Here is a 56,735-nt window from a genome sequence, read left to right as displayed (position 1 = left end):
GCTCCACCTCGTGATGATGTTCGGCTACCGGCCCGTTCTGCTGGTAACGGGTGGCGCCGTGGCCGGGCTCGGCGTGGCCGGGATGCACTACATGGGCATGGCCGCGATGCGGATGCACGGCACCATGCACTACAGCGCGCTCTCCGTCGCCCTGGCGGTGCTCATCGCGGTCGCGGCCGCGACGGCGGCACTGTGGCTGTGCGTCCACGCGAGAGGCGGGCTCTCGATGACCGTCTCGGCTCTCGTCATGGGGGTCGCCGTCGCCGGGATGCACTACACCGGGATGTGGGGTGTCTCGGTGACAGGCCAGCCGGGCACGCCCGACGACGGTGTCCCGATGCTGGACCTCCTCGGCGCCCTCCTGGTCGGTGGCGGCGGCTCCGTCGTGCTCCTCGTGTTCGTCGTGGTCGGTTCCCGGACCGAGTCCGAGCGCCTGCGGCACTCCGCCTTCCGGGACCGCCTGTCGCAGGAGACCGTCTCGCTCGGCAGGTAGCGCACGAGGGCGGGAGAAACTCGTCACGGACGACGTGCACGCACGCGGTCCTCCGCCTCGAGCACACGGCGGAGCCCGGTGAAGTCGCGTCGGAGGATCCCTGCCAGGACGGGCGTCGGGAGCAGCGCGAGGACGCGGAGCCAGTCGGCGACGTCGCCGTGGTAGTCGGCCAGGACGCGCGTGCCGGCGCCGTCGGGCGACGTGACGTACTCGACGCGGGAGTTCCAGGGTGCCGTGGAGTGCCAGACGACCCGCCGGTCCGGCTCGACGACCTCGAGCACGTCGGTGAACCGCACCCGGAACGGCCCGATGCGGTCCACCGCGGCCCACCGGTCGCCCACCCGGGGCGGGACGCCGTCCAACGGGCGACGGGAGTCGACCGCGGGTGCGAACTCGGGCCACCGACCGGGGTCGGCGAGGTACGGGAAGACGCGCGACGGCGGGTGGTCGAGGTGGACGTCGAGCGTCACGCGTCGCCACACGGCTCGGTCCTTTCCGTCCGGGCGTCAGACCATCGCCGGCACGGGGCGGTCCGGGTAGAGCTCGCGCATCGCCGCGTCGTACCGCCGCTTGAGCAGGAGCAGGTACAGCACCCGGACCGGAGCCGGCACGTTCGCGCGGAACCAGTCCTCGCGGTCGGCCTCGGGGACGCTCGCGACCAGCAGGCCGAGCTGGAGCGCCATGACGTCCTTGCCGAGCTCCTTGCGGTGCGCCAGCAGCGTGGCCCGTGTGTGCTCCTCCATGAAGTCCCACTCCTGCTGCGACATCACGTCCGCCGCCACGGGAAGGATGTCGCCCTCCTCCTGCCCGAGGTGCGCCGAGAGGACGTCCCGCAGCCCCTCGACGTCGGCGGCGAGGGCGTCGCGGAGCCGCGGGTCGGCGGTGGCCACCCAGGGCTCCAGCTGAGGCTCGATCCGGGCGAGGTGCACCGCGACCTCGGCGTGCTGCGCGCGCATCCGCCCGACATGGAGGGCGCAGGCGGGAGCGCGCACCTCCAACCGGTCCCACAGCACCAGGTCCTCGGTCTCGTGGTGCATGTGCAGCGCGAAGAAGTCCAGGTGGGCGTAGCGGCCCACGACCGCGGAGCGCGCCGTGTCCCCGGGTCGGACCTCACGCACGAGCTCGGGGAGCTCCCGGTACAGCCAGCGGAAGATCCGGTGGACGAGGAGCATGCCGGACGTGTCGCACCCGGGGTTCTGCCCTGGGGGCAGCGGCCCGGGGGGAGGGAGCCTGCTGGTCATCTCGTCCTCCGCCCGATCGGTCGACCTCGGTGTCGTCGTGGCGTACTGCGAACGCTACTCCCGCCCAGGAACGGGCCACGATGCTCGCCCGGCACGTTCACCCGGGCAGCGAGAAGCCCCGCCGTGTGGAGCGACGGGGCTTCTCGATCCGCTGTCTCATCGGATCCCGCCGGCGTTCTCACGCCGGAAGCATGCGCCCAGCCTATAGCGTCGTCGGGTGACGACGAGCGCCCGTGGCACCGACGACCGGGTCGAGCTGCTCTGGCTGCCGGTCGGTGCCGGCGGTCACGTGGTGCGGCGCACGAGCGCGTGGTGGGAGCGCGCGTGCGCCCTCGTCGAGCGCCGCCGCCCGGGTCCGCTGTTCCACGCCGCGCTCGAGGTGCACCTGGACGGCGTTCCCTGCACCGTCGAGATGACTCCCGCGTGGGGTCACGCCTCGGGCGTGCGCGGGGTGGTCGCCACCGGACCGGCCGTCGTCGTGACCCGCGACGCCGCCGCGGCCGCGCGGCTCCTGCACGCGGTCCCCGCATTCCCGACGTTCACCTGGGGTCGCAGGCTGCCGGGCGCCCACGACATGTGGAACTCTAACTCGCTCGTCGCCTGGCTGCTGGTACGGGCCGGACTCCCCGCCGACCAGGAGCCGCCCGCGGGAGGTCGCGCCCCGGGGTGGCGGGCCGGTGTCCTGGTGGCGGAGCGCGCAGCGGCCACGTCCTGGCCCGACGCGGCGTGACTCCCGGGGCCCGGACCGTGCCTGGCTCCGCCCCCGGCACGACCGCCTCCTCCTCGAGGAGGAGGATGCGCGCCCGCCGATCTCGGCCGTCGGCGGGAGCCGCGCGCCCTGACCCGTCCGTAGCGTCGACGACGGTGGCGCCCGAGGACCGGGCGCCTCGCGACGACGGGAGGACGCATGATCCAGGTGCAGGCGCTCACCAAGCGCTACGGGTCGGTGACGGCCGTGGACGGGCTGACGTTCACGGCGCGGCCGGGCACCGTGACGGGCTTTCTCGGCCCGAACGGCGCCGGGAAGTCGACGACGATGCGTGTCGTGGTCGGGCTCGAGCGCCCCACGTCCGGCACCGCGACGGTCGACGGACGGCGGTACGCCGACCTCCCTGCGCCTCTGCGCACCGTGGGGGTCATGCTCGACGCGCGCTCCGTGCACCCGGGACGCACGGCGTTCCGGCACCTGCGCGCCCTCGCGCGGACCCACGGGATCGGCCGGGGCCGCGTCGACGAGGTCATCGGGATGACCGGTCTCGAGAGCGTCGCCGGACGGCGTGCCGGCACCTTCTCGCTGGGGATGGGGCAGCGCCTCGGCATCGCCGGGGCGCTGCTCGGCGACCCCGCGACGCTCATCCTCGACGAGCCCGTGAACGGCCTCGACCCCGACGGCGTCCTGTGGGTGCGGGGGCTCGTCCGGGGGCTCGCGGCCGAGGGACGGACCGTGCTCCTCTCCTCGCACCTCATGCACGAGCTCGCGCTCTGCGCGGACCGGGTCGTCGTCATCGGCCGAGGCCGTCTCCTCGCCGACGCACCGGTCCAGGAGCTCGCCGCGGACGCGGGCTCGCTCGAGGACGCGTACCTGCGGCTCACCGCCGGAGCGGTCCAGTACCGAGGCCGCGCCTCCGTCGGGTCGGACCGCGCCGACGAAGAGACCGACCGCGCGACGGCAGGAGGTGCCCGATGACCGCCGCGACCCCCGCCCCGGTGCGCACTCCCCCGGCCCCTGCGCGGTCGACGCCCCGGGGCCCGACGCTCGCGCGCGTCGTCGGCTCCGAGTGGACCAAGCTCACGAGCCTCCGGTCCTCCTGGTGGGCCGCCGCGCTCACGGTCGCGGTCTCGGCCGCGCTGACCCACCTCTCGGCCCAGGCGTCCTCCGTGGACCCGGGGTTCGACCCGCTGGGCTCCCTCACGTCGGGCGTGCTGCTCGCCCAGGTGCCCCCGCTCGTCCTGGGCGTCCTCGTCGGCACGGGCGAGCACAGCACCGGCGCGTTCCGCACGACGTTCGTCGCCGTCCCGCGGCGCTGGCCGGTGCTCGCCGCGCAGACGGTCGTCACCGCCGCGTTCGCGCTGCTCACGGCCGTGCTCGCGGTCGGCGCCGCCGTCCTCGCCCTCGTCCCCTCGGCGCGGGCCCGCGGGATCGCCCTCGACCTCGCGAGCGACGGCACGCCTCAGGTGCTCGGTGGGATGGTGCTCCTGCTCGTCGCGATGGCCCTGCTCGGCCTCGCGCTCGGCGCGCTCCTCCGGCGGCCGGTGCCCGCCCTGACGGTCGCGGTCCTCGTCGTCCTCGTCCTGCCCGTCGCGCTCGTGCTCGCGGCCGACCTGGCGGGCGACCCGCTCGCCACGTCCGCGGTCGTGCCGCCGGCCCAGGCGGCCGTCAGCACCGCCGTGACGTTCCTCCCCGCCGGCGCGGGGTCCCTGCTGACGACCGAGGGCGCCGTCGAGGGGGCGCCCGACCTCGGCGCGCTGGGCGGTGGGCTCGTCCTGGCGACGTGGGTCGCCGTCCCCCTGGCTCTGGCCGGCGTCCGCCTCCGCACGCGGGACGTGGTGTGACGTGGCCGTGACGACGCAGACCCCCGCCGTCCGGCCCGCGGACCGCTCGCAGGTGACCCTCCGCCGGGTCCTCGCGGCCGAGCTCGACAAGCTCACGAGCCTGCGCGCGACGGGTTGGCTCGCCCTGGCGACGGTCGCGGCGTCGGCCGCGAGCGCCTGGGCGCTCGGCCTGTTCGCCCGGCCCGACGCCGGCACGTCCGGTGCGCCCGTGGCCGTCGCCGGGTACGTGCTCGCCCAGCTCGGGTTCCTCGTGCTGGGCGCGACGACCGGCTCGGGCGAGTTCCGCACCGGTACGGCGCGTGTCACCTTCGTCGCGGTCCCCCGGCGGATCCCGGTGCTCGTGGCCCAGGTGCTCGTCACGACGGCGGCCGCGGCCCTCACGGCCGCGCTCGCGCTGGGCGCGGCGCTCGCGGCGACCGCCGGCCAGCGCGCGGCGACCGGGCTCGTGCTGGACGTCGCGGACCCCGAGACGGCGCGCCTCCTCGGGGGGTTCGTGCTCTACCAGACCGGGGTGGCGCTCGTCGGGCTGGGGCTGGGGGCCCTGCTGCGCCGGCCCGACGCCGCTCTCGTCGCCGGGGTGGTCCTGGTCGTGGTGCTCGACCACCTCCTCGCCACGAACCCCGGCCGGGTCGCGGACACGGCGCGCGCCCTCCTCCCGGGCGCCGGGACGCGGCTCCTCCAGGGCGACGAGCGGCTCGCCGCGCTCGACGCGACGACGCTGGGCCCGCACGTCGGTCCGTGGGCGGGCGGTCTCGTGCTCGCCGCGTGGGCCGGGCTCCTGCTCGTCGCGGCGGGGATCCGCCTGCGCCACCATGACGTCACCTGACCCGGCCGAGGACGGATGGGAGAGTGGGGCCATGCCCCCGCCGTCCCCCGCCGCTGCCGTGCGCACGGCGACCGACGCCGTCGCCCTCGCCACGCCCGACCTCCGGCGGCGCGGGCCGCTCGGCCGCCTGGTCGAGGAGCACCCGCGGGCCGCGGACGCGGCGCTCGTCGCCGGCCTCGTCTCGCTCGGGCTCGTCACCGCGGTCCTCGGGCTCGCGACCGTCGAGGGGTCCACCGGGCTCGGCCTCTTCCGGCCCGACGAGCCCGTCGCCCAGGTGGTCGTCACGGCCTGGCTCGCCGGCGCGGTCCTCGGGGCGACGCTCCTCCTCGCCCGCCGCACGCGACCGCTCGCCGTCACGGTCGCGCTCACGGCGCTGGCCGTCGCGTCCCTCGCGACCGCGGGCGTGCTGGGGGTGCTCGGGGTGTGCCTCGCGTGCGCGGTGCACGCCGTCGCGGCCTCCCGCCCGCCGCGCACGGCGTGGCTGACGTGCGCGGCGGTGCTCGCCGTCGTCACGGTGGCGCTGTGGTGGTGGCAGGACATCGGCCTCGCCGAGATCCTGCTCTGGAGCGACCCGGTCGTGTCGCCGGACGGCGACCCCGTGCGGGACCTCGCCGAGCCGCCCTTCTCCCCCGGCCGCCGGTCCGCGTCCGTCTCGCTCCTGCTCGCGCTCCTGCTCCTCGGCATGGCCACGGGCTCCGGCGCGCGCGCCCGGCGGCTCCATGCCGAGGACCTGGCGGAGCGCTACCGGGCCATGGCCCGGGACCGGGACCAGAGCGCGGCGCTCGCTCGCGCGGGCGAGCGCGCCCGCATCGCCCGGGAGATGCACGACGTCGTCGCGCACAGCGTCTCGGTGATGGTCGCCCTGTCCGACGGCGCGGGCGCCGCGCTCGACCGCGCCCCCGACCGCTCGCGCGAGGCCTTGCGGGAGCTCTCCCGGACCGGGCGCGAGGCGCTGACCGACATGCAGCGCGTCCTCGGCGCGCTCGACCCCGACGACGAGGAGCCCGGGACGCCGGACGGGCGGCCCGAGCCGACCGGGACGGACCTCGCGGCCGTCGTCGCGCGCTTCCGCGCCGCGGGCGTGCCCGTGACGGCGACCGGCCTCGACGTCCCGCTCCCGGACGACACCTCGCTCCGGCTCGCGGTCGTGCGGGTCGTGCAGGAGTCGCTGACGAACGTCCTGCGGCACGCGCCCGGGACGTCGACGGCCGAGGTCGAGGTCCGGCGCGGCGCGGACGTCGTCGAGGTCGAGGTCCGCGACGCCGGCGGCACCCGCCCCGGCGCGGGTGGCGGGACCGGCCGCGGCATCCTCGGGATGCGCGAGCGCGCGGCCCTGCTCGGCGGCAGCGTCGCGGCCGGCCCCCGCCCCGAGGGCGGGTGGGTCGTGCGCGTCGTGCTCCCGTGGGACCGGCCGGAGGAGCTGCGACGGGACCTGCGGGAGGGTCTGCCGGAGGACGAGGACGACGGAGGGGCCCCGTGACGACCGTGCTGCTCGTGGACGACCAGGCGCTCCTGCGCATGGGGTTCCGGCTCGTGATCGAGTCGGAGCCCGACCTCGAGGTGGTCGGCGAGGCGTCCGACGGCCGGGTCGCGCTCGACCAGGTCGCGGCGCTCGCGCCCGACGTCGTCGTCATGGACGTCCGCATGCCCGGCATGGACGGCATCGAGGCGACCCGGCGCGTCGTCGCGGAGCACCCCCGGACGCGCGTGCTCGTGCTGACCACGTTCGACGTCGACGAGTACGCGTTCGCGGCGCTGCGCTCCGGCGCGAGCGGATTCCTGCTGAAGAACGCCCGCCCGCACGACCTCGTCGAGGCGATCCGCACCGTCGCGGCGGGGAGCTCCGTGGTCGCGCCCCGGGTGCTGCGCCGCATGCTCGACCTCTTCGCCCCGCACCTGCCCGCCGGGGAGCAGCCGACGGACGACGGCCTCGACCCACGCCTGCGGTCGCTCACGCCCCGCGAGCTCGACGTGCTGCGGTGCGTGGCCGAGGGCCTGTCCAACGCCGAGATCGCCGAGCGCCTCGTGCTGTCGTCGACGACCGTCAAGACGCACGTGGGCAACCTCCTCGCCAAGCTCGGTGTGCGGGACCGGGTCCAGGCCGTGATCGTCGCCTACGAGAGCGGGCTGGTCGGGTCGCTGTCCTGACCGAGGTTCCCGCCCGTGGCCGGTGCGCCGCGTTCACCCCCGACGGGTGAGGCTCTGCCCCGGGTCCGCTGCGACCGTGGTGACGAGCGCCGGAGAGGAGCCCACGATGACGGCTGCGCAGATCCCCCGACAGCAGGTCCCTCCCGCCACGGGCCCGTGGCACACCGCCTCGACGGAGGCCGTGTGCGCGGCGCTCGACGTCGACCCGGCGGTCGGGCTGACGTCGGCGCAGGTCGCCGAGCGGCGCGCCCGGTACGGGCCCAACGCGCTCGCGGAGGAGCGCAAGGAGAAGCCGTGGCAGGCGTTCCTGCGCCAGTACCGGGACCTCATGCAGCTCGTCCTCGTCGGGGCGGCGGTGGTCAGCATCATCGCGCTCGGCGACGTCACGACGGGCGTCGTCGTCCTCGGGCTCACCGTGCTCAACGCGCTCATGGGCCTGCACCAGGAGGGCAAGGCCGCCCAGAGCGTCGCGGCGCTGCAGCAGATGCTCGTCATGACGGCCACGGTGCGACGCGACGGCCGGCAGGAGCAGGTGCCCGCAGAGGAGCTCGTGCCGGGCGACGTCGTCGGCTTCGAGGCGGGGAGCAAGATCCCGGCCGACGGGCGGCTTCTCGTCGCGGCGTCGCTGGAGATCGAGGAGGCCGGCCTCACGGGCGAGAGCACCCCGGTCGCCAAGGGCGTCGAGACGGTCGTCGCGGACGACGCTCCGCTCGGGGACCGCACCGACATGGCGTACATGAACTCGCAGGTGACGCGCGGGCGCGGCGAGATGGTCGTCACGGCGACGGGCATGACGACCGAGGTGGGCCGCATCTCCGGGATGCTCAGCGGCGTCGAGCAGGACAAGACCCCGCTCACGCGCCAGCTCGACCGCATCACCGTGATCATCACGGTCATGGCGGCCGTCGCCCTCGTCGTCGTGGTGGTCCTGGGCCTGGTGCGCGGCGAGGACTTCGACAGCCTGTTCGTGGTCGGCATCAGCCTCGCGATCGCCGCGATCCCGACGGGCCTTCCCGCCGTGGTGACCATGCTGCTGTCGCTCGGCACGCGCCGGCTCGCCGAGGAGGGCGCGATCGTCAAGCGCCTCAAGTCGGTCGAGACGCTCGGCTCGACGTCCGCCATCTGCTCGGACAAGACCGGGACCCTCACGCTCAACCAGATGACGGCGCGCCGGCTGGTGCTCGCCGGACGCCGGTTCTCCGTCGACGGCGAGGGCTACTCGACGACCGGGCGCATCCTCGCGGCCGCCGGCTCGACGGACGTCCCGCTCGAGCCCGTCGCGCTGCCCCTGGCGCTCGCGAGCGACGCCGTCGTGCGCGACGGCGAGTGCATCGGCGACCCCACCGAGGGCGCCGTCGTCGTCCTGGCAGCGAAGGCAGGCCTCGACGTCGAGGAGACGCGCGCCGAGCACCCTCGTGTCGCGGAGGTGCCGTTCGACGCCGCGTACAAGTTCATGGCGACGTTCCACGACATCGACGGCGCGCTCACGTGCTTCGTCAAGGGCGCACCGGACGTGCTGCTCGCCCGGTCGAGCCGCTACCTCACCGCCGACGGCGGGACGGCGCCGCTCGACGACGACGCCCGGGCGCGCGTCGTGGCCGAGAACGACGCGCTCGCGGGCGAGGGCATGCGCGTGCTCGCGGTCGCGCGACGGACCGTCGGTCGGGACGAGCTGTCCGGAGAGCTCCTCGACGCGGTGCGCGACCTCGAGCTGGTCGCGCTCGTCGGCATCGTCGACCCGCCGCGGCGGGAGGCGCGCGACGCCATCGCGGAGTGCCGCGACGCCGGCATCCGCGTCCGGATGATCACGGGCGACCATGTGACCACCGCGGCCGCGATCGCCGCGCAGCTCGGCATCGAGGGCCGTGCGCTGACCGGTGCCGAGTTCGCCGCGATGTCCGACGCCCAGCTGGAGGCGGAGGTCGGGGAGATCGGCGTCGTCGCGCGCGTCGCGCCCGAGGACAAGGTGCGCCTCGTCGACGTGCTCAAGCGCAAGGGCGACGTCGTGGCCATGACCGGCGACGGCGTCAACGACGCCCCGGCGCTCACGCGCGCGGACATCGGCGTCGCGATGGGCATCACCGGCACCGAGGTGACCAAGGACGCCGCGGAGATGATCCTCACCGACGACAACTTCGCGACCATCGTGGCCGCCGTCGAGGGAGGTCGCGGGCTCTACGACAACCTCATGAAGTACATCCGCTTCCAGATGGTCGTGCTCGTGGGCTTCATCCTCACGTTCGTGGGCGCCGGGATCTTCACCGTCGCGGGCGGCACGCCGCTCACGCCGCTGCAGATCCTCTGGGTGAACTTCGCGATCGACGTGCTGCTCGCGATCGGTCTCGGCTTCGACGCCGCGACGCCCGGCCTCATGCGCCGTCGTCCCCGGCCGCCGACCGAGCCGGTCATCGGGCGCGGGCTCGGGGTCCGGCTCGCCGTGGGCGGCGTGCTCATCGCCGTCGGCTCGCTCGTCGCCGTGGCGTGGGGCGAGGCCGACGCCGACCTGGCCGTCGCGACGACGATGGGTCTGACCGCGATGTCGCTCCTGCACGTCGTCGCCGCGCTCGAGTGGCGCGACCCGCGGGCCAGCATCCTGTCGTTCGAGACCCTCGCCAACGGCCGGTTCGTCGTGCTGCTGCTCGCGTCGCTGGGTCTGACGTTCCTCGTCACGACCCTCGACGGCCTGCAGCGGATCTTCGGCACGGTCGACCTCGACGGCGGCCAGTGGGGCGTGTGCGCGCTCGTCGCGCTCGGGTTCCTCGTCCTCGCGGAGCTCGGCAAGCTCGTGCTGCGCCAGGTGGACAAGCACCGGACGCCCGCCGAGGCCCCTGCGACGTCCCGGGACTGACCCGTGTCGGCTCAGGGCACGACGCCGAGCTCGCGGCCCCGACGCACGGCGTCGCGGCGCGAGCTCACGCCGAGCTTGCGGTAGACGGACTTGAGGTGCGCCTTCACGGTGTTCACCGACACGAAGAAGTCCTCGGCGATCTCGACGTTGCTCGCCATCGACGGCAGCACCGCGAGGATCGCCAGCTCCCGCTCGGTGAGGGGCTCGACGAGCGGCGTCGGCTCGGGCGCCCGGTCCGCCGGGTCGAGGTGGGCGCGCAGCAGCACGGCGAGCGCGTCGTCGCGCCCGGCGACGGCGCGCGCGAGGGCCGGACGCAGCTCGCGCACCACGACCGTCAGGAAAGGACGGACGAGACGCTCCGTGGCGGCGAGGTCCAGTGCGCGGGCCAGCGGGACCTCCACGCGGCGGGTGCCCGCCCGGGCCAGCGCCGACGCCTCGACGAGGGCCGCCTCGACGCGCACGAGGGTGCTCACGTCCCCCTCCTCCACGTCCGCCAGCCCCGCGACGGCGCGCAGGGCAGCCCCGGTGCGCCCCGTGGTGAGCAGCTCGCGTGCGCCGCACACCGCGACGACGGCCGCTGCGCCCAGGCCTTCCCGACGCACGCGCACCGGGAGGGCGGGCTGCGTGCCGTCGTCGAGCAGGCGGACCGCGGCGGTCGCCCGGACCCACAGGTCGGCGAGCACAGGCGGCGCCGCGACGGGTCCGAGCGCACGGTCGGCCGCGACCAGCGCGTGGCGTGCCGCACCGGCGTGCCCACGGTCCGCCGCCACCAGTGCCTGGAGGAGGCGGACGGCCGCCACGGACGCCGGCTCGCGGCCTCCGGCGTCGGCCGCCAGGGCGTGGGCGAGCTCCCGGTCGAGGGCCTCTTCGGAGGCCCGCAGGTATTGCACCCAGGCGCGTGCCGCGTGGGCCGGTCGCACGTGGGCGTACCCGTCCCAGCCGCGCGGCTCCGCCTCGGTCACGACCGCCAGAGCGAGCCGCTCCCCTTCGTCGAGCCGGCCCTCCGCGACGGCGTGGAGGGCCGCCGCCGCGCGCGCACCGAGGACGAAGAGCTGGGGCGCGCGCCCCTCGCGCCCCGGGGGCGGCGCGAGCGGGAACGACGACGTCACCGGGTCCGGGCCCACCGAGCACCACGCGAGGCCCGCGGCACGGTGAGCCTGCGCGAGTCCGCGGTAGGTGTCGAGGGCGGGGAACGGGTACGGTGCCGCGTCTGCTGCGGCGAGGGCTGCACCGGCCGCCGTCGCGATCCCCCGGACGTCGCCGGTCGAGCGCGCGACGGAGGCGTCGAGCAGCCCCAGGAGCACGGCAGCCGCGGGCTCCTCGACGGGGTCGAGGAGGTCGCGGGCCGTCTCGACGTGGTGCCGGGCGGCGTCGAACCGCTCGTCGACGTACGCGAGCGCGCCCGCGCACAGGTGGAGGCGGGCGTCGACCCCGATCGTCGCGTACGGCACGCGCCGCAGCGTGTCCGCGACGGTCTCGCGGTGTGGTCCTGCGAGCTGCACCGCCGCGCCCTCGACGAAGACCTCGCCCACGAGCGGCCAGTCCTCCGCCGCCGCCGCATGCTCGAGGGCCCGTAGCGCCTCGCCGTCCCGTGCGAACCAGCGCGCCGCCGCGCGGTGCGCGTCGCGCAGCCGGGACGGGTCCTCGAGCCGGAACTGGCTCAGGAGCATCTCGCGCAGGAGCGGGTGGTACCGGTACCAGGTGCGGCCCTGGCCCGCCGTCATGACGAACCCGTCGGCCGCGGCGAGACCGGGGAGCAGCCGCTCCGCCGGTGCCCCGGGATCGAGCGCGGACGCGAGGTCCGGGCACACGGCCGAGGTCACGCTGGTGCGCAGGAGGAAGCTGCGGGTCGCCGGTTCCTGGCCGTCGAGGACCTCCGCCAGGAGGAACTCCGCCGCCGAGCGGTCGGCGCGTGCCCGGCTCGCGGCGTCGTCGGCCTCGACCCGGAGGCGGACGCCCACCGCCCAGCCGCCCGTCTCGTCGAGGACGCGCCCCGCTCCGGACGCCGAGAGCGGCTTCCCGTGGACCGCGGCGAGCGTCGTGACGGCCGGGGCGTCGAACGCGAGGTCCGCGGCACCGACCTCGGCGACCTCGCCCTGCGCTCGCAGCCGCTGGAGCCGGACCAGCGGGTCGACGCGCGTGAGGAGGACGAGGTGCAGGGGAAGCGGGTACCGCAGAAGGTCGTCGACCGTCGCCGCGACGTCGGGCCGCGCGGCGTGGTGGAAGTCGTCGAGCACGAGGACGACGGGCTCGGGCAGCTGCTCGACGGCCGCGAGGACCCGGCGCAGGAGCGCGGGCGAGAGCCGCGGCGGGACGACGAGCGTCTCGAGCGGGTGCCCCGGGGGCACCGCGCCCGCGGCGCGCAGCGCGGACAGGACGTCCGCCCAGAACGCCGCCGGCTTGTCGTCGAACGGCTCCAGCGTCAACCAGGCCACCCGCGGGCCGGTGGCAGAGCGCGCCCACCGGGCCACGGCAGTCGTCTTGCCCCAGCCCGGGCCGGCCGACACGAGCGTCAGACGCCGCGTCACCGCAGAGGCGACGAGGGTCTCGACCGAGGGGCGCGCGACCGTCGTCGCGGGGAGCTCCGGGACCGACGTCCGGGCGCACAGTATCTCGGAGGCGTCGGCGCCGCGCGCGACCGCCGTCCGCTCGGCACGTGGCTTGACCGAGGCCATGACTGCAGGCTAGGCCCGGGGTCCGAAGACCGCACGACGGAACGTCGAGACGCCGCGCGCGTCAGGCCGGCCCCGCGCCGGACGGCGGGGCCACGGCGGCCGTGGGGTCGGCGACGACGGCCGGTCGGGCGAGGATCTCGACGATGACGAGCACGATCCCCGCGCCGAGCGCGACGCCCACCACGAGGCCCGGTGTCAGGGAACCGGCCAGGAGGAGGACGAGAGCGGCGACGCCGATGACGACGACCCGCACGAAGGCCTTGTGCCGTCCGAGCCAGTCGCCGACCGGGCCCGCGGAGACCCCGCGCCCCTCGCCCCACCCGCGCACCGCGGCGCCCGCCCGCCCCAGCCCGGCGCGCAGGCTGCGCGCGGACGCGCTCGGCCCGCCGAGGTACGCGGCGAGCGCGACGACGAGACCGAGGACCCCCACGGTGCGCAGCGTGAGGCGCAGGTACCCCACGGCCTGGTCGAACACGACCTCGGCCGCGTCGAGCCGCAGGACCTGCCCGGAGAGCGCACCGAGGTAGAGGCCGCGCGCGACCGCGAGCCCGACGCCGAGCCCGACCATCGCCCCCGTCAGCGCGAGCCCGGCGACGACGAGCGCACGCGACCGACGGTTCGCGACGAGGACCCCGGCAGCGAGCAGGCCGAGCACGACCCACGGCAGCCACGTCGTGAGCGTCACGATCTGCGCGTACCGGTTCTGGAGCATGACGAGCTCCGCGGACTGCGCGATGGTGAACGTCGCGTCGACGGACGGGATGCGGGCGGCGACGTCCAGCCCGCGGTCGACGAGCCGCTCCTTGAGCAGGTCGATCAGACCGGAGAGCTGGATGCTGAGGCGGCCGTCGTCGACCTGGAGGATGTCGCCGTCCTCGCCGCGCATGACGGCGACGAGCTGCTGGTGCGCCACGCGGTTCGCCTGGAGCCAGGCGCCCTCGAAGGCGTCGCTCTCGACGAGCCGGGTCGCGGTCTCGTGCACCAGGGACTCGACGCCGCTCTGGAGGGGTGCCTCGAGCGCAGCGAGCGCCTGGGTGGCGCGCGGCGGGACGTCCCGCTCCTCCAGCCCTCCGACGAGGTCGTCGACGAGCGCCCCGACGTCGATGCGGGACATGACCTCCTCCGTGAGCCGTCCCGCGACGGCGGACTGCACGACCGGGTCCGCGGCGAGCGGACCGACCGTCGCGACGTAGCGGTCGGTGTCCGTCAGCTCCCGCTGCGCCCACGCCGAGACCGCGCCCAGCGGGGCCAGGAGCGCCCCCAGCGTGATGAGCACCGCGCACGCCACGGCCCGCAGGCGGCGCCGCGGACGGCGGACGGCGGACGGCGGCTCCCCGCTCGCCCCGGTTCCCGTCCCGGCCCCGCCGTCCACCGCCGTCGGCCGCTCCGCGAGCCGTCGCCGCAGCTCGGCGTTCTCCCGCTCGAGCGCGGCGAGCCGTGCCGCGACGTCGCCGGTCTCGCCGCCCGTCGTCTCGCCGGTGCCCGTTCCGATGCCCGGTCCCGTTCCCGCCGCCTCGCCGGCGCCGGTCCCGGTGCCGGTCGTGCGCTCGCCCTCGTCCGCCATCACGGGGTCCTCAGGCGAGCGCCCGGGCCTTGAGGCGCGCGAACTCGTCGGCGTCGATCGTCCCGGCGTCGTACAGCGCCTTCGCGTCCGCGATCTCGCTCGCCGGTGAGCGGCCGGTGCTCGCGGTCGCCCGGACGTAGTCGTCCATGACCTGGCGCCGCGCGCGGTCCTCCTCGGCGTGGCGCTCGGCCATGCCGCCCCCGCGGGCGATCACGTAGATCAGCGCCGAGAGGTAGGGCACGAAGATCAGCGCGATGATCCACAGCGCCTTCCACCAGCCGCTGAGCGCCTTGTCGCGGAACAGGTCGGCGACGATCTGGAACAGCACGACGAGGTACGCGATGAAGAAGAACCACCACACCATGAGCCAGAACCAGTCCCAGAAGCCGTCCATCGAGCACCCCTCCTGTCGGGTCACGGACGTCCCGTGACGGTCCCACTGTGGGTCGTCCGCCCGTCCGCGTGCTCACCCGCCGGGGGTAGTCGCCGGCGCGCCGGCCCCGGGGCACCCGCGCCGGGTGATCCGCGCCTCCCCGCGCGCCCGCATCCTGGTCCGACGTGGGCGAGCCAGGAGAGGCGCATGGACGGCACGACGATGGTCGAGGTGACAGTGCAGGGACCTCTGTCGCTCCCCGCGGCCGACCTGGCCGAGCTGGGCGTGCACCGGACGGCGGAGTGCACGCTGCTCGAGGCGACGGTGCGCGACCAGGCAGCGCTGTACGGGCTGCTCCAGCGCCTCGCCGCGCTCGGCCTCGACCTGCTCGAGCTGCGCACCGCGACGCCGGGGCAGCGGGCCGACGTCGAGGTCGTCGTCCGCGGGCCCGTGGGCGCGCTGGTGCAGGAGATGCTGCGCGACGTCGGCCGCGCCCTCCCGGGGTCGCTCACGTCCTACCGGCTCCGGGACACCGACCTGGCCGACCTGCTCGCCGTGGCCTCCGGCCTGCGCGAACCCGCCTCCGGCGACGACCCGCCGCCCGCCGCTCCCCCGGAGCCGCCCGCCACGCCGGGGCGGCGCGCGGCCGACGCGATGGACGTGCGGATCGCGCAGCTGCGCCAGCTCGCCGCGCTGCGCGACCAGGGCGTCCTCACGGACGCCGAGCTCACGGAGCAGAAGGCGCACATCCTGGGGACGTGACGGGCCAGGTGACCGCCCGCCGTTACATCGTCCCAACATTCGAGACATCCGGGGTCGCGCTAGGGCCAACTGATGCACTAGCGCATAGTGCCAAGCACATCACGACGCGCTCGCTCGTGTGTCAGACCCAGGAGGACTCATGGCCATCTCACGCCGCTCGTCGATCACCATCTCGCTCGTCGCGGCGGCAGGGATCCTGGCGGGCTGTGCGGGCGGGAGCGACCCGTCCGGCGGCGGGGACGACGCCGCGCCGAAGATCTCGTTCCTCTACTCCCCCTACGCGGACTACGCGCCGTTCTTCCTCGCGGAGGACAAGGGGTACTTCGAGGAGGCGGGCGTCGACGTCGAGCTCCTCGCCAAGGGCGGGACGTCCGGCGAGACCTACCAGCTCGTCAGCACGAACAACGTCACGGCCGGCGGCGCCACGTGGGGCGCGGGCCTGTTCAACGCCACCGAGGCCGGCGCGTCGCTCTCGGTGATCGCGAGCGTCTCGCGCGTGCCGGAGAGCGGGCCGAACCCGGCACCGTTCGTCGTCGCGGCCGACTCCGGCATCACGTCGATCGAGCAGGTCGCCGGCAGCCGCGTCGGCATCCCCGGCGACGGCGGCTTCGGCATCTACTCGGTGGCCAAGGCGCTGGAGGCCGGCGGGCTCACGCTCGACGACGTCGAGCTCGTCAACGTCGGCCCGCCCGAGACGGGTCCCGCGCTCGTGGGCGGCTCCGTCGACGCCGCCTGGTCGATCGAGCCCATCTCGTCGTCGCTGGAGAGCGAGGGCATCGCCTCCGAGATCCTCCCGATCGACTACCACGCGGGCACCGAGCTCGGCGCACTGGTGTTCAGCACCGAGTACGTCGACGAGCACCCCGACGCGGTCGTCGCGTTCACGGCCGCGTACCTGCGCGCCGCCGCGGAGCTCGAGGCGGGCGGCTGGGACGACCCGGCGAACCAGGAGATCATCGCGCGGTACACCGAGCTGCCCGTCGAGACGCTCACGTCGCTCGCGCTCACGGAGCAGGACCCGACGGGCGAGATCGACTGGGAGGACGTGCACGCCCAGGAGCAGTTCTTCCGCGACCGCGGCACGCTCGAGTACGAGGGCGAGGCGGACGTCGAGAGCATCTTCCGCGCCGACCTCCTCGAGCAGGCGCGTGAGCGGGCCGCGGAGCTCGGCTCGTGACGGCCGTCTCCGTCGAGGGCCTCTGGAAGGGGTTCCACGACCGTCGCCGCGACGACGTGCTCGTCGCGCTCCAGGACGTGTCGCTCACCATCGAGGACAACGAGTTCGTCTGCGTGCTCGGACCCTCCGGGTGCGGCAAGAGCACCCTCCTGCGCATCCTCGCGGGCCTGGAGGAGGCCGACCGCGGGACCGTGACCATGGCGGCGCGACCGTCGGTCGTCTTCCAGGACCACGGCGTGCTGCCGTGGCTCACGGTCGAGCAGAACGTCGAGTACCCGCTGCGCCTGCGCGGCGTGCGGCGCTCGGCCCGGCGCGAGCGCGTCGCTCCCCTCCTGGACATGGTGGGCCTCACGGAGTTCCGGGGCTTCTACCCGCACCAGCTCTCGGGCGGCATGCGGCAGCGCACGTCGGTCGCGCGGGCGCTGGCCGACGACGGCGCGACCCTTCTCATGGACGAGCCGTTCGGCGCGCTCGATGAGCAGACGCGCGTCGTGCTGCAGCAGGAGCTGCTGAAGATCTGGTCGCAGACCTCGCGGTCGGTGCTCTTCATCACGCACAGCGTCGACGAGGCGCTCGTGCTCGCGGACCGCGTCGTCGTCATGTCCGCCCGGCCCGGGCGCATCCTCGCCGACGTGCGGGTCCCCTTCGACCGCCCGCGCGACATCCTCGAGCTGCGCCGCGACCCGCGCCACGGCGAGATCACGTACGAGCTGTGGCGGCTGCTGCGGGACGCCGAGGCACAGGACGCCGCGGCGCACGACGCGGCGGGAGCGGACGAGCGATCCGCCGACGCCCAGGAGGCGGTCGCATGATGATCCCCACGGACGAGCGCGCCCCCGTCCGCCCGGGCGGCCACGCCGCGCCGGGCGGCGCCCCGGACACGCCCCACGACGCCGACGACCGCACGGCCGAGATCACGCGCGAGCTGACCGAGAAGCTGCGCCGCAAGCGGACGGGCCGCGTCGTGCGGATCGTCGGGCCGTTCACGCCGCTCCTGCTCCTCGCCGTGTGGGAGCTCGCGAGCCGGACGAACGTGCTCGACGCGCGGTTCTTCCCGCCGCCCTCGTCGATCGCCGAGACCTTCGCGCAGCTCGTCGGGAGCGGCGAGCTCTTCGAGCACGCGGGCATCACGCTCACGCGCATCGCGATCGGGTTCGTGCTCGGCGCCGTGCCCGGGCTGGTGCTGGGGATCGCGCTCGGGTCGGTCACGACCCTGCGCACGCTCCTCGGACCGATCTTCGCGAGCCTGCTGCCCGTGCCCAAGGTCGCGATCTTCCCGCTGCTGCTCCTCGTGTTCGGCCTCGGCGAGGCGAGCAAGTACGTGATCGTCGCGATCGGCGTGTTCTTCTACGTCTTCTACAACGCGATGGGCGGCGTGCTCCAGACGCCGCAGATCTACTTCGACGTGGCGACCGCCAACGGCGCGGGCCGGCTCCAGCGCTGGCGCACGGTCGCGCTGCCCGCCGCGCTGCCGAGCATCTTCACCGGGCTCAAGCTCGCCGTGGGCGGCGCGTTCGTCATCATCGCGGCCTCGGAGTTCGTCGGGTCGCGCAACGGCCTGGGCTACCTCATCTGGAGCTCGTGGACGACGTTCGCCGTCGCGAAGATGTACGTGGGCATCGTCACCATCTCCGTGCTGGGCTACCTCTCCACGACCCTGGTCGCGGTGCTCGAACGACGTCTCGTGCCCTGGTCCCGTCAGTAGGAGGCAGCATGAACCGATCCCACCACGACCCGTCCCGCGCGCCCGGGGCCGTCGCATGAGCGTCGTCCCGGCCGCGGACCGGATCTACCACGAGCTGCGGCGCCGGATCATCTTCACCGAGCTGCGCCCCGGCGAGGAGATCGACGTCACCGAGACGGCGTCCGAGTTCGGGACGTCGCGCACCCCGGTGCGCGACGCGCTGCACCGCCTCGACCACGACGGCCTCGTGGACGTGCGACCGCGCGCCCTGTGCCGCGTCGCCCCGGTGACCCTCAAGACGCTCGTCGACGTGCTCGACGTGCGCGAGGCGACGGGACCGATGGCGACGCGCCTCGCGGCCGCCCACGCGAGCCCGGTCGAGGTCGACGAGCTCGCGGCCATCGCCGAGGGCACGTACCCGCAGGCGCAGGACGTGCAGTCGATCCTGTCGGCGTCGCACCTGTTCCACTGCCGGGTCGCGAAGTACTCGCGCAACCCCCGGCTGCACGCGATCACCGAGCTCGCGCTCGAGGACCTGGAGCGGGCGTTCCGGCTCTGCGGACGCCAGCCCCTGGAGCCCGGGCCGCCGCTCGACGACCACCGGCTCCTCATCGAGGCGCTCCGCGCGGGCGACGGCGAGCGCGCCGCCCGGCTCGAGCTCGAGCACATCCGCCGCGGCCGCAGCGTCGTCATGGGCCTCGCGATCGACTCCGGGGCGTTCTTCGGCGACGACTGAGCGCCTGCCTGTACCACCCGCACGACCCGACCTGCCCGACCACCCGAGAGGACCGCCGTGCCCGCCACCCCCACCGTGCGCGTCGACGCCGCGGACGCCCGTGCCCGGGCCCGCGCGGCGCTCGCCGCCCACGACCCCGCCGACGCCGACCTCGCGGCCCGCGCCGTCGTCGCGGGGGACGCGTCGGGGTGGCCGGAGTTCGGCCTCGCGCTCCTCGTCCGCGAGCTGCGGGACGCGCGCGAGCGGACGACGACGGGGCGGGCCGGCTCCGCGGCGCCGTCCGCCGTCGTGACCGGGGCGACCGCGACGCTGGACGCGTACGACCTCCCCGGGCCGGTCGCGCTCGCCACGGCGGTCCGCCGGGCGGCGGAGCTCGCACGCGGGCTCGGCGTCGGCGTGGTCGCCGTCCGCCGCGCGGGCGGGACGGGGCGCGTCGGCGCGTACGTCCGCGCGCTCGCCGAGGACGGGCTGGTCGGGGTCGCGCTCGCCCAGTCCCCCGCGACCGTCGCCCCGTACGGCGGGACCGCCCCCGTGGTCGGCACGAACCCGCTCGCCGTGGCGGTGCCGCGGGCCGGGCAGGGACGTGCGCTCGTCGTGGACGCCGCGACGAGCTCCGTCACGCTCGCCGACGCGCGGCGCCGCGCCCGGGAGGGCGCTCCCCTGCCCGACGGCGTGGCGCTCGGTCGCGACGGCGAGCCCACCCGGGACGCGGGCGACGTCGGTGCGCTGCTCCCGGCCGGTCTGCTCGGGTCCCTGCTCGGCCTCACGGTGGAGGCGCTCGCCGGGCTGCTCACCGGCGCGCGCGGCGACGCCGCGGGGCGTGGTCTCTGGGTGCTCGCGCTCGACCCCCGCGCGTTCGGCGCCGAGGACCTTGCCGACCGGGCCGACCGCCTCGGCGACGACTGGACGCGTGCCGGGGGCCGGGTCCCGGGCGCCCGGCCGGACGCGGAGGTGTTCGACGTCGACCGCGACGTCTGGGACGCACTGGCCCCGGCGACGGGAGGCACGCCGTGACGCTCCGGCTCACCGTCAGCCCCGCCGACGACCTGCTCGACGTCCCCCGCCGCATCGAGGTGAGCGGCGCCGCACCGGGCGCGCTCGTCACGGTCAGCGCGACGACGGACCGCGCCGGGACCGCGTGGTCCGCCCGCGCGACCTACCGCGCGGACCGGGCCGGCACCGTCCGGCTCGACCGTGACCCGCCGATGTCCGGCGACTACGGGCGCGTCGACGGGATGGCGCTCCTCACGTCGCAGCGGCCCGACGCGACGCCCGGCACGACGCCAGACACGGTGCCCGGCCGGCCGCCCACGACCGACGTCGAGCGCCCGCTGCGCACGCGCCTCGACGCGTGGGACGAGTCCGACGCCACGCAGCGCGCGACGGCCGACCTCGTGCAGCGCTGGACCGGACCCGGGGTGCGACGCCGCGACGTCCGCGAGGACGGGCTCGTCGGCACGCTCTTCGTGCCGCAAGGCGACGGTCCGCACCCGACGATCGTCGTGCTCAACGGCTCCGGCGGGGGGATCAACGAGCAGCGCGGCGCGCTCTACGCGTCGCGCGGCGTGCAGGCGCTCGCGCTCGGCTACTTCGGCGTGCCCGGCCTGCCCGACCACATCACCCGCACGCCGCTGGAGTACTTCGAGACCGCGCTGCGCCACGTGCACCGCGAGCTCGCGCCGCGCGCCGGCGTCGTCGTGGTGAGCGGCCAGTCACGGGGCGGCGAGCTCGCGCTCCTGCTGGGCGCCACCTACCCCGGCCTGGTGGGCGCCGTCGTCGCCTACGTGCCCGGGGCCCACGTGCACGGCTCTCAGGGCGCCGCGGACCCTGCGCAGGGGTGGGACTCCCCCACGTGGACGCTCGGCGGCGAGCCGCTCCCGCACCTGTGGCAGGACAACCCCGGCGTGACGTGGCAGCCGTGGACCGGCGGGCCGCCCCCGGACCGGTACCGCGACGTCTACGTCGACGGCCTGCGCGACCGAGGATTCGCCGCCGCGTCGCGCATCCCCGTCGAGCGCATCGCGGGCCCCGTCGCGTGCGTCTCCGGGATGGCCGACGGCCTGTGGCCCTCGAGCATGTACGCGCGCCAGGTCGTCGAGACGCTGCGCGCCGCGGGCCACGCGCACGAGACGCTGCTGCTCGACTACCCCGACGCGGGCCACTCGATCGCCCTGCCGCACCTCCCCGTCGCGCAGGGCCCGACCCGCCACCCCGTCTCCGGCATCGAGCTGTCGGCCGGCGGGACCCCCGCAGGCAACGCGTTCGCCGACGCCGACTCGTTCGCGCAGGTGTGCGCGTTCGTGGAGCGCGCGACGCGCGTGCCTGACCTGCGGCCCTGACCTTGTCCCGACCTGTGACCCGACCCGTGACCCGACCCATCGACGAGAGGACCGACATGTCCGCAGTGAGCGCCGAGTACCGCCAGGAGTGGGAGCGGTGGCACCGCGCCCGGATCGACGAGCTGACGAGCCCGTACGGGTGGATGTCCATGGTCAGCCAGGACTGGCTGACGGGCGCCGAGCCGCTGCAGGTCGAGGGCGTGCCCGGCACCTGGTCGGTCCAGGACGACGAGGTCGTGTACACGCCCGACGGCAGCGGGGAGACCGTCACGCTCGACGGCGCACCCGTGACGGTGCCGACGCCCGTGTCGACCGGCCACAAGTACTCCCTCGTGCCCGCGTTCTACGGCGACCTGCGCGTCGAGACGATCCGCCGCACCGACGCGACCGGCCGCCAGATCTTCGGCGTGCGCGTCCGCGACCCGCGCGAGGCGGCTGGCAAGCGCCTCGACGACATCGACACGTTCCCGCTCGACGAGCGCTGGGTCCTGCCCGCGCGGTTCACGCGGACGGCCGAGCAGGCCTCGGACTACCCGACGGTGGAGCGCGGCGTCTTCGAGGAGCAGCGCGTGATCGGCGAGGTCTCCTTCACCCTCGACGGTGTCGAGCACAGGCTCGCCGTCGCGGGCCGCCCCGACGACGACACCGGCATCGAGCGCGGCAACGCCCACTTCACGGACACGACGAGCGGCACCGAGACCTACGGGAACGGGAGGCTCGTGCGGGTCCCGGACATCGAGACCGACGGCGACACGGTGGTCGACTTCAACCGAGCGTTCTCGTTCCCGTGCGCGTTCACCAACTTCGTCACGTGCCCGCTGGCGCCGCCGCAGAACCGCCTCCCGGTGCCCGTGACCGCCGGCGAGAAGAAGCCGCCGCTGCGGATCGACCGGATCCAGACGTTCGCGCAGGCCTCCTGACCGGCTGCACGGCGCGCAGCCACGGCGGGCGACCCGGCGGACCGGGTCGCCCGCCGTCGTCGTGCACCGGTGCCGCGACACGCGGTCGACACATCCCTTGACACTCGGAAAGCGCCTTCCCTACGCTGCGAGGGTCGCGCACACGGACGTGCAGCTCGAGCCGGACGGGAGAGCCAGGACGCGGCGGCCGAGGGCCGCCACCGACCGTGCGCGCGGCCCGTGCGGACCCCGGCGCAACGACGCGGCCGAGGGGAACCGGCGGAGTGCAGGAACCCGACCCGGCGACGGACGGCCGGCGGGTCGGAGACATGACAGCGCTCACCCATGTCGTGCGAGCACCATCCGACGAAACGGAGCAGACGATGACGTCTACGCATTCGAGCCGACGAGGGAGAGCGGCGATCGCCCTCTCCCTCGCGGCCGTCCTGGGAGGAACCCTCCTCGGACCACCGGCGGCCGCGGAGGAGGCCGCGGACGGGTTCAGCGAGGTCCTCAGCTTCGAGGCCTACCAGCGCACCGCCCTGAACGGCCAGGACGGCTGGTCCGCCTCGTCGGCCGCCCGGGTCGTCGCCGACCCGCTCAACGGCAACAACCAGGTGCTCGAGATGGTCGGAGGCACCCAGCGTGCCCACCGCGCGGTCCCCGGGATCGCGGACGGCACGACCGGGACCGTGTTCTTCCGCTTCATGCGGACGGGGAGCGTCGACACGTCGTTCGGGATCACCGACCTCGACGCGCCGTCCGACTACGCGCACAGTCGCGCGTACGTGAACAACCAGAACAACGACGTCATGCTCGTGCGCGACGGCGGCGCCTTCAAGCCGGCCGGCGTCTGGTCGCGCGACACGTGGCAGTGCGTCTGGATCGTCGCCGACAACGCGACGGACAAGGTCAGCGTGTACAGCCAGGGCGGCCCGTACGAGGAGATCACCCGGCTCCCCGAGGGCACGGAGCAGCAGTTCGGCTTCCGCCAGGGCGTGACCTCGGCGCTCGACCGGTTCTTCTGGATCAACGGCGCCAGCAGCGCGGGCCGCCTCATGCTCGACGACGTCGCGGTCGACACGGCCGGGCAGAACCTCGCGATCCCGACGGGCAACCCGGCCGACTGCGCCGCAGGCGGCACGACGCCCAACGAGCCGCTGCTCAACCCGCTGCCCGACCCGGCGCCGTCGACCCTCGGCATCGAGGTGACGGAGCTCGCCCAGCTCCCGGCGTCGCAGACGACCCCGGCGACGCAGGACCCGCGCCTCGTGCGCCACAACCGCATCACGCACCTCGACGAGATCCCCGACGGCTCGGGCCGCCTCATGGTGCCGGACAACAACGCGGTCCTCTACACCGTCGACAAGGACACGGGCGCGTACGTGCCGTACCTGGACGTGCGCCAGCAGTTCCTCGACAACTTCCACAACAGCGCGGGCCTCGGCACCGGCGTCGGCTCTGCCGAGTTCCACCCCGACTTCGCCGAGAACGGCCTGTTCTACACCGTGCACACCGAGGGCGGCACGGCGCTGACGGAGGACACCCCGGACTACCCGGCATACGGCAACACGCAGTTCCACAGCGTCGTCACGGAGTGGAAGGCGACGGACCCGTCGGCGCCGGTCTTCGAGGGCACGAGCCGCGAGGTCCTGCGCGTGCCGTTCGCCGGCCGCGTGCACACGGTGCAGCAGATCGCGTTCAACCCCACGGTGGCCGAGGGTGACGCCGACTACGGGAACCTCTACGTCCTCGTGGGCGACGGGGGCAACGGCGTCGGCAACGGCAACCCGCAGAACCTCGGGACACCGCAGGGCAAGGTCTTCCGCATCGACCCGCTGGGCACGAACGCCGCCAACGGGCAGTACGGGATCCCCGCGGACAACCCGTTCGTCGGCACGCCGGGCGCGCTGCCGGAGATCTACGCCGTCGGCCTGCGCGACCCGCACCGCATCAGCTGGGACCCCGAGGGCGACCACACGATGTACCTGGGGCACATCGGCGAGTGGCAGGTCGAGTCCGTCTACGCCGTCGAGCCGGGCGACAACTTCGGCTGGTCGGTGCGCGAGGGATCGTTCCTCGCCGACAACCGCCAGATCTACCCGCTGCCCGCGAACGACGCCGAGAACGGGTTCACCTACCCTGTGGCTGCGTACGACCACAACCGCGACCCCGGCCAGACCGGGGACGCGGGCGTCGCGCTCAACGGCGGGTTCGTCTACCGCGGCGACATCCCCGAGCTGCGCGGGCGCTACCTCTTCACCGACCTCGTGCGCGGCTGGGTGCTCGCCACCGAGCAGGACGAGATGGTGCGCAACGACGGCGACCTCGCGGACCTGGCCGAGATCGAGCACCTGCGGGTGTTCGCCGACGGGGAGGAGACCACGTTCCAGGAGCTCGTCGGCGACCAGCGCGTCGACCTGCGCTTCGGGTCCGACGCCGACGGCGAGCTGTACCTCATCTCGAAGGCCAACGGGAAGATCTGGCAGGTCACCGGCGCGCGGCGCGCCGGGGCGTCCTCGCCCGTCGTGCTCCCCGAGCTCGCCGGGAACGTGGCGGCGCACTACGACTTCGACCACCCGGTCGCGGGCTCCACGACGTGGGAGGCCGACCAGGGCTGGTCCGGCACGAACATCCAGCTCGTCAACGGCGGCGTGGAGATGCGCGTGGCCGACCGTGCCTACCCCGGTGCGGGCGAGGCGCTCCAGACGCAGCAGATGAGCCCGCTCACGGCGTCGAACGACGACTGGAAGGCCGGCGTCTACGACCCCGCGGGCGTGGACTCGCTCGGCGCCTTCGCGGGCGCGGACGAGATCTCGGTCATGGGCTGGTTCAAGCCGACCGGAGAGCACCCTGCCCTCAACTCGGGCACGGCGAACCCCGACGACCGCTACAACGCGATCGGTCTCGCGGGCGTGCTCACGGGGACCTCGGACGGCCACGCGGTGCGCGCGCTGCTCGAGGTCATCACGGTCGGGAACGAGCTCAAGCTCGTCGCGCTCGGCCGCCGGGTCGACGGCGCCGGGTCCTGGACGTTCGCGGCCGACCTGCCGTGGGACCAGATCCTCGAGCGCAACCGCTGGGTCCACCTCGCCGCGACCTTCGACTTCGCGGGCGGCGAGATGAAGCTCTACATGAACGGCGAGGAGCTCGAGGGCCAGTACACGGCCCCGAACCCCTGGGGCGCCGGGGCCACGTCCCCGACCGACCCCGCGGGGCTCAAGATCGGCGGCAGCTATCCGCAGGACACGCGGGAGGCCAACCCGTTCCACGGCCGCATGGACGACCTCATGTTCCTCGACGTCGTCCCGACGCCGGAGCAGGTCGCGGCGCAGTACGCCCGGTTCGGCGCCCAGCCGGTCGAGCCCCCTGCCCCGCCGTCGTGCGCGCCGGCGGGCGAGCCGATCACGGACGTCCTGGCGGCCGAGCACTGGGCGCCGCGGACGCCGGCCAAGTGGCAGTTCCCCGGCGACGCGGTCGTCCTCGCCCAGGCGGGCGACAACCCGAACGACGGCATCCGCCGCCCGTTCGAGTACGCCGTCCTCACCGAGGGTCCCGAGCTCGGCTCGTTCGCGCTCGACGCCGAGGTCAGGCTCGACGCCCCGGCGTCGGTGAACAACCGGGACGTGATCGTGGTGTTCGGCTGGCAGTCGGACACGGAGTACTACTACGCCCACCTGTCGCAGGACAACACGATCTACGCCCACAACGGCATCTTCAAGGTGGACGGCAAGGACCGGGAGCGGATCGACGACCAGTGGGACGGCGCGGTCGGCGCCCCGCCGGCGGTCACGGACGAGGAGTGGCACGACGTGCGCGTCGTGCGCTGCGCGGACAGCGGCGACATCGCCGTGTACCTCGACGGGCTCGACACCCCGCTCCTCACGGCGAACGACACGACGTTCACCGAGGGGCGCGTCGGCTTCGGCTCGTTCGACAACACCGGGAGCCTGCGCGGCCTCGTCGTCACGCCGGCCGCCGAGCCGGCCGGGGTCGAGCTCGACGTGACGGTCTCCCCGCGGTGCCTCGCGGGCAAGGCGTACCTCGCCGTCGCGGCGACGAACGCGTCCGACGGCCCGGCGGACGTGACGCTCACGACGGCGTTCGGGTCGCGGACGGTCGCGGACGTCCAGCCCGGCAAGGCCGCCTACCAGTCGTTCGCGACGCGCGCCACGACGGTCGACGCCGGCGAGGTCACGGTCTCCGCGACCGCGACGGTCGACGGCGAGGAGGTGACGAGCGAGGTCGTGGTCGAGCACGACGCGCACACGTGCGGGTGACCCCCCCGCGCATGAGCGCCACTTCCTGACCGCGTGAGCCGCCCCGGCACCGCGACGGCTGCGTCCGACCAGCCGGCGGGTCCGGGGCGGCTCGTGCGTCCGGCCCCGCGGTGCTGCGGGAGCGACGACGCGAGACCGCGGTCAGGTGGCGGCGAGGACCGCCGCACCGCGCCGGAGGGCGAGCACGACCGCGCCGGCGACGAAGTAGTCCTCGTCGACCTCCTGCCGCGCCTCCCGGACCGCGCTGCGCAGGTCCTCCGCACGGGCGGCCAGGGCGCGCAGCGCCTCCTCCTCGGCGGGCTCGGTGCTGACAGAGCGCAGGGCGGCCGCGTAGGCGTCGAGCGCACGGGCCGCGAGCGGGCGCAGTCGGGCTCCCAGCGCCAGGTCGTCGCGCCCCTCGCGCTCCCACTCGACGAGGAGCCGGACGAGCGACCCCACGACGTCCGCGGACACCTCCAGCTCCTGCGCGCGCCGCACCTGGGAGACCGCCCAGTCCCGGTGCCGGCGCAGCCGGATGTTCGCCCGCGCGGCCTCGCGCGTGCGCGAGACGGCGTCGCGCGCACGCGCGAGCGTCGGCTCCACCTCGCGGCGGCGTTCCTCCCACTCCTCCGCGGACGGCGGTCGCTCCCCGTCGAGCCCGTCCGCGAGCGCCTCGACCTGGTCGACGAGCGTGTCGCGCAGCCCGTCGAGCGCCTCCTCGGTCGGCGTGAGCGGCAGCGGCGGGACCAGGAGGTTGATCCCGACGCCGATGGCCGCGCCCACGACGACGAGCCCGGCGTACGCGCCGACGAACTCGACCTTGGCCGCGTTGCCGATGATGAGGACGAACAGCGCCGACGTCACCGCCCACGTGCCCATCTCGCCGAAGCGGCGCCAGCCCGAGCACAGGAGCGCGAGCCCGACGACGAGCGCGACCGACAGCGCGCTCGGGGAGAGGACGAGGTCGACGCCGCGCGCGATGACCGCACCGACGAGGATCGCGAGGATCGCCTGGGTGGACTCGCGGACCGAGCGGGCGAGCGTGCTCGTCGTCGCGACGACGGCGCCCAGCGGCGCGTAGTAGGGGTAGTCGGAGAACGGCTCGGGCGCGAGCACGCCGACGAACCAGGCGAGGGCGGCGGCGACCGCGCCCTTGACCGCGAGCGACCACCGGGGGTGGCGCACCCACTGCCGCTGCGCGGCCGCCACGGCGCGACGTGCCCGCGCACCGGCCTCGACCGCCCGCCCGCCGCGGCGGCTCCCGCCCGCGGCGCTGTCCTCGCTCACCACGGGAACGAGGGTGCCGCGCACCCCCGGTGCCCGCACGCCCACCGGGGCCGCACGCGCCGGAGAACCGGCTCGGCGTGTGAGCGGGCGAAGCCGGTGCTTCACTGGCGGCGTCGGTGCAGCCAGCCGCCGACGCCGTCGAGCACCACGGTGGCGTCGCGCACCCCTGCCGGCCCCCGTGGCCCCCACGAGGAGGCAGATGATGGTCCGCCGACGCGGCGCGGCAGCCGCAGGAACGAGCTTGGTGGTGGCCGCCCTGGCCCTGACGGGCTGCGCCCAGGGCACGGGTGACGACGGCGCGGACGCCGACTTCTCGGCCGACGAGGCGCCGTCCGGCGAGCTCTCGATCATGGGGTTCGGCACCGGCGACGAGATCGGCGAGGTCCGGTACGACCGCGCCGTGCAGGACCTCGAGGGCGTCGACGTGCGCCTGTCCGAGGGGGAGCTCGACATCCAGGCCTTCCTCTCGGCCGTGGCGTCGGGCAACCCGCCCGACCTCGTCTACGCCAACCGCGACCAGATCGGGACGTTCGCGTCGCGCGACGCGATCCTCCCGCTCGACGAGTGCGTCGACGCCGAGAGCGTCGACATGGACGCGTTCGTCGACACGGCCGTCGAGCAGGTGACGTTCGACGGCAGCGTCTACGGCATCCCCGAGTTCAACCAGGTCCAGGTGACGATGGCGAACGCGGACCTGCTGTCGGCGGCCGGCCTCACGATCGAGGACGTGAACGGCTCCGACCGTGACGCGGTCACCGCGGCGAACGAGGCGCTGATGCGTACCGACGGAGGGACCCTGAGCGTCATCGGGTTCGACTCCAAGCTGCCGGAGTTCCTCCCGCTGTGGGCCAAGTCGGTCGGCGCGGACCTGCTGTCCGAGGACGGCCGGACGGCGCAGCTCGACGCGCCCGAGGTCGTCGAGTCGCTCGAGTGGGCGGTCGGCATCTACGACGCGCAGGGCGGGTTCCCGGCGGTCAAGACGTACCGCGACTCGGCCGACTTCTTCGGCGCCGGCAACCAGTTCGCGACGGGCGTGCTCGGCGCGATGCCGATGGAGCAGTGGTACATCAACGTGCTCAACGAGTCGTCGCCCGACGCACCCATGGCCTTCGACGCCGTGCGCACGCCCGACGGCGACGCGATCGCCTTCGCGTCGGGCTCGGCCTGGGCCGTGCCGCGCGGGAGCGAGAACCCTGCCGCGGCGTGCCGCTTCGCGCGCCTGATGACCGAGACGGACGCGTGGGTGCAGGCGGCGCAGGCGCGCGCGGACGCGCGTGCGCAGGACGGCCTCGTGTTCACGGGCGTCCTCACCGGCAACGAGGACGCGGACGAGCAGATCCGCGACGACCTCGTCCCCGACGACGCGCCGCAGCCGTGGAAGGACGCGATCGACGCCATGTACGAGGCGAACGACGCGACGTTCGCGCTGCCCGCCAACCCCGCGGACAACGAGTTCGAGACCGCGTGGCAGGACGCCGTGAACCGCGTGCTCAACGGTCAGCAGGAGCCGGCGGACGCCCTCGCGCAGGCCCAGGACGAGGCCCAGAAGGCGCTCGACGACGCCTGGGCGCAGTGGGACGAGGAGGGCTGAGGTGGCGGCAGCGGACGTCGTACCGAGCCTGCCGACCCCACCACCGGCCGCGGGCGGGCCGCGCACGGCGCCGTCCGGGCGCCGGCGCGGGCGGCCGAGCCCGTCCGAGCGCCGTGAGCGCAACGCGGCGCTGCGCTTCATCAGCCCGTGGATCGTGGGGTTCCTCGTCTTCACGGCGTGGCCCATCGTGTACAGCGCCTACCTGTCGTTCACGGACTACGACGTCATCAACGACCCGACGTTCGTCGGGCTGGACAACTACCGCGAGATGGCGCAGGACCCGAAGGTCGCGCTCTCCCTGTGGAACACGCTCGTGTACACGGTCGTCCAGGTGCCGCTGTACACGGTCGTCGGGCTCGCGCTCGCCCTGCTGCTCAACCAGGCGGGCCGGTCGGCGGGGTTCTTCCGCACGGCGTTCTTCATCCCGAAGATGACGCCGCCGGTCGCCGTCGGTGTGCTGCTCCTGCTGCTGTTCAACGGCCAGTACGGCGTCGTCAACCAGGTCTTGTCGTGGTTCGGCATCCAGGGTCCGTCGTGGACGACCGACCAGGCCTGGATCAAGCCCGGACTCGTGCTCATCAGCCTGTGGACCGTCGGGTCGGCCGTCATCATCCTGCTCGCGGCGCTGCGCAACGTGCCCAACGACCTGTACGACGCCGCGCGCGTCGACGGCGCCGGGTTCTGGCGCCGCACGCGCGCCGTGACCGTGCCGATGATCAGCGGCGCGCTGTTCTTCGTCGTCGTCATCAACACGATCGCCGGGTTCCAGATGTTCACCGAGGCGTACTCGGCCTACTTCGGCGCCGGGAACTCGACCTACCGCAACGACGCCGCGCTGTTCTACGTGATCTATCTCTTCCAGGAGGGCTTCCAGGAGCTCCACATGGGGTACGCGTCGGCGCTCGCGTGGCTGCTGTTCGTCGTCATCATGCTCGTCACGCTCGTCCAGCTCCTCGTGTCCCGACGACTCGTCTACTACGAGGGGGAGCAGCGATGACCACCGCACCCTCCTTCCCCCGTCCCGCCGTGAGCGGCCCGGGCGCCGCGCCGGACCCGACGACGGGTGCGCCCGAGGCCCTGGGTCCGCCGCCCCCCGCGCGGACCCGTGGCGCCGGGCGCGGACCGCGCCGCCGGTGGCTGCGCGCGGTCGTGCTCGCGGCGCTCGTGCTCGCCACGGTCGCGTTCGTCTACCCGCTGCTCTGGCTGCTCTCCGCGTCGTTCAAGCCGCGCGCCGAGGTGTTCGACAACCGGCTCGTGCCGCGCACGTTCACGCTCGACAACTACGTGACCGTGTGGCAGGAGGCGCCGCTCGCGCTGTGGCTCGGGAACACCGTCGTCGTCACCGTGCTCGCGGCGGGCCTGGTCACGGTGTCGAGCGCGCTCGTCGCCTGGGGCTTCGCGTTCTTCCGCTTCCGCGGCCGGGGCGCCCTGTTCGGCCTCGTCCTCGCGACGATGATGCTTCCCGGCGCCGTGACGATGATCCCGACCTTCCTCATCTGGAACCAGCTCGGGCTCGTCGGCACGAACGTGCCGCTGTGGGCGGGCAACCTCTTCGCGAGCGCGTTCTACGTGTTCCTGCTGCGGCAGTTCTTCCTCGGGCTGCCGCGCGAGCCGTTCGAGGCGGCCCGCCTCGACGGGGCGAACAACTGGCAGATGTTCTGGCGCATCGCCGTGCCGCTGTGCCGCCCGGCCCTCGTCCTGACGCTCCTCTTCGAGGCCCAGGCGGCGTGGACCGACCTCATGCGGCCGCTCATCTACCTGCAGGACTCGTCGACGTTCACGATCCCGCGTGGGCTCAAGGCGCTCATCGACCAGTTCGGCCCCGGGGGCGAGTCGCAGTGGGAGGTCGTCGTCACGGCCTCCGTCATCACGACCCTCCCGATGATCCTCCTCTTCTTCCTCGGCCAGCGGCACTTCGTCGAGGGGGTGGCGACGACGGGGAGCAAGGGCTGAGCACGCGGTACCCACCGCGCACCCGCACCACGCACCACGCAGCACGCACCACGCACACGCACCACCCACGGAAGGACGGCAGCACCATGCGAGCACTGACCTGGCAGGGACGCGAGAAGGTGAGCGTCGAGGACGTGCCCGACCCCCGGATCGAGCAGCCCACGGACGCGGTCGTGCGCGTCACGTCGACCGCGATCTGCGGCTCCGACCTGCACCTGTACGGGGTGCTCGGGATGTTCCTCGACGCGGGCGACGTCCTCGGCCACGAGGCGATGGGCGTCGTCGAGGAGGTGGGGCCGGAGGCCGGGAACCTCCGGGTCGGCGACCGCGTCGTGATCCCGTTCAACATCGCGTGCGGGCACTGCTGGATGTGCGAGCGCGGCCTCCAGACGCAGTGCGAGACGACGCAGGTCCGCTCGCAGGACAAGGGCGCCGCGCTCTTCGGGTACACCAAGCTCTACGGCCAGGTGCCCGGCGGCCAGGCCCAGTACCTGCGCGTGCCGCAGGCCCAGTACGGGCCCGTCGTCGTGCCCGACGACGGGTCGCCGGACGAGCGTTACCTCTACCTGTCGGACGTCCTGCCGACCGCGTGGCAGGCGGTCGAGTACGCCGACGTCCCGCCGGGCGGCACGGTCGTGGTCCTCGGACTCGGTCCCGTCGGGCAGATGTCCGGCCGGATCGCGCTCCACCGCGGGGCGTCCCGCGTCGTGGGCGTCGACCTCGTCCCGGAGCGGCGCGCGATGGCGGAGCGGCACGGCGTCGAGACCCTCGACCCGTCCGCCGTCGACGACCTCGCCGCGGCGGTGCGCGACCTCACGTTCGGCCGCGGCGCCGACTCCGTCATCGACGCGGTCGGCATGGAGGCGCACGGCTCTCCGCTCGCCGAGGCCACGCAGAAGGTCGTCGGCGTCCTGCCCGACGCGATCGCGGCGCCGCTCACCGAGCGCGCCGCGACCGACCGCCTCGCGGCCCTCTACACCGCGTTCGACCTCGTGCGCCGCGGCGGCACGGTGTCCATCTCGGGCGTCTACGGCGGCGCCAAGGACCCCCTGCCCATGATGCAGCTGTTCGACAAGCAGGTGACGCTCCGCATGGGCCAGGCGAACGTACGGCGGTGGACCGACGACGTCCTCCCCCTCGCCGCCGACGTCTCCGACCCGCTCGGCGTCCTGGACCTGCGCACGCACCGGCTCCCGCTCGAGTCCGCGCCGGACGCGTACCGCACGTTCCAGCGCAAGGAGGACGGCTGCATCAAGGTCGTGCTCGACCCGTGGGCCTGACCACCGTCGACGCGGTCGTCGTCGGCGCGGGGCCCAACGGCCTCGTCGCCGCGAACGCGCTCGCGGACGCCGGCTGGGACGTCCTCGTCCTGGAGGCGCAGGACACGTACGGCGGCGCGGTCCGCTCCGCCGAGGTCGCGGCGCCGGGGTACGAGACGGACCTCTTCAGCGCGTTCTACCCGCTCGCCGCCGGGTCGCCCGTCATCCGGGGGCTGCACCTGGAGGACCACGGGCTGTCGTGGTCGCGCGCGCCGGACGCCCTGGCCCACGTGCTCGACGACGGGCGCGCGGCGGTCCTGCGCGAGCGCGCCGTGGACACCGCTGCCGGGCTGGAGGAGTTCGCCCCCGGGGACGGCGACGCGTGGCTCGAGCTCGTCGCGGGCTGGGACCGGGTGCGCGACCCGCTCCTCGACGCGCTCTTCAGCCCGCTCCCGGCCGCCGGGCCGGTGCTGCGCCTGCTGCGCCGCCTGGGGGCGGCAGGGACGCTCGACCTCGCGCGCCTCGCCGTGCTGCCCGTGCGCCGCCTCGCCGACGAGTCGTTCCGCGGCGAGGGCGGCGGCTTGCTCCTCACCGGCAACGCGATGCACGCCGACGTCCCGCCCGACGCCGCCGGCAGCGGCGTGTTCGGGTGGCTGCTCGCCATGCTCGGACAGGACGTGGGCTTCCCCGTCCCGACCGGCGGCGCCGGGCGGCTCCCGGACGCGCTCGTCTCCCGGCTGCGCGCCCGCGGCGGCGACGTCGTCACCGGGGCGCGCGTCGACCGGATCCACGTGGCGCGAGGACGGGCGGTCGGCGTGAGCACCGCCGACGGCCGGCACGTGCGGGCCCGCCACGCCGTGGTCGCCGACGTGAGCGCTCCCGCGCTCTACCTCGACCTCGTGGGCCCGGACGCGCTCCCCCCGCGCCTCGTGCGCGACCTCGACCGGTTCCAGTGGGACCACCCCACGGTCAAGGTGAGCTGGGCGCTCGACCGGTCGATCCCCTGGACCGCGCCCGGCGCCCGGTCGGCCGGGACGGTGCACCTCGGCGTCGACCGGGCGGGGTTCGTCGACGTCGCGGCCGCGCTCTCGCGCGGCGTCGTCCCCGCGCGGCCCTTCCTCGTGCTCGGCCAGATGACGACCTCGGACCCCTCGCGCTCCCCCGCCGGGACCGAGTCGGCCTGGGCGTACACGCACGTGCCGCACGGTGTGCGCTGGACGCGCGAGGCGGTCACGGAGGAGGTGCGGCGCGTGGAGGACACGGTCGAGCGTGCGGCCCCCGGGTTCGCCGACGCCGTGGTCGGCCGCTTCGTGCAGACACCGGCCGACCTCGAGGCCGCCGACGCCAACCTCGCGGGCGGGGCCATCAACGGCGGGACGTCCGCCGTGCACCAGGAGCTGTTCCTGCGGCCGACCCCCGGCCTCGGCCGGCCGGAGACGCCGGTCGCGTCGCTCTACCTCGCGAGCGCGTCCGCCCACCCGGGCGGCGGCGTGCACGGCGCGTGCGGGTGGAACGCGGCGCGCGCTGCTCTCGCCGCCGCCGGACCGCGCGGGGCCCTGCGCCGCGCGCTCGTGCGTACCGCGTGGGCACGGCTGCTGCGCGACCCCTGACCCGACCCGCTACGGGTTCCGGCGCTCCGCGAGGAACGCGAGCCGCCGCAGGGCCTCGACGTTCCGGGGGCCGATCACCGCGCTCCGCACCGGTCGGGGCACGAGCGTGCCGGGCCCCTTCTCGGCGTCCTCCGTGATCCGCACGGTGCAGCCCTGCTCGGTCGGGCGCACGTCGATCCGCACCCGTGCCTCGCCCGCGGGCCAGCCCCGGGCCTGGAGGTCGATCCCCCGGTCCGGGTCCCAGGCGCGGACGACGGTCTCGTCGTCGAGCAGCGCGGGCCAGAGCCCGACCGAGTGGAGGATCCTCGACCCGGGCGCGGGCCAGGTGTCGTCGACGGCACGGATGCGTGCCGTCCCGACGACCCACGTCGAGTACGACCACCCGTCCGCGAGCACGCCGAGCACCGCGTCCGAGGGGCATCCGACGGCTCGTGTGACGGTCACCATGAGGCGACGCTAGTCCGGTGCCCGGCACTGGCAACCGCTCGCGGTCGGGGCGCGGGTGCGCGCGAGCTCACGCCGTCCGACGTAGCGTGAAGAGTCCTCGCGACGACGCGAGGACGACCCTCAGGAAGGGGCTCGCCCCATGGGCATCGCCAGCTTTCCGCAGGAGTTCGCGGAGCGCGCCGCGACGATCCTCGACCACGGCCTCGAGGTCAGCGTCACGATGCGCCAGGCTGGCGTCAGCGTGCGGGCCGGCAGCAGCAGCGACGCCGCCGCGCGGTGCGACCAGGCCGAGGCGCTGGACGACGCCGGTCCGTGCGTCGACGCGATGGACGCCGGCTCGCGGCTCGTCGTCTCGGTGGAGGAGGCCACGCACTGGGAGCAGTGGTCGCGCCAGGCCCGCGCGGAGGGCTACGTCTCCGCCGCGGCGGTTCCCGCCGCCGTCGCGGACGACGTCGCCGTCGCGCTCAACCTCTACTCCCGCACCCCCGACCCCTGGACCCCCGAGCTCCTCACCGCGGCCGACTCGTTCGCCCAGCTGGTCGCCTCGGCGGTGCGCCTGCGCCTGGAGCTCGCGGAGCTCGAGGACTCGACCGCGGGGTTCTACCGCGACATGTCGGACGCCGTCGCCACGGAGCGCGCCGTCGGCGCGATCATGCAGACGAACCAGTGCTCCGCCGACGAGGCGCGCCGCATCATCGACTCCGCCTCGCGGCACCGCAACGTGAGCCAGCGCGAGGTGGCGGAGCAGCTGCTGCGTGCGCTCGTCGTGTCGGACCCCTCCGAGGACGAGCGGGGCGCCTGAGGGGCTCGCGTCACGTCCCGTCGTCGCCCGCGCGGAACACCGCGCCGTAGAGGCGTCCGGCCTCCTCGACCACCAGCGGGTCCACCGACGCCGCGGGCACGACGTCCACGAGGAGCGGCTCGCAGTCGGGCCCACGCCCCGCGACCTCACCCGTGAGCAGCCACGGGAAGCGCTCGGGCGTCATGAGGTGGGCGTACTGGCAGAGCTGGCGCGCGACCCAGTGCTCGACGGGGCGGTCCCACCACGGCTCGGGGTTCATCGGGTTGACGCTCAGGCCCGGCAGCAGGCAGCCGCTCTCTTGGTCACGGCTCACGGTCGACCGGTCCTTGTCGGGTCCGCCGCTGAACCGCACGTAGAGGGGGTTCACGACCGCGACGAGCTCGGCGACCTCCGCCAGGCTCCGCAGGCGGGGCAAGGCGTCGAGCGCGCTCGTCTCCTGGGGCATCGGGACCTCCTGACAAGCGTGGCTGCGTGCCGGTCGGCCCCTTTCTCGACTCGCCGTGACGGCGTCCGCCCACCCGGGACCGCGTCCGTCCCCGCCAGGTTACGAGCGCCCGGCTGTGCAGGCACCCCGGGGGCCTGCGAGCGTCGCGGCGCCGTGCGACGGTGGCAGGACCGCGCCGCCCGGGCGCGGTCCGAGCATCGAGCACCGACCGAGGAGGCCGACATGAGCGAGAACGACGAGCGCGGCTACGACCCCGCCGAGGACCCCGACGCCGACCCCCGATCGCTCAACCCTCGCGAGGGGCGCCAGGCGAGCGGCTCGGGGTCGGACCACGACACCGACCCCGACTCCGAGCCCGGGAACGTCAACCCGCGCACCGGCGGCGAGGCGTCCGGCGACTCCTGACGCACGGCAGGACGAGGGCCCGGGCGCGGCGCACCCGGGCTCTCGTCGTGCGACCGCCTACGCCGCCGTGGAGGCAGGCAGCTCGGCCTCGCTCCGAGCAGTCTCGCCGCGCAGCCCGAACCGCAGGCCCAGGTGGTCCATCGTCGGCGGGAGCGGGTCCTGCGCGAGGTAGCGACCCCGCCCGACCGCGAGGTCGAGGCGCGCGAGGCGCGCGAGCGTGTGCGACGCCAGCAGGAGCACGACGTTGCGGCCCGGGCACGACACGGGGCCGCCGCTGAACGGGACGAGCCCCCAGTCGACGTCGGCCCGGCCGTCGAGCCACGCCTCGGGGGTGAACGCGTCGGCGAACGGGAGACGGTCCGCGTCCCGGTGGAACCAGGCGCTCAGGACGACGAACCCGGTCCCCGCCGGGAGGACGCGAGCGCCCCAGCGCACCGGCGACGTCGCGTCGCGCAGGATCGCGAGCGTCGTCGGCCAGAGACGGACCGACTCCAGCACGCACCCGCGCGCGAACGGCAGCACGGCCGGGCCGGGCCCGGCGGTCGCCCGCTCGGCGAGCAGCCGCACGCGCACGGCGGGCCGCGCCGAGGCCACGGCGAGCGCCCGGAAGGTCGCGGCGCCCGCGGCGTCGAACGCGAAGAGCCACTGCGGGATCTGCCCACGCGCCGCGTCCGCACCGCCCGCGTCGCGACCGCGCGCGGCGAGCGTCCCCGGCTCGGCCACGGCGACGTGCTCGGCGACCCGTCGTTCCAGGGCCGCCCGGAGCCACGGGCGGCGGGGTCGGAACCAGGACCAGTTCCCGTCGCGCCGCAGCGCGTCGAGCATCACGACGAGCCGCTCGTCGTCCCGGGCGGCGCGGCCGAGGACCACCGTCCGCACCACGCGCCACCACGACGCGGCGAACGTGTCCCAGTCGAGCCGCCCCGACGCCTCGACGGCGGCGACGAGGTCGCGCGTCTCCCGTTCGACCGCGGCCACCAGTGCGCCGCCGTCGTGGTGCACGGGCTCGGACATGTCGAGCACCGCCTCGTTGTACGGGCGTCGCTCTCGTCGGGCGTCGAGCGACGAGATGAGGACGCCGTCGGGCTGGAAGTGCGCGAGCGCGCCCCGCTTCTCCCACGACGCCGGGGTGAACGGCTCGGGCGACCCGGCGAGGATCCGCTCGACGTGCTCGGGCCGGGTGGCCAGGACGAGCCGACGTGCACCGAGCCGGACCACGAGCGGCGCCCCGTGGTACCGGGCGCGCAGACGGTCCAGCAGACGGCGGGCCGTGCGGTCCACCTGGCGCCGCTCCGCCCACGCGGTCGCGCGGGGTCGGCGCACGATGGCGCCCTGCGCGACGAGCGGACCGAGCACGTCCCGCAGGACGCGCCCGGTCTCGCTCGCCGTGAGGTCGACCGGCGTGTCGGTCATACGCCCGTCCGGGTGGTCGGCGCCGCCGGGCCGGTCTCGTGACGCGCGGGCCACAGGGCGATCGCGAGGCCGGCGGCCGCGCTCACCGCGTGCAGCACGTTGTCCGCGCCGTTGATGTTGAGGACGTTGGCCTCAGCGTTGTTGACCACGATCAGCCCGTAGACGAACGCGGCCCCGTAGCCGATCGCGAGGATCCAGCCGTACGTCCGGGCGCTGGCCGACCGGCTCCACAGGAGCACGCCGAGCAGGCCGATGACGAGATGGACCACGTTGTGCAGCGGGTTGATCGCGAAGACGAGGAGCGTCTGCGAGTGGTCGTGCACGGTCCACCCGTCGAAGCCCGTGATCGCGAACCCGACGACGCCCACGAGCAGGTAGACGACACCGATGACGAGAGCCAGGTACTGGTGGGCGCCCCGCGCGGGGCGGTCCCGCGCGACGCTCCGGGGTGCGGATGCGGCGGTCATGACGGACTCCTCTCAGTCCTTGTGCAGGGCGTCCTTGACGGCGCCCTTGGCCTTCTCGAGCGTCGACGGCTTGCCCGTCGTGCCGTGGAACCGCTCGTCGGGCGTCGTGGGCGGCGGCATCGGCACACCCGCCGGGGGCTCGGCGACGTAGGTGAACTCGCCCTTGCCGTCCGGGGTCGGGCCGCTCGCCCAGCGCCCCTCGGACGCGTGCTCGCCGTTGGAGAAGTTGATGTACTGGTACGCCACGTCGCGGTCCTCCTTCGAGAGCGGGAACGTGCTGGGCACGGGCAGCTCCTCGACGCCCTCGTCCCGCAGCTCCTGAGCGGCCGCGAGCCACTGGTTCTGGTGCATGGTGTCGCGCGCGAGCAGGAACGCGAGGAGGTCCTTGACGCCCGCGTCGTCGGTCATGTGGTAGAGCCGGGCGACCTGGAGCCGGCCCTGCATCTCGGCGTTCGCGTTCGCCGTGAAGTCGGCGAGCAGGTTGCCGCTCGCGGTCACGTAGCCCGCCGACCACGGGTTCCCGTTCGAGTCGACCGGGCGGGCGCCCGCTCCCGCCACGATCGCCTGCTGCGGGTCCGTGCCGCCGACGATCGCGGCCACGGTCGGGTCGTCCTGCACGGCGCCCTCGACCAGGCCGACGGGCGCCTTCTCCAGGAGCTGCGCGATCATCGTCGCCAGCATCTCGACGTGCCCGAACTCCTCGGCGCCGATGCCGTAGAGCAGGTCGCGGTACTTGCCGGGCAGGTGGGCGTTCCAGGACTGGAAGCCGTACTGCATCGCGACGGTGATCTCGCCGTACTGCCCGCCCAGCACCTCCTGGAGCTTGCGGGCGTAGACGGCGTCCGGACGGTCGGGCGTAGCACGGTGCTGGAGCTCTTGACGGTGGAAGAACATGGTCTCTCCCTCGGGGAGGTCGGCCCCCTCCGCACAGCGTGCGCGGGAGGACCACGGCACGCGCCCCGTTCTCGACGCGTCGAGCGTCCCTCCAGCGTGGAGCGGCCCCGGCCCGGTCGCATCTGGGGACGCGCCGCCCCCGGTCGGCGCTCGCTCAGGCGACCCGTGCGCCGGGCGTCGGGCGGCGCAGGACCGCGACGATCGCGGCCCGCGCGTCGGCAGGCGAGTCCTCCCCCGCGCGCACGACGAGCTCCGCGAGCGTGCGCACGGGGACGTTGCGGTCGTTCGAGGTGCGGCGCAGCAGCGCGAACGCCTCGTCGGCGCCCACCCCGACGGCGAGCATGATCATGCCCTTGGCCTGCTCGATCGTGCCGCGGGTCTGCGCCGCCGCACGGATCTGCGCGCCGGCCTCCTCCGCCGCGCGGCTTCCGACGTACGCCGTGACGTCGGCCGCCCAGCCGCTCAGCTCCACGACCGCCCCCGTCGCGGGATCCCGTCGCACCTGGCCGGTCGCGACGACGGTGCGCTCGCTCCCGTTCGCGCAGAGGATCCGGTGCGGGAGGGAGAACGGCGTGCCGCCGGTCGTCGCCGCCTCGAGCACCCGGGTCGCGCGGTCGAGGTCGTCAGGGTGCTTGTGCGCGAGGGCGAGGGCCGTCGTCGGCACGACCTCGCCGGGCGCGAACCCGTGGAGCGCGAACATGTCCGGGGACCACCACCACTCCTCGCGGACGAGGTCGTAGCGGTACTCGCCGAGACGGCGGTCGTCCGGCAGCGCGCGGGCGCGCTTCTGGTCGTGGTCGGTGCTCATGGTGCCTGCCTCGTCGACGAGACGGTCGCGAGCCACGTCCTGACCCGGAGCGACGACCCTAGCCCGCGCGGGCCCGGAGCGCAGGGCGAGCCGGCCCGCGTGGCGCGCGGAAGTTCACCCGCCGCCGGAGCGCGGCGGGCGGCCCAAGACCATAGCGTGGTGCCCGTCGCTCGGCAGCCGGTGAAGAAGACCGCCGCACGCCTGCCGGCGGCGACCGCCCTCGTCCCGGCCCGCCAGGACGGGGGCGACGTGCGTCCGGGGCCTCGTACGCTCGCGCGCGAACGCGGGCGATCCTGCATACGGTCGACCCAGGGCTTCGAGAACGGGAGCGCGACGACCCGAGGAGCGCCCATGTCCGATTCCCGCAGCACCGGCACCCACGACGACGCGGACTCCCCCGTCCTCCTGCGCCTCGCGCGGCGGCTCGAGGATGCGACCGCGCTCGACGACCTCTCGAGCACCGTTCGTGGCGTCGCGCTCGCCGTCGTCCCCTCCCACGGTCGCGTGCGCGAGGAGCTGCACGGCCGCTCGCTGGGCCACGCGCTCCACGCGACCCTGACCGACGTCCCGGTCGGCCTGTGGACCAGCGCGGCCGTGCTCGACCTCGTCGGGGGCGAGCGGAGCGCCCCGGCGGCGCAGCGGCTCGTCGGGCTCGGCGTGCTGGCCGTCGCGCCGACGGCCCTCACCGGGCTCGCCGACTACCTCGACGTCGACCGGCGCGCCCGCCGCGTCGGCGCCGTGCACGCCGCGCTCAACACGGGCGTCTCGCTGCTCTACGGCACGTCGTGGCTCCTGCGCCGCGGCGGGCGGCACCGGTCCGGGGTCGCGGTCTCGATGCTCGGCTACGCCGTCGCCGGCGCGAGCGCGTTCCTGGGCGGGCACCTCGCCCAGGCGCTGCGGGAGCCGCCCGCGGAGGTCGCGCTCGGCGACGACGACGCCCCGGACCTGCCGTGACCGCCCCACGACGCGCGCGACCGCCGGCGGACCGCGGTGCCGCCCTCGTGACCGGCGCGACGAGCGGGATCGGGCGCGCGCTCGCGGTCGAGCTCGCGCGCCGGGGGAACGACGTGCTCGTGGTCGCGGACCGCGACGTCGAGCCCACGGTGCACGACCTCTCCGCGCACGGCGGCGCGCACGAGGGGCTCACGGTCGACCTGGCGACGCCCCGCGGGGTCGAGGCGACCGCCCGGCGCGCGCGCGAGCTCGGCGTCTCGACCGCCGTCCTCAACGCGGGGGTCGGCGTGCACGGCGCGTTCGCGCGCACCCCGCTCGAGGACCAGCTGCGGCTCCTCGACCTCAACGTGCGCTCGGTGGCGCACCTGACCCACCTACTCCTGCCCGACCTCCTGGCGGAAGGGCGCGGCCGGATCCTCGTCACGTCGTCCGTCGCCGGCGAGATGCCCGCCCCGCACTTCGCGGCGTACGCCGCCTCGAAGGCGTTCCTGCGCTCGTTCGCGTGGTCCCTGCGGGGCGAGCTCGCCGGGACGGGCGTCACGGTCACGGCGCTCCTGCCGGGCCCGACGCGCACGCCGTTCTTCCGCGAGGCGGGGATGGAGCGCACCCACGTCGGCCGCCTGCCCAAGCCCCGACCTGCCGCCGTGGCGCGGCGCGCGGTGGACGCGCTCCTGCTCGGTCGGCCCGAGGTCGTGACGGGCGTCCAGGGCGGCGTGATGCTGGCCGCCGCGCGCGTGCTGCCGCAGCCCGCGCGGGCCGCGTTCCACGGCTGGTTCTACGCGCCGGTCCCGGCCTCGCTCGCCGTGGAGCGCCCGTCGCCGTCCCCGCTGCGATAGCCGTTGACCTTGTGCGTCCCGTCGCACCACGGCGGGATCGCCGTGCCGCCGCACCGGCACAGCGCGACGGTCGCGCGGTGCCGCTCGATCTCGTTCCCCTCCTGGTCGACGAGGCGGGCGGGACCGCGGACGAGCAGCGGGCCGTCGGGGCAGGCCGTCACGACGACCTCCTCGGCGCGGACGCGCAGCTCCCCCGTCACCGCGGCTCCTCCCCGGTGGCACCGCGCAGCTCCGCCAGCGAGTGGGCGGCGCAGCGGATCCGTGTCCCGCGATAGGGCACTCCCCCGCGCAGCCGCCACCCGAGGGCGACCCACGCGCACACCGCGCGCTCCAGCAGCCACGCGGGCGCCCACAGGGCGGCCGTCGGGGGCCAGACGGCGGCTCCTCCCGCGGTGCGCCGCCCCACCTCGGCGAGGAGGACCGCGCTCCCGAGCACGAGGACGACCACGGCCGTCCACGCCGCGCGCCGGGCGCCGTCGGAGCGCGTCGCCCCGACGACGCACGCGGCGAGGAGCGGGGCGAGCGCGAGCTCGGCGACGAGCCGCGCGGGCTGTGCGTGCGAGTCGTACGCCTGCCGCACGCGCTGCTCCCGGAAGGTGCGCACCCCGGGCGGCCGACGCACGACGAAGAGGTCCGGCCGGTGCTCGACCCGTCGGCCCCGGGCCAGCACGGTCCGCTCGAGCTCGAGGTTCTCGAACAGCACGCACGCGTCGTACCCGTCCGGCCCGAGAGCGTCGCGCCGCAGCACCACCGTGCCCGCCCAGTCGTGGCCGAGCGCCCGGTTCACGAGCGAGCGTGCGGTGTCCCAGCGCGCGTGCCACGGCGCCGGGTCGAACACGTTCTGCGGCACGACGACGTCGGCGTCGTCGAGCGCCGCGAGCGCCCGGTCGAGCGTCGCGGCGTCCCACCGCACGTCGTCGTCCGCGAGGACGACGGTCGGGGTGGACACCGTGGCTAGCGCGGCGAGCACGCCGACGACCTTGCCGTTGTACCCGGGCGGCGGCGCGGGGACGGCGACCGTCCGGGCGGCGTCGGGCCACGACGCGGTGTGGCGCGCACGCACCGGGGCGGGCGAGCCGTCGGCGACGACGACCTCCGCGCGGCCCGGGAGGTCCGCCAGGTACCGGGACAGCTCGGCCGTCGTGCGCTCGTCGAACCGGTCGCGGCGCAGCGGGAGCACGTAGGTCACGTCAGGCACGCGGACGGTCACCGTCCTCCGCGGGTTCCCCCGGCGCCGGGCTCACCGTGACGGGCTCGAGCGGCACCCGCAGCGCCGACTCCCCCGCCTGCCAGCGCTCGAGCGCGTGCGCGGCGACGTCGCCCTCCACGGCGAGGCACGCTGCCGCACCCAGCAGGACGTCGTCACGCAGCGCGGGATCCTGCTCGACGAGGCGACCGGCCAGGTCGCGCGCCGCGATCTGCTCGTGGACCGCGTCCGCCTCGACGTGCTCGTCGAAGTACCAGGTGGTGTCCGCGTCGTGGCCGAGGCGCCGGAACCCGTTGCCGTACAGGCGACTCGGCACCGACGACGTCATCTCGAACGCGGCGAGGTGCCCGACGATCGCGCCCCGCAGCCGACGGTGCAGGCCGAACAACGACATGGTGTTGACCGCCGCGAGGGCCACCGCGGGCACGGCGTCGACGTAGCGCCCGTAGGTGTCGTCGAGCCCGACGCCGCGCATCGCGCGCGCGAACAGCTCCGCGTGCATCCGGCCCGGTCGCCCGCCGCCGTACTCGTCGGCCTGGATCTCGACGAGCGCGGCCTTGGGCGTCCCGGCGAGCCGGGGCACGGCCCACGTGTGCGGGTCGGCCTCCTTGAGCTGGTAGAGCGACTTGAGCGCCAGGAGCTCGCGCGCCTGCTCGGCGTCCGCGCGCTTGGCGACGTAGCGCGACAGGCTCGGGCCGTCGTCCTCGGCGGCGAGCTCGAAGAGCCGCCGCGCCACGCCCGTGGCGTCCGTGTCCGCGCAGGCGGGCCGGCCGGCGCGCTCGCGCACCGCGGCCTCGAACGGGGCCTCGAGCCTCGCGCGGACGGCGAGCAGCGCCGGCTCCCACTCCCACGCGTCGTCGACGCCGTGCACCCCGCGGTAGTGCAGCTCGTAGAGGACCGCAAGCGCGAGCTGGACGTCGTCGTCGCGCAGGACGTGCGTCGCGGCCGCGTCCAGCGCGGGGCCGACGGCGTCGCGGACCTGGCGGAGCCGCTCGTCCACGTCGGCCCCGGGCGGACCGGCGACGAGCACCTCGAGGAGGGCTGCGGTCAGCGGTCCGCGCGGTCGCGGCAGCGGGAGCCGACCCGCTTCCGGCGCCGCGGGGGCGCCGGGGACGGGGTCGCTCGCTGCCAGGGCGGTCGGGGACGTCGGTGCGGCGTCCTGCACCTGGGCGGGGACGGCGGTGGAGGTCATGCTGGGGGCTCCTCGCGCTCGCGCGGACGGCGCCCCTGCTCGACACCACCGCCATGGTCCCCACGGTCGGCTCCGCTCGCGAGCCGAGACGCTGCTCGCGAGCGGCGCCGCGCGGCGTCAGCCCTGCTGGGAGCCCTGCGGCGACGTGGCGGACGTCCCGTGCTGCGTGAGCTCGGCGAGGAAACGGTGGCACTGCTGGGCCCGCTCGGAGTCCTCCGCCATGACCTTCTCGAAGAAGGTGGCGATCTCCTCCTTGCCCGCGTTGCGTGCGTCCCGCACGTACTGGCCGTAGTCGTGCCCGGCCTTGAGCGAGTGGTACTGCACCGAGATGAGGTCGAACGTGACGTCGTCGAACCCGGTCTCTCCTGTGGCCATGATCGCAAACCTCCTGCGCCCGGGGGCGCCGTGCTGCCGGGCGGCGCCCGGCACGGTGGCGGCCGGCTGCTCGACCACTCCCACCGTCGCAAGGCTGTCGTCGCTCGCAACCGCGGGCCGGGGTGCTCTCCGGTTGTGTGCGCGCGACCACGACCTACCGTGAGAAGTGGTCCAGGAAGTGGCCGTACCGGCGGAGCGAGAGCCCGGCACGGCCTGCGCTCCGTCGCCAGTCACGCCGCACCAGCGCGGCGACGACGACGGGAGTCCGACCATGAGCGAGACGAACGTGCCGTACGGCTCGGGGCCCGGTTCGCCGGGTGTCGGGACGTCGCAGGGAACCAGGGACAGCGGCAGCGCCGCGACCGGGGTGAAGGAGCGCGCGAGCGAGGCCGCGTCCCACGTGGGCGACGCGGGTCGCGACGTCGCGCAGGACGCGAAGGAGAAGGCGCGCGACGTCGCGCACGAGGCGAAGGACCGCGCACGCGGTCTGGTCGACCAGACCCGCACGGAGCTCACCGACCAGGCGCGCACGCAGCAGGAGCGCCTCGCGGGCGGGCTCCGGTCCCTCGGTGACGAGCTCCGCCAGATGGCGGACGGCACCGAGGACCCCGGCTACGCGACCGACCTGGTCCGGCGTGCTGGGGACGCCACCGGGCAGGTGGCGCAGTGGTTCGAGGACCGCGAGCCCTCGTCCGTGCTGCACGAGGTCGAGAGCTTCGCCCGGCGTCGTCCGGGCACGTTCCTCCTCCTCGCCGCCGGCGCGGGACTGCTGGTCGGGCGGCTCGTGCGCGGCATGAAGGACGCGCCGGACACCGGCGAGGACCGCGCGGACGACACCACCGGCGTCGGCACGACGGGGACACGCGGCGCGCACGCCGCCCCGGTCGGGACGTCGACCGGCAGCGCGGGGCTCACCGGGACGACCGGCACCACGGGCCTCACCGGGACCACGGGAACCACGGGCCTGGGCGGTTCGACGGGCACGAGCGGCACAGGCACGACCGGCACGGGCGGGATCGGCACGGGCGGGACGACGGGGACGCGCGGCGAGCCCGACATCGGGACCGCCGGGGCGTACCCGGGCCTCGCGAACGACCGGCTCGCCCAGGACCCGGACGTCGCGACCTCGGCGGAGGGGGACCCGACGCCGCCGACGTTCCCGCCGACGACGCCCGGCGCGGGCGCCGCCCGACCGGGAGGTGGCCCTGATGTCGTACACCCCTGACCCGTTCGCCGCGGCGCACACCGCCCGGCACACGGCGGGCAGCGGGCCCGACCCGGGCGCCCCGCCCGCCCCGACGACCGCCGCGGGAACGGCCGGCCCGACGGGGACCGGCGAGCAGCCGAGCCTCGGCGAGCTCGTCGCCGAGGTGAGCCGCGACCTGTCCACCCTCATGCGGCAGGAGGTCGAGCTCGCCAAGGCGGAGGCGAAGCAGTCGGCGCAGCGCGCCGGGAAGGGCGCCGGGATGCTCGCCGGCGCCGGGGTCGCGGGACACATGGTCCTGCTGTTCCTCTCCGTCGCGCTGTGGTGGGCGCTCGGCGCCGTCATGGGCCGCGGGTGGTCTGCGCTCGTCGTCGCCGCGATCTGGGCGATCGTCGCCGCGGTCCTCGTGGCGCGCGGACGCAAGGAGCTGCGCACCGTCGAGGGCATGCCCGAGACGACGGACACCCTCAAGAAGATCCCGAACGCCGTCCGAGGACACGAGGAGATGAACTCATGAGCAGCACCGATCCCGAGGAGATCCGCGCCGACATCGAGCGCACGCGCACCGAGCTGAGCCGGGACGTCGACGCGCTCGGGGAGAAGGTCAAGCCCGGCAACGTCGCGCGGCGCCAGGTGGACCGCGTGCGGACCGGCGTGACGAGCGTCAAGGACCGGGTCATGGGCACCGCGCACGACACGGTGGACTCGGCGCGCGACTCGTCGCACGGCGTCGCCGAGCGCGGCCGCGAGGCGGCGTCGTCGGTCGCCGACTCGGCGCGCAGCACCGCGTCGTCGGTCGCCGAGACCGTCGGCTCCGCGCCGCGCGCGGTCCGCGAGCAGACGCAGGGCAACCCGCTCGCGGTGGGCCTCGTCGCGTTCGGCGTCGGCCTCGTCGTCGCCTCGCTCCTCCCCTCGACCCGCACCGAGCAGCGTGCCGCCGTCGGGGTCAAGGAGAAGGCCGCACCGCTCGTCGAGGACGTGAAGTCGACGGCGCAGGAGGTCGTGCAGGACCTCAAGGAGCCCGCGAAGGAGGGCGCGGAGGCCGTCCGCGACGCCGCGAAGGACGCGGCGCAGTCCGTGGGTCAGCACGGCAAGGAGGCCGCGGCCGACGTCCGCGACCAGGTCAAGGAGGGCTGAGGCCCGACGCACCGCGACGGCCCGGGAGACGAGATCTCGTCTCCCGGGCCGTCGTCCGTGCGGAGCCGGCCAGAAGCCGGGTGAGGCGGCGTCGGACGTCCGCCTCACCCGGCCTCAGCCGTGCGTCAGACCTGCGTCGGTGGCGTCAGCCGCACGACACGGCGTCGTACTCGGACGTGACCGTGCCCGTCCGCCCCTCGGCGTCGGTCACCGAGACCGTCGCCGTGCCGGCCGCGACCTCGTCGGCCCGCGCGTTGAACGACTGGTACGCGTTCTTGCCCGGTGCCACGTTCTCGAAGGTCTTGCTGCCGTACGGCGTCTCGAGCGTGACCGTCAGCGGGACCTCGTCCTCGTTGAGGACGCGGACCGCCACGTACGCGTTGCCCGCGAGGCAGCGCGCCTGCGCGGTCACCGTGACGTCGGGTGCGGGCTCGCCGGCCGGGAGGCCGGTGAGGTACTCGAAGCCCGTGGCCGCGAAGTCCTCGCCGTCCGGAGCCATGTCCCACTCCATGACGTAGTACGCGACGCCCGCCTCCTGCGCGGCGGTGAGGATCTCCTGGAGCGGGACCTCACCCTCGCCGAGGTTGGTGAACGTCGGGCGTCCGCCCGCGTTCAGACCGGTCGCGTCCTTGACGTGCAGGAGCTCGATCCGGTCGCCGTACTCCTCGATGAGGGCCGGGACGTCGACGCCCGCGTGCGCCGCCCACGCCACGTCCAGCTGGAACGTGACGAGGTCCGGGTCGGTCTCGCGGACCAGGATCTCCCAGGCCGAGAGCGTCTCGCCCTCGTGCTCGTACGTCGTGCGGAACTCGCCGTCGTGGTTGTGCCCGAAGAACTTCTCGAGCCCCGCGTCGACGGTGCGCTGACCGAGCCGGTTCATGGCCTCGGCCGTGGCGAGCGTGTTCTCGTAGGTGCCGATCCCCGGCGAGGGGAAGCCACCCGAGCCCACGTACTCCTGGCCCAGCGTCGTGACGTAGTCCAGCGTCGCGTCGAACGTCGCCTCGTTCACGTCGTAGTGCGACGACTTCACGCTGAGGCCGTACGAGTCGGCGAGCGCCCGGAACTCCTCGGCCGTGTAGCCCGCGAAGTTGCCGCCGAACGGCTCGATGTTCTTGAGCCCGATCTCGCTGAGGCGCTCCAGGACGGCCTCCAGGCCGACCTCGTTCACCCACGGGATGAGCGAGAACATCTGGATCGAGACCTGGTCCACCGGCACGGTGACCGGCTCGCCCGTCCCGTCGCCGACGGCGAAGAGCAGGTTGTCGACGTCGACCCCACCGGTGCTGGTGACGACGACCGAGCCGGAGCCCCCCGGCACGTCCGTCAGCGTCTGCGTGACCTCCTGCCAGGCGTCGCCCGAGAACTCGAGGTCGGCGAGCGCCTGCGTGCTCTCGCCGTCGGCGCCCTCCCACCCCAGGGAGACGGTGCCCTCGCCGCGTCCGCGCACGGTGACCTCGGTGATGGGCTCGCCGCTCGGGGCGTGGACGAGGCTGATCGGCGAGTAGGAGAACGAGTCGCCCGCGTCGAGGGACGACACGTAGTACCCGGCGTCGGCGTCCGTGCCCGGCACGACCTCGATGCCCTCGGCGGCGTCGTACCACTCCGCCTGCTGCTCCTCGGGCTTGAGGATGTGCGTCGCCTCGCCACGGATGGCCGGGACGCTGCCCTGCGCCTGGTCCGTGTAGGTCACGACGAGGGTGCCGTAGATCTTCTCGCCCTCGCCGTGCTCGACGGCGTTCTCGCTGGTCTGGATCGTGAAGCCGCAGCCGGCCTCGGTGTCCGCGGCCCGCCCGCTCACCTCGGGGTGCGCGTGCGTGTTGTGGCCGAGACCGAACGTGTACTGGATGTTGCGGCACGTCGGCTGGTCGCCGTCCTCGGCGTCCTCGACCGAGACGGTGTACGGGACGGCGTCGCCCCAGTTGAAGATGGCGCCGTCCGGCTGGTCCAGGGTGATGACGGGGGCGGTGTTGCCGACCGTGATCTGCTGGATCGCCAGGCCGAAGTTGCCGCCCGCGTCGGTGACGCGCAGCTGCACGTTGAACTGGCCGAGCTCGGTGAACGTGTGCGTGACGCTCACGCCCTGGGCGTCGTAGACGCCGTCGGAGTCGAAGTCCCAGTCGTAGACGAGCTCGGCGGCCGGGGTCTCGGCGTCGGTGGAGGCCGACGCGTCGAAGGTCACCTCGAGCGGGGCGGTGCTGCCCGAGACCGGGTCGGCCGAGATGAAGGCCCGCGGGTGGGTGTTCGACGACCCGTAGACGACCTTGTACAGGCCGGCGTCCGGGTTCTGGCGGAAGAAGCCGTCACCGTACTCCAGCACGTACAGGGCGCCGTCCGGACCGAACTCCATGTCCATGACGTTGTCCCAGATCGGCTGGTTGACCGACTCCAGGTGGGCGTTCGGCAGGAAGTCCTCGACCGCGGTGACCTCGCCGTCCGACGTCAGCTCGTCCAGCGTGAACGCCGCGACGTAGTCCTGCGAGAACTCCGCCATGAGCGGGTGCCCGTCCCAGTACTCGGGGAACTTGACGTCCGAGTCGAGGTTCTCGTCGAAGCGGTAGATCGGGCCGCCCATCGGGGCCTGACCGGTGCCGCCCCACTCCGCCAGCGGGTCGAGCAGCTCGGGCTGGTCGCCGGCCTTGTCGCCGTAGTAGACCTGCGGCGCGGTGGCCGGCGGCAGGACGTCCAGGCCGGTGTTCCACGTCGAGTTGTTGACGGCGCCCGCCTCGCAGTCGAAGAACTCGCCCGGCGTCGACGTGGCGTAGTCCCACTCGTTGTAGTTCGCGTTGGGACCGTGGCAGTAGGGCCAGCCGCCGTTCATCGGCTCGGTCGTGAGCTGCCACTCGACGTAGCCCATCGGGCCGCGGTTCGGGTCCGCGGCGGCCGCGTCGGGGCCGTAGTCGCCCCATACGAGCGCGCCGGACTCGACGTCGTAGTCGATCCGGAACGGGTTGCGCAGGCCCATGACGTAGGTCTCGTCGCGCACGAGGTCCCGGACGTCGTCGTACTGCGGGTCGTCGAAGAGGTTGCCCTCGGGGATGGTGTACGTGGTCCCCGGACCCACCTCGGTGCCGGCCGCGAGGTCCTCGATCGGGTTGATCCGCAGGATCTTGCCGCGCAGGTCGTTGGTGCTGCCGGCCCCGCGACGGTCGTCGAAGCCGGGGTTCATGCCAGGGGCGTTGTTGTTCGGCGCGTAGCCGTTCGCGCCCGGCGTGCTGGCGGGAGTGTTGTCACCCGTGGAGAGGAACAGGTTCCCCTCGTCGTCCCAGGCCATGTCCGCGCCGACGTGGCAGCACTGCCCGCGCTGCGCGTCGACCTTGAGGATCGCGCGCTCGGTGGAGAGGTCGATGGCGTCGGTCGCGGGGTCCCACGTGAACCGCGACAGCTGGTTGTACCCGAGCCACCGGTCCCAGTAGCTCTCGTCCTCGCCGGCCGGCAGCGAGTTCGGCGCGCTCCCCGACGGGGTCGTCTCCGGGTACTCCACGCCGGAGGGCGACGTGCCCTCCATCACGCGGGGCGCGTAGACCAGGTACAGGAAGTGGTTCTCCTCGAAGTTCGGGTCGAGCGAGATGCCCTGGAGCCCGTCCTCCGAGTTGGAGTAGACGTCGAGGTCCGCGATCTGGGTGGTCAGCCCCGTGGCGGAGTCGGTGAGGCGCACGACGCCGTCGCGCGCGGTGTGCAGGACCCGGGAGTCGGGCAGGACGGCGAGGTCGATCGGCTCGCCGGTGTTCTTGCTGAGCAGCACCTTCTCGTAGCTGTCCCAGTCGGTCGCCTCGTCTGCGGCCGGTGTCGCTTCCTCGTGCCCGGGGTGCGCGCCGGCTCCGCTGATCGACAGCGGTACCAGCACTGCCGCGGACAGGACCGCGGCGACACCTCGGGCGAGCCTGCGACGGCTCGTGGTTGGTCGTCTGTGCACAACGTCCTCCTTGACGCGTAACGAGTAGACGGTGATCCCCGGTCCAGCAGTGCTGCGCATCGATCCTTGATGCCGCGGCACGACGATCACCGCTGATCGGTCGGCTCGGATGGGCAGGGCCTCAGGAGGCCCGGTGCGACGGAGGGTGCGATGCCCCGCCGTCGCACTGGGACCGACCCTACGGGTGACTTTCGTCCGTGCCAAGTCAAAAGTCGATACTCATCGACATTTCTTGCGTCGGCGAATCCTTGGAAGTCGGTCAGTCGATGCGGAGGCTGACGGTCGCGCCTCGCGCGACGGGGCGCAGCTCGACCCCCGGGAGCTCGGGCGAGCGCGCGAGGAAGTCGCGCAGGGGGCTGCGGAAGACCCCGTAGTCGTCGTGGTGGACCGGCACCACGAGCGGCACCCCGACGCGCCGCACCAGGTCGGCCCCCTGGACGTCGTCCATCGTCACGGTCCGGCCGAGGATGCGCGTCCCCCCGAGGTGCGCGACGACCGAGTCCAGGTGCGGGAACGCGCGCGCGACGACGTCGACGTGGCCCCCGGTGAGCGTGTCGCCCGTGACGTAGACCTGGGTCTGCCGCCGTCCGTCGACACGGTGCGTGTAGACGGTGCCCATGACCTCCGGCAGGAGCGCGCGGAGGGCGCCCCGCGCGTGGATCGCCGGGACCGACTCCACGTCGAGGGACTCCTTGCCCGACCGGAAGGTCTCGACCGCGCCGGTCGGCATGCCCACCGTCGCGAAGTGGTGACGCGCGAGGCGCCGCGCAGCGGACGGCGTGGTGAGGAGCGGGACCTGGCGGGTCAGGCCGCGCCGCGCGACGCGGTCGAAGTGGTCGCCGTGCAGGTGCGACAGGACGACCGCGTCGAGCGGCGGCAGCCCGGTCGGCCCGAACGCCGGCTCGGTGCGCCGCCGCGAAGCGAGCCCTTTGCCGAGGTACGCCCACTGGCCGCGGTGCAGGAAGTTCGGGTCGGTGAGCACGGTGAAGCGCCCGAACCGCAGGAGCGCCGTCGCCGTGCCGCCGAACGTGAGCGTCGCGCTCGCGGCGTCGCTCACGGCGCGCCCAGCCCTTCGAGGTGGACCGACTTGCGCACCGTGAGCTCGTCGAGCAGGTCCGGCCCGTACCCCGCTCCCCCGCCGCTGCCGCGGCGCGGGTCCGCCGAGCCCCCCGGCGCGCCGCCGAACACCGCGTTGACCTTGACCGTGCCGACGTCGAGCACGTCCGCCGCGCGCAGCGCGTGGGCGAGCGACGGCGTGAGCACGGTCGCCGCGAGCCCGTAGGCCGACGCGGACGCGCGGCGCAGGGCCTCGTCGAAGTCCGCCACGCGCACGACCGGCGCGACGGGCCCGAACGTCTCGGCGGTGAGCAGGTCGACGTCGTCCGGGCACCGGTCGAGCACGGTCGGCGCGTAGTACGACCCCGGCCGGTCGAGCCGTCGCGCGCCGGTGACGAGCTCCGCGCCCGCCGCGAGCGCCCCCCGCACGTGCTCCTCCACGACGGCGAGCTGTTCGTCGTCGACGAGCGGCCCCATCGTCGTGGCGTCGTCGCCGGGGTCGCCCACCACGACCGCGTCCGCGAGGCGCGCGAGCTCGGCGACGACCGCGTCCGCGACCTCCTCGACGACGTAGGCGCGCTCGACCGCGGTGCAGAGCTGCCCGCCGTTCGTGAACGCGCCCGTCGCGATCTGGCGCGCGGCGACGACGGGGTCCACGCCCGCGTCGACGACGAGCGGGTCCTTGCCGCCGTTCTCGAGCAGCACCTTCGCGCCGCGCGCCCCGGCGACGGCCGCGATCCGGCGCCCCGCGGCCGTCGACCCGACGTGGGCGACGAGCGCGACGCCGTCGTGGGCGACGAGCGCCTCGCCCGTCCCGCCGTCCCCGCTCACGAGGCGCAGCACGTCGGCAGGGAGGGCCGCCGCCACGAGCTCGGCCAGGCGGACCCCGGGCGCGTCGCTGCGCTCGGACGGCTTGTGCACGACCGCGTTGCCGGTGACGAGCGCCGCGGCGAGCAGCCCGGCGGCGGCGGGGTACGGGTCGTTCCACGGCGTGATCACCGCGACGACGCCGCGCGGCTCGCGGCGCACGACGTCCAGCGCCGCCGGGTCCCCGGCGAGGACGCGTCCGGCGCGCCCGAGCCCCGCGACCGCGGCCTCGTCGAGCAGGTCCGCCGCGACCTCCGCCGAGGCGCGCGCCTCGGTCTCGAGCCGCCCCGTCGTCGCCCGCAGCAGCGCGCCGAGCTCGCCGGCGGCGTCGCGCACGGACCGCGCCGCGGCGCGCAGGGCGGCCGCGCGGTCGGCCGGCGCGGTCGCGCGCCACGCGGGCCAGGCGGCCGCGGCGGCGCGGACGGCGGCGTCGACCTCGTCGGCCGTCGCGCACCGGACCGGGGCGGCGGGGCGCCCGGTCGCGGGGTCGGTCCGCTCGAGGCGGCGGTCTGCCGCGGCGGCCGCGGACAGGTCCGGGCGAGGGGTGGTCGAGGCGATGGACGTGGTCATGCGGGCCTCCCGGCGAGTGACACGAAGAGAACTACCCATAGGTGCGCCGTGGGCGTGCGAGAAGCGCTTCTCCGGGTGAGGGTGAAGTCGGGGTTGCAGCAGAGCCGACCCGCACGCGTCAGGCGGTGCCCCACGTTCTCGAGGCGCACCACGAGCCTGACCCGATCCAGGGAGGCTCGCAGCCCCATGCGCGTCCTCGGTGTCAACGCCCTGTTCCACGACCCGTCCGCCGCCCTCGTCGTCGACGGGCGCGTCGTCGCCGCCGCGGAGGAGGAACGCTTCTCGCGGCGCAAGCACGGCAAGCGCCCGCTGCCGTTCGCGGCGTGGGAGCTGCCGGAGAAGGCGATGGCCTGGTGCCTCGAGGAGGGCGGGCTGCGCCCCCAGGACCTCGACGCCGTCGCCTACTCGTTCGACCCGGCGCTCGCCAAGCCCGCCGAGGAGATGGGACTGCCGGACCCGTGGGACTGGCTGCGCGTGCAGTACGCGGAGCGCGCGCCCCAGTTCCTCGCCACCGCGCTGCCGGGCCTGTCGCCGTCGACCGTCCGGTTCGTGCCGCACGAGGTCGCGCACGCCGCGTCGGCCGCGCTCGCCTCGCCGTTCCCGGTCGCGAGCGTCCTGTCGCTCGACGGTCGCGGGGAGCGCTCGTCCCACCTCGCGGGCCGCTACGACCACGGCGACCTGGAGGTGCTCGCGAGCCAGGAGCTCCCTCACTCCCTCGGGCTCGTCTACGAGTCGCTCACCGAGCACCTCGGGTTCCTCCGGTCGAGCGACGAGTACAAGGTCATGGCGCTCGCCTCCTACGGCGAGCCCCGCTTCCTCGACGACCTGCGCGAGGTCCTGTACGCGACCGGGGACGGCGGGTTCGTCGCGGAGGTGCCCGGCTGGGAGCGCTGGGCTCCCCCGCGCACCGACGACGGCACGTGGGGCACCGAGCACGGCGGCCGCGCCGAGCACGCCGACCTGGCGGCCTCGGTGCAGGCGCGGCTCGAGGAGGTGCTCGTCGACCTCGCGACGTGGCTCCACGGGCAGACGGGCGACCGCGTGCTGACCATGGCGGGCGGGACGGCGCTGAACTGCGTCGCGAACTCGCGCGTCTGGCGCGAGTCGCCGTTCGAGGAGGTCTGGGTCCAGCCCGCCGCGGGCGACGCGGGGACGGCCCTCGGGGCGGCTCTCCAGCTCGCGGCCGAGGCCGGCGACACCGTGGAGCCGATGGGCTCCCCAGCGCTCGGCCGCTCCTGGGGCGACGAGGCGATCGCGCGCTGGCTGCGCACCGCGAAGGTGCCGTTCACGACGCCGGACGACCTGCCGACCGAGGTCGGGCGGATCCTCGCGGACGACGGGATCGTCGCGTGGTTCGATGGCCGCGCGGAGCTCGGCCCGCGCGCGCTCGGGCACCGCTCGCTGCTCGCGCACCCCGGCCCGGTGGAGAACCTCGAGCGGCTCAACGACGTCAAGGGGCGCGAGCAGTTCCGCCCGGTCGCCCCCATGGTGCTGCTGGAGGACGCGCCGGAGATCTTCTCCGGCGGGCCGGTCCCCAGCCCCTACATGCTCTTCGTGCACGACGTCGCGCCCGCGTGGCGCGAGCGCATCGCGGCTGTCGTGCACGTGGACGGCACCGCGCGCATCCAGACCGTCGACGACTCGACGCCGCGCCTCCAGGCGACGATCCGCGCGTTCAAGGAGCTCACCGGCCTTCCCGTCGTGGTCAACACGAGCCTCAACACCGCGGGCCGCCCCATGGTCGACGACCCCCGCGACGCGCTCGAGCTCTTCGGCTCCGCACCCGTCGACGCGCTCGTGCTGGGCCCGCACCTCGTGCGCCGGCCGGACGTGTTCGCCGCGCCCGCGGAGGTGACGGCATGAGCACGCCCGCTGCCCGCCCCACGCCCCCGGTGCCGTACGCCGTCGTCGTGCCCTCGATCGGTCGCCCGTCGCTCGACCGGCTCCTGGAGACGCTCGTCGCCCGGCGCGACGAGGCCGGCGCCACCGGGCCCGCCGAGGTGGTCGTGGCCGACGACCGCCGCCTGCCGCGCGCCGGGGCCGCGGGCGAGGTCCCGGCGCCGCTCGATCTCGGCGCCGCCGGGCGAGCGCTCGGCGCGCGCGTCGTGCGCACGGGCGGCCGCGGACCGGCCGCGGCCCGCAACGCGGGGTGGCGCTCGACCGCCGCGCCGTGGGTCGTGTTCCTCGACGACGACGTCGAGCTCCCGGCGGGCTGGGGCGAGCTCCTGGAGCGCGACCTCGCGACCGCGGCGCCGCGCACCGGCGGGGTGCAGGGAAGGCTCCACGTGCCGCTGCCCGCCGAACGGCGGCCGACGGACTGGGAGCGCGGGACCGCGGGCCTGGAGCGCGCGGCGTGGGCGACCGCCGACATGGCGTACCGCCGCGCCGCGCTCGAGGAGGTCGGCGGGTTCGACGAGCGCTTCCCGCGCGCGTACCGCGAGGACGCCGACCTGGCGCTGCGCGTGCGCGACGCAGGGTGGGCGCTCGTGCACGGCGCGCGCACGACGACCCATCCCGTGCGGCCCGCCGACGACGCGGTGAGCCTGCGCGTCCAGGCCGGCACGCGCGACGACGCCACCTTCCGCGCCCTGCACGGGCCGCGGTGGCGCGAGCGCGCCGAGACGGGCCGCGGCCGCCTCGCGTGGCACGTCGCGACCGTCGCCGCCGCGGGCCTCGGCCTCGGCGGGCTGCTCGCACGGCGCCCGCGCGTCGCGGCGCTCGGCGCCCTCGCCTGGGCCGGTCTCACGGCGCAGTTCCTCGGCCGCCGGCTCGCGCCCGGACCGCGACCGGGCGACGACGCGTTCGGTCCCGAGCTGCGCCGCATGACCTGGACGAGCGCCGCCATCCCGTTCGCCGCCGTGGGGCACCGCGTCGCGGGCACGCTCGCCGCCCGCCGCGGGCTCGACCCGTGGCCCCCGCCGCTCGCGGCCGTGCTGCTCGACCGCGACGGCACGCTCGTGCACGACGTGCCGTACAACGGCGACCCCGCGGCGGTGCGCCCCGTCGACGACGCACGCGCCGTGCTGGACGACCTGCGCGCCCGCGGGATCCGGCTCGGCGTGGTGTCCAACCAGTCCGGGATCGGACGCGGGCTCCTCACGCGCGCGCAGGTCGACGCGGTGGACGCGCGCGTCGAGGAGCTGCTCGGCCCGTTCGAGACGTGGCAGGTGTGCCCGCACGCACCGGAGGACGCGTGCGCGTGCCGCAAGCCCGGCCCGGGCCTGGTGCTCGCGGCGGCGGACGCGCTCGGCGTCGAGCCGTGGCGGTGCGCGGTCGTCGGCGACATCGGCGCCGACGTCGGTGCGGCGCTCGCCGCGGGCGCGACGCCGGTCCTCGTGCCGACGCCCGTGACGCGCCCCGAGGAGGTCGCCGCCGCGCCCCGCGTCGCGACCGACCTCGCCGACGCCGTTCGCGCGCTCGACGACCGCCTTCCCGGCGCCGCCACCGACACCGACGCCGACCCGGA

Annotated in this window: 50 protein-coding genes (1 of these 50 running past the window's edge); 31 read left to right on the top strand and 19 right to left on the bottom strand. The window is 75.0% G+C overall.

Annotated features, from left to right (window positions below):
* Positions 1–493, top strand: the 3' portion of a protein-coding gene (locus FB00_RS12725; RefSeq protein ID WP_047233283.1) for an MHYT domain-containing protein. The gene continues 296 nt to the left of window position 1, outside the view; the window shows 493 of its 789 coding nt (coding positions 297–789); its start codon lies beyond the left edge, outside the window; it ends in the stop codon at positions 491–493.
* Between the two features lie 23 nt (positions 494–516).
* Here FB00_RS12725 and FB00_RS21160 read toward each other — a convergent pair whose 3' ends face one another.
* Positions 517–975, bottom strand: coding sequence for an SRPBCC family protein (locus tag FB00_RS21160; protein ID WP_052877644.1), 459 nt, complete (start codon positions 973–975; stop codon positions 517–519).
* Positions 976–999: 24 nt separating this feature from the next.
* The gene (locus FB00_RS12715; RefSeq protein ID WP_047233282.1) at positions 1,000–1,734 is read right to left on the bottom strand and encodes a hemerythrin domain-containing protein; all 735 of its coding nucleotides are present in this window, start codon (positions 1,732–1,734) and stop codon (positions 1,000–1,002) included.
* 217 nt (positions 1,735–1,951) lie between these two features.
* Here FB00_RS12715 and FB00_RS12710 point away from each other — a divergent pair, with 217 nt between their 5' ends.
* The 7 genes from FB00_RS12710 (at position 1,952) to FB00_RS12680 (ending at position 10,109) form a co-directional block, all read left to right on the top strand.
* Complete coding sequence (locus tag FB00_RS12710; RefSeq protein WP_047233281.1) at positions 1,952–2,464, top strand: hypothetical protein; 513 nt, start codon at positions 1,952–1,954, stop codon at positions 2,462–2,464.
* Positions 2,465–2,641: 177 nt separating this feature from the next.
* Positions 2,642–3,421, top strand: a complete 780-nt coding sequence (locus FB00_RS12705) for an ABC transporter ATP-binding protein (RefSeq protein WP_047233280.1) — start codon at positions 2,642–2,644, stop codon at positions 3,419–3,421.
* A complete protein-coding gene (locus tag FB00_RS12700) occupies positions 3,418–4,287 on the top strand; it encodes an ABC transporter permease (RefSeq protein WP_047233279.1) in 870 nt (289 codons plus the stop codon). Before FB00_RS12705 ends, FB00_RS12700 begins: the two co-directional genes overlap by 4 nt.
* Before the next feature lie 7 nt (positions 4,288–4,294).
* Complete coding sequence (locus tag FB00_RS12695; protein WP_047233317.1) at positions 4,295–5,113, top strand: membrane protein; 819 nt, start codon at positions 4,295–4,297, stop codon at positions 5,111–5,113.
* A gap of 31 nt (positions 5,114–5,144) precedes the next feature.
* On the top strand, positions 5,145–6,593 hold the full coding sequence (locus FB00_RS12690; protein ID WP_052877641.1) for a histidine kinase: 1,449 nt from the start codon (positions 5,145–5,147) through the stop codon (positions 6,591–6,593).
* Positions 6,590–7,261 carry a response regulator gene (locus FB00_RS12685; protein WP_047233278.1) on the top strand — a complete coding sequence of 224 codons (672 nt, stop codon included), beginning with the start codon at positions 6,590–6,592 and terminating at the stop codon, positions 7,259–7,261. The genes FB00_RS12690 and FB00_RS12685 overlap by 4 nt, the downstream gene beginning before the upstream one ends.
* 106 nt (positions 7,262–7,367) lie before the next feature.
* A complete protein-coding gene (locus FB00_RS12680) occupies positions 7,368–10,109 on the top strand; it encodes a cation-translocating P-type ATPase (protein WP_047233277.1) in 2,742 nt (913 codons plus the stop codon).
* A gap of 11 nt (positions 10,110–10,120) precedes the next feature.
* Here the strand turns inward: FB00_RS12680 and FB00_RS12675 are convergent, their stop codons facing one another.
* From FB00_RS12675 to FB00_RS12665, 3 genes are all read right to left on the bottom strand, one after another.
* Positions 10,121–12,784 (bottom strand): LuxR C-terminal-related transcriptional regulator, encoded by a 2,664-nt coding sequence (locus FB00_RS12675; RefSeq protein ID WP_047233276.1) that lies wholly within the window; start codon positions 12,782–12,784, stop codon positions 10,121–10,123.
* Between the two features lie 61 nt (positions 12,785–12,845).
* On the bottom strand, positions 12,846–14,348 hold the full coding sequence (locus FB00_RS12670; protein ID WP_082141272.1) for a hypothetical protein: 1,503 nt from the start codon (positions 14,346–14,348) through the stop codon (positions 12,846–12,848).
* A 10-nt stretch (positions 14,349–14,358) separates the two neighbouring features.
* Positions 14,359–14,742 carry an SHOCT domain-containing protein gene (locus FB00_RS12665; RefSeq protein WP_047233275.1) on the bottom strand — a complete coding sequence of 128 codons (384 nt, stop codon included), beginning with the start codon at positions 14,740–14,742 and terminating at the stop codon, positions 14,359–14,361.
* Between the two features lie 186 nt (positions 14,743–14,928).
* Here FB00_RS12665 and FB00_RS12660 point away from each other — a divergent pair, with 186 nt between their 5' ends.
* The 9 genes from FB00_RS12660 to FB00_RS22060 all read left to right on the top strand — a co-directional run bounded on the left by FB00_RS12660 (position 14,929) and on the right by FB00_RS22060 (position 26,598).
* Positions 14,929–15,483, top strand: coding sequence for an SHOCT domain-containing protein (locus tag FB00_RS12660; protein WP_047233274.1), 555 nt, complete (start codon positions 14,929–14,931; stop codon positions 15,481–15,483).
* A gap of 139 nt (positions 15,484–15,622) precedes the next feature.
* On the top strand, positions 15,623–16,660 hold the full coding sequence (locus FB00_RS12655; protein WP_082141271.1) for an ABC transporter substrate-binding protein: 1,038 nt from the start codon (positions 15,623–15,625) through the stop codon (positions 16,658–16,660).
* Complete coding sequence (locus tag FB00_RS12650; protein ID WP_047233273.1) at positions 16,657–17,472, top strand: ABC transporter ATP-binding protein; 816 nt, start codon at positions 16,657–16,659, stop codon at positions 17,470–17,472. Before FB00_RS12655 ends, FB00_RS12650 begins: the two co-directional genes overlap by 4 nt.
* Positions 17,469–18,365, top strand: a complete 897-nt coding sequence (locus FB00_RS12645; protein WP_231581834.1) for an ABC transporter permease — start codon at positions 17,469–17,471, stop codon at positions 18,363–18,365. The genes FB00_RS12650 and FB00_RS12645 overlap by 4 nt, the downstream gene beginning before the upstream one ends.
* A 55-nt stretch (positions 18,366–18,420) precedes the next feature.
* Positions 18,421–19,080: a GntR family transcriptional regulator gene (locus FB00_RS12640; protein WP_052877640.1), complete on the top strand. Its 660-nt coding sequence runs from the start codon at positions 18,421–18,423 to the stop codon at positions 19,078–19,080.
* 57 nt (positions 19,081–19,137) lie between these two features.
* A complete protein-coding gene (locus FB00_RS12635; protein ID WP_082141269.1) occupies positions 19,138–20,094 on the top strand; it encodes an Ldh family oxidoreductase in 957 nt (318 codons plus the stop codon).
* Positions 20,091–21,419 carry an acyl-CoA thioester hydrolase/BAAT C-terminal domain-containing protein gene (locus FB00_RS12630; RefSeq protein WP_047233272.1) on the top strand — a complete coding sequence of 443 codons (1,329 nt, stop codon included), beginning with the start codon at positions 20,091–20,093 and terminating at the stop codon, positions 21,417–21,419. Before FB00_RS12635 ends, FB00_RS12630 begins: the two co-directional genes overlap by 4 nt.
* Positions 21,420–21,475: 56 nt before the next feature.
* Positions 21,476–22,339: a DUF1684 domain-containing protein gene (locus FB00_RS12625; RefSeq protein ID WP_082141268.1), complete on the top strand. Its 864-nt coding sequence runs from the start codon at positions 21,476–21,478 to the stop codon at positions 22,337–22,339.
* 362 nt (positions 22,340–22,701) lie between these two features.
* Complete coding sequence (locus FB00_RS22060) at positions 22,702–26,598, top strand: PQQ-dependent sugar dehydrogenase (RefSeq protein WP_231581833.1); 3,897 nt, start codon at positions 22,702–22,704, stop codon at positions 26,596–26,598.
* Positions 26,599–26,739: 141 nt separating this feature from the next.
* Here FB00_RS22060 and FB00_RS12615 read toward each other — a convergent pair whose 3' ends face one another.
* A complete protein-coding gene (locus FB00_RS12615) occupies positions 26,740–27,867 on the bottom strand; it encodes an FUSC family protein (protein WP_156186394.1) in 1,128 nt (375 codons plus the stop codon).
* Between the two features lie 244 nt (positions 27,868–28,111).
* Here FB00_RS12615 and FB00_RS12610 point away from each other — a divergent pair, with 244 nt between their 5' ends.
* From FB00_RS12610 to FB00_RS12590, 5 genes are all read left to right on the top strand, one after another.
* A complete protein-coding gene (locus FB00_RS12610) occupies positions 28,112–29,455 on the top strand; it encodes an extracellular solute-binding protein (RefSeq protein ID WP_231581832.1) in 1,344 nt (447 codons plus the stop codon).
* 1 nt (position 29,456) lies between these two features.
* Entirely contained in the window at positions 29,457–30,452 is a 996-nt protein-coding gene (locus FB00_RS12605; RefSeq protein WP_231581831.1) for a carbohydrate ABC transporter permease, read from the top strand.
* Positions 30,449–31,408: a carbohydrate ABC transporter permease gene (locus FB00_RS12600; protein WP_082141267.1), complete on the top strand. Its 960-nt coding sequence runs from the start codon at positions 30,449–30,451 to the stop codon at positions 31,406–31,408. The genes FB00_RS12605 and FB00_RS12600 overlap by 4 nt, the downstream gene beginning before the upstream one ends.
* 86 nt (positions 31,409–31,494) lie before the next feature.
* On the top strand, positions 31,495–32,688 hold the full coding sequence (locus FB00_RS12595) for a zinc-dependent alcohol dehydrogenase (protein WP_047233269.1): 1,194 nt from the start codon (positions 31,495–31,497) through the stop codon (positions 32,686–32,688).
* The gene (locus FB00_RS12590) at positions 32,679–34,277 is read left to right on the top strand and encodes a phytoene desaturase family protein (protein WP_231581830.1); all 1,599 of its coding nucleotides are present in this window, start codon (positions 32,679–32,681) and stop codon (positions 34,275–34,277) included. Before FB00_RS12595 ends, FB00_RS12590 begins: the two co-directional genes overlap by 10 nt.
* A gap of 9 nt (positions 34,278–34,286) precedes the next feature.
* Here the strand turns inward: FB00_RS12590 and FB00_RS12585 are convergent, their stop codons facing one another.
* Entirely contained in the window at positions 34,287–34,724 is a 438-nt protein-coding gene (locus tag FB00_RS12585; protein WP_047233268.1) for an SRPBCC family protein, read from the bottom strand.
* Positions 34,725–34,863: 139 nt separating this feature from the next.
* On the opposite strand from FB00_RS12585, the gene FB00_RS12580 reads away from it, so the two are divergent.
* Positions 34,864–35,526: an ANTAR domain-containing protein gene (locus tag FB00_RS12580; protein ID WP_047233267.1), complete on the top strand. Its 663-nt coding sequence runs from the start codon at positions 34,864–34,866 to the stop codon at positions 35,524–35,526.
* 10 nt (positions 35,527–35,536) lie between these two features.
* Here FB00_RS12580 and FB00_RS12575 read toward each other — a convergent pair whose 3' ends face one another.
* Positions 35,537–35,971 (bottom strand): DUF6098 family protein, encoded by a 435-nt coding sequence (locus tag FB00_RS12575; RefSeq protein WP_047233266.1) that lies wholly within the window; start codon positions 35,969–35,971, stop codon positions 35,537–35,539.
* Between the two features lie 222 nt (positions 35,972–36,193).
* Here FB00_RS12575 and FB00_RS12570 point away from each other — a divergent pair, with 222 nt between their 5' ends.
* A complete protein-coding gene (locus FB00_RS12570; protein WP_047233265.1) occupies positions 36,194–36,376 on the top strand; it encodes a hypothetical protein in 183 nt (60 codons plus the stop codon).
* A 57-nt stretch (positions 36,377–36,433) separates the two neighbouring features.
* Here the strand turns inward: FB00_RS12570 and FB00_RS12565 are convergent, their stop codons facing one another.
* From FB00_RS12565 to FB00_RS12550, 4 genes are all read right to left on the bottom strand, one after another.
* The gene (locus FB00_RS12565) at positions 36,434–37,789 is read right to left on the bottom strand and encodes a cytochrome P450 (RefSeq protein WP_047233264.1); all 1,356 of its coding nucleotides are present in this window, start codon (positions 37,787–37,789) and stop codon (positions 36,434–36,436) included.
* Positions 37,786–38,256 (bottom strand): DUF4383 domain-containing protein, encoded by a 471-nt coding sequence (locus tag FB00_RS12560; RefSeq protein WP_047233263.1) that lies wholly within the window; start codon positions 38,254–38,256, stop codon positions 37,786–37,788. The genes FB00_RS12565 and FB00_RS12560 overlap by 4 nt, the downstream gene beginning before the upstream one ends.
* Positions 38,257–38,268: 12 nt before the next feature.
* On the bottom strand, positions 38,269–39,150 hold the full coding sequence (locus tag FB00_RS12555; RefSeq protein ID WP_047233262.1) for a manganese catalase family protein: 882 nt from the start codon (positions 39,148–39,150) through the stop codon (positions 38,269–38,271).
* 154 nt (positions 39,151–39,304) lie between these two features.
* On the bottom strand, positions 39,305–39,958 hold the full coding sequence (locus FB00_RS12550) for a PAS and ANTAR domain-containing protein (RefSeq protein ID WP_047233305.1): 654 nt from the start codon (positions 39,956–39,958) through the stop codon (positions 39,305–39,307).
* Positions 39,959–40,309: 351 nt separating this feature from the next.
* Between FB00_RS12550 and FB00_RS12545 the strand changes: the two genes are divergently transcribed.
* On the top strand, positions 40,310–40,912 hold the full coding sequence (locus tag FB00_RS12545; protein WP_047233261.1) for a DUF2231 domain-containing protein: 603 nt from the start codon (positions 40,310–40,312) through the stop codon (positions 40,910–40,912).
* Positions 40,909–41,748 (top strand): SDR family NAD(P)-dependent oxidoreductase, encoded by an 840-nt coding sequence (locus FB00_RS12540; RefSeq protein ID WP_047233260.1) that lies wholly within the window; start codon positions 40,909–40,911, stop codon positions 41,746–41,748. Before FB00_RS12545 ends, FB00_RS12540 begins: the two co-directional genes overlap by 4 nt.
* Here FB00_RS12540 and FB00_RS12535 read toward each other — a convergent pair.
* The 4 genes from FB00_RS12535 to FB00_RS12520 form a co-directional block, all read right to left on the bottom strand.
* On the bottom strand, positions 41,688–41,948 hold the full coding sequence (locus tag FB00_RS12535) for a CDGSH iron-sulfur domain-containing protein (protein WP_172820051.1): 261 nt from the start codon (positions 41,946–41,948) through the stop codon (positions 41,688–41,690). The two genes, FB00_RS12540 and FB00_RS12535, sit on opposite strands and share 61 nt — an antisense overlap.
* A complete protein-coding gene (locus tag FB00_RS12530; RefSeq protein ID WP_047233303.1) occupies positions 41,945–42,946 on the bottom strand; it encodes a glycosyltransferase in 1,002 nt (333 codons plus the stop codon). Before FB00_RS12530 ends, FB00_RS12535 begins: the two co-directional genes overlap by 4 nt.
* Positions 42,939–44,147, bottom strand: a complete 1,209-nt coding sequence (locus FB00_RS12525; protein ID WP_082141265.1) for an iron-containing redox enzyme family protein — start codon at positions 44,145–44,147, stop codon at positions 42,939–42,941. The genes FB00_RS12530 and FB00_RS12525 overlap by 8 nt, the downstream gene beginning before the upstream one ends.
* A gap of 117 nt (positions 44,148–44,264) precedes the next feature.
* Positions 44,265–44,522 (bottom strand): hypothetical protein, encoded by a 258-nt coding sequence (locus FB00_RS12520; protein WP_047233301.1) that lies wholly within the window; start codon positions 44,520–44,522, stop codon positions 44,265–44,267.
* Between the two features lie 271 nt (positions 44,523–44,793).
* Here FB00_RS12520 and FB00_RS22360 point away from each other — a divergent pair, with 271 nt between their 5' ends.
* The 3 genes from FB00_RS22360 to FB00_RS12505 are packed head-to-tail and all read left to right on the top strand — an operon-like array spanning position 44,794 to position 46,863.
* Positions 44,794–45,747: a hypothetical protein gene (locus tag FB00_RS22360; protein WP_052877637.1), complete on the top strand. Its 954-nt coding sequence runs from the start codon at positions 44,794–44,796 to the stop codon at positions 45,745–45,747.
* Positions 45,731–46,243 carry a phage holin family protein gene (locus tag FB00_RS12510; protein WP_082141277.1) on the top strand — a complete coding sequence of 171 codons (513 nt, stop codon included), beginning with the start codon at positions 45,731–45,733 and terminating at the stop codon, positions 46,241–46,243. The genes FB00_RS22360 and FB00_RS12510 overlap by 17 nt, the downstream gene beginning before the upstream one ends.
* Positions 46,240–46,863 (top strand): DUF3618 domain-containing protein, encoded by a 624-nt coding sequence (locus FB00_RS12505; protein ID WP_047233259.1) that lies wholly within the window; start codon positions 46,240–46,242, stop codon positions 46,861–46,863. Before FB00_RS12510 ends, FB00_RS12505 begins: the two co-directional genes overlap by 4 nt.
* Before the next feature lie 145 nt (positions 46,864–47,008).
* On the opposite strand, the gene FB00_RS12500 is transcribed toward FB00_RS12505, so the two are convergent.
* The 3 genes from FB00_RS12500 to FB00_RS12490 all read right to left on the bottom strand — a co-directional run bounded on the left by FB00_RS12500 (position 47,009) and on the right by FB00_RS12490 (position 53,269).
* Positions 47,009–50,776, bottom strand: coding sequence for a PQQ-dependent sugar dehydrogenase (locus FB00_RS12500; RefSeq protein WP_231581829.1), 3,768 nt, complete (start codon positions 50,774–50,776; stop codon positions 47,009–47,011).
* A 259-nt stretch (positions 50,777–51,035) separates the two neighbouring features.
* Positions 51,036–51,833, bottom strand: coding sequence for an MBL fold metallo-hydrolase (locus FB00_RS12495; protein WP_047233258.1), 798 nt, complete (start codon positions 51,831–51,833; stop codon positions 51,036–51,038).
* The gene (locus FB00_RS12490; protein ID WP_082141263.1) at positions 51,830–53,269 is read right to left on the bottom strand and encodes an aldehyde dehydrogenase family protein; all 1,440 of its coding nucleotides are present in this window, start codon (positions 53,267–53,269) and stop codon (positions 51,830–51,832) included. The genes FB00_RS12495 and FB00_RS12490 overlap by 4 nt, the downstream gene beginning before the upstream one ends.
* Before the next feature lie 186 nt (positions 53,270–53,455).
* Here FB00_RS12490 and FB00_RS12485 point away from each other — a divergent pair, with 186 nt between their 5' ends.
* Positions 53,456–55,132 carry a carbamoyltransferase gene (locus FB00_RS12485; protein ID WP_047233257.1) on the top strand — a complete coding sequence of 559 codons (1,677 nt, stop codon included), beginning with the start codon at positions 53,456–53,458 and terminating at the stop codon, positions 55,130–55,132.
* Positions 55,129–56,735, top strand: a 1,607-nt coding sequence (locus FB00_RS23110) for an HAD-IIIA family hydrolase (protein WP_156186393.1), incomplete at its 3' end; no start/stop codon positions are given. The genes FB00_RS12485 and FB00_RS23110, both read left to right, overlap by 4 nt.

Source organism: Cellulosimicrobium funkei (genome assembly GCF_001019615.1).
In the GTDB taxonomy this organism is placed as follows: Bacteria; Actinomycetota; Actinomycetes; order Actinomycetales; family Cellulomonadaceae; genus Cellulosimicrobium; species Cellulosimicrobium cellulans_E.
The sequence above is the reverse complement of the archived record's forward strand: the minus strand, read 5'-3'. Positions and strand labels throughout refer to the sequence as shown.

Coding starts and splice junctions, on each gene's coding strand:
- FB00_RS12595 (WP_047233269.1), top strand. CDS start 31,495: ATGCGAGCACTGACCTGGCAGGGACGCGAGAAGGTGAGCGTCGAGGAC.
- FB00_RS12510 (WP_082141277.1), top strand. CDS start 45,731: ATGTCGTACACCCCTGACCCGTTCGCCGCGGCGCACACCGCCCGGCAC.
- FB00_RS12545 (WP_047233261.1), top strand. CDS start 40,310: ATGTCCGATTCCCGCAGCACCGGCACCCACGACGACGCGGACTCCCCC.
- FB00_RS12505 (WP_047233259.1), top strand. CDS start 46,240: ATGAGCAGCACCGATCCCGAGGAGATCCGCGCCGACATCGAGCGCACG.
- FB00_RS12555 (WP_047233262.1), bottom strand. CDS start 39,150: ATGTTCTTCCACCGTCAAGAGCTCCAGCACCGTGCTACGCCCGACCGT.
- FB00_RS12670 (WP_082141272.1), bottom strand. CDS start 14,348: ATGGCGGACGAGGGCGAGCGCACGACCGGCACCGGGACCGGCGCCGGC.
- FB00_RS12660 (WP_047233274.1), top strand. CDS start 14,929: ATGGACGGCACGACGATGGTCGAGGTGACAGTGCAGGGACCTCTGTCG.
- FB00_RS12625 (WP_082141268.1), top strand. CDS start 21,476: ATGTCCGCAGTGAGCGCCGAGTACCGCCAGGAGTGGGAGCGGTGGCAC.
- FB00_RS12560 (WP_047233263.1), bottom strand. CDS start 38,256: ATGACCGCCGCATCCGCACCCCGGAGCGTCGCGCGGGACCGCCCCGCG.
- FB00_RS12700 (WP_047233279.1), top strand. CDS start 3,418: ATGACCGCCGCGACCCCCGCCCCGGTGCGCACTCCCCCGGCCCCTGCG.
- FB00_RS12520 (WP_047233301.1), bottom strand. CDS start 44,522: ATGGCCACAGGAGAGACCGGGTTCGACGACGTCACGTTCGACCTCATC.
- FB00_RS12705 (WP_047233280.1), top strand. CDS start 2,642: ATGATCCAGGTGCAGGCGCTCACCAAGCGCTACGGGTCGGTGACGGCC.
- FB00_RS12655 (WP_082141271.1), top strand. CDS start 15,623: ATGGCCATCTCACGCCGCTCGTCGATCACCATCTCGCTCGTCGCGGCG.
- FB00_RS12665 (WP_047233275.1), bottom strand. CDS start 14,742: ATGGACGGCTTCTGGGACTGGTTCTGGCTCATGGTGTGGTGGTTCTTC.
- FB00_RS12690 (WP_052877641.1), top strand. CDS start 5,145: ATGCCCCCGCCGTCCCCCGCCGCTGCCGTGCGCACGGCGACCGACGCC.
- FB00_RS22360 (WP_052877637.1), top strand. CDS start 44,794: ATGAGCGAGACGAACGTGCCGTACGGCTCGGGGCCCGGTTCGCCGGGT.
- FB00_RS12565 (WP_047233264.1), bottom strand. CDS start 37,789: ATGACCGACACGCCGGTCGACCTCACGGCGAGCGAGACCGGGCGCGTC.
- FB00_RS12600 (WP_082141267.1), top strand. CDS start 30,449: ATGACCACCGCACCCTCCTTCCCCCGTCCCGCCGTGAGCGGCCCGGGC.
- FB00_RS12490 (WP_082141263.1), bottom strand. CDS start 53,269: ATGACCACGTCCATCGCCTCGACCACCCCTCGCCCGGACCTGTCCGCG.
- FB00_RS12570 (WP_047233265.1), top strand. CDS start 36,194: ATGAGCGAGAACGACGAGCGCGGCTACGACCCCGCCGAGGACCCCGAC.
- FB00_RS12645 (WP_231581834.1), top strand. CDS start 17,469: ATGATGATCCCCACGGACGAGCGCGCCCCCGTCCGCCCGGGCGGCCAC.
- FB00_RS12525 (WP_082141265.1), bottom strand. CDS start 44,147: ATGACCTCCACCGCCGTCCCCGCCCAGGTGCAGGACGCCGCACCGACG.
- FB00_RS12640 (WP_052877640.1), top strand. CDS start 18,421: ATGAGCGTCGTCCCGGCCGCGGACCGGATCTACCACGAGCTGCGGCGC.
- FB00_RS12580 (WP_047233267.1), top strand. CDS start 34,864: ATGGGCATCGCCAGCTTTCCGCAGGAGTTCGCGGAGCGCGCCGCGACG.
- FB00_RS12550 (WP_047233305.1), bottom strand. CDS start 39,958: ATGAGCACCGACCACGACCAGAAGCGCGCCCGCGCGCTGCCGGACGAC.
- FB00_RS12680 (WP_047233277.1), top strand. CDS start 7,368: ATGACGGCTGCGCAGATCCCCCGACAGCAGGTCCCTCCCGCCACGGGC.
- FB00_RS12575 (WP_047233266.1), bottom strand. CDS start 35,971: ATGCCCCAGGAGACGAGCGCGCTCGACGCCTTGCCCCGCCTGCGGAGC.
- FB00_RS12585 (WP_047233268.1), bottom strand. CDS start 34,724: ATGGTGACCGTCACACGAGCCGTCGGATGCCCCTCGGACGCGGTGCTC.
- FB00_RS12675 (WP_047233276.1), bottom strand. CDS start 12,784: ATGGCCTCGGTCAAGCCACGTGCCGAGCGGACGGCGGTCGCGCGCGGC.
- FB00_RS12715 (WP_047233282.1), bottom strand. CDS start 1,734: ATGACCAGCAGGCTCCCTCCCCCCGGGCCGCTGCCCCCAGGGCAGAAC.
- FB00_RS12485 (WP_047233257.1), top strand. CDS start 53,456: ATGCGCGTCCTCGGTGTCAACGCCCTGTTCCACGACCCGTCCGCCGCC.
- FB00_RS22060 (WP_231581833.1), top strand. CDS start 22,702: ATGACGTCTACGCATTCGAGCCGACGAGGGAGAGCGGCGATCGCCCTC.